Origin of the sequence: Streptomyces sp. NPDC101165, assembly GCF_044768135.1 — a bacterium.
In the GTDB taxonomy this organism is placed as follows: Bacteria; Actinomycetota; Actinomycetes; order Streptomycetales; family Streptomycetaceae; genus Streptomyces.
In genome coordinates, this window is the sequence record NZ_JBIWPG010000005.1 from 304,873 (window position 1) to 362,543 (window position 57,671).

Genomic DNA, 57,671 nt, shown 5'->3' on the forward strand with positions numbered 1-57,671 from the left:
GTGGGAGAGCGCTTCGTTCACACCGAAGAGGCCACTGGTTCGAACCCAGTATCGCCCACCGGGAAAGAGCCGGTCCGCACAGCGGACCGGCTCTTTTGACGTCAGGGGGGCGTCGTGGGTTCGGAACAGGGCAAGAAAGGACCGAGAGTTGGCGTGCACCTGCGCCGGCGCCGGATCCGCAGTCTGATCGGCATCTTCTTCCTCACGCTGCTGCTCGGCGCTCTCGTGGCGCTGGCCCGGGTCGGCGGCAACAGCGAACGGGTCACCACGATGTGGGTCGGCGCGCGGCTCTCCGCCGACGGAAGCGCCCGCATCACCGAGGTCGTCGACTACGACTTCGGATACCCCGACGCCGAACGGCACGGCATCTACCGCGACCTGCCCGACCTGCCCTACGACGAGGACGAGGCCGACGTCGCCGTCACCCTGGACGGCCACCGCGTCCCCTGGGAACTCACCGTCGGCGACTACTACCTCGAACCGAACGGCCACCGGGAGATCGCCACCCGCATCAAGGTGGGCGACCCCGACCGGGCCGTCACCGGCGTGCACCGGTACCGCATCCAGTACACCCTCCGGGACGTCGTGAAGAAGGGCCGGCTCGCCTGGGACGCGGTGGGCACCGGCTGGACCGTCGACCGCTCCCGCGTCGAGATCCACGCCGTCGCCCCCTACGCCCTCACCGGTCTGCGCTGTGTACAGGGCACCGACGGCTCCCGGAAGAAGTGCACCGCCGAGCAGACCGGGCCCGGCCGCCTCACCGTGAGGATCGACCGGCTCAAGGGGAAGCAGGGGCTCACCCTCTACGCCACCCGCGACGGTGCCGTCGGCCGGGCTGCCCTGCCCGCGCCGCCCGGCGGCGAGGCCGTCGGAACCACGGTGACCCATCCGCTGCGGATCGCCCTCTACTCCGTCGCCCTCGCCTTCGTCGTGGCCCTGGCGACGATCGGAGTGCTGCGGCTCGCCGGCCGCGACCGGCCCGCACCGGCAGGGACCGACGGGACCCCGGGAGCGCCCGCCCCGAGCCCCCTGCCCCCGCAGGACCTGAGCCCGGCCCAGGGCGGGATCCTGGCCGCCGAGCAGGTCGAACCCGCGCACCAGGCCGCCTGGCTGCTCGGCCTCGTCGCCGACGGCCACCTCACGCTCGGGGGCGCCGAGCACGCTCCGACCCTGCGGCGCCCCAACCGTGGTGCGGGGGCGGACGACCCGGTCACCAGGGAGGTCCTGCGCTACATGTTCGCGGGCCGCGCAGAGATCACCCTGGGCCAGTACGACTCGTCGTTCGAGACGGGCTGGCACGCGCTGGCCCGGCACCTGAAGAAATGGCAGGCCGACTCCGGTCTGTGGGACCCGGCCGCCGTACGCCTCGCCCGCCTCGCCCGGCCCGTGGGCATCGCCGCCACCGTGCTCGGTCTGCTCACCGGCGCGGTGGGCGCCGCACTGGGCGCCGGCCGCCACGCGGCCGGAGGGCCCCTGCTCGTCGCCGGCGTGATCGTCTTCGGTGTCGGCCTCGCGCTGTGGCGGCGCGGCCGGGAACTGCACCGGCGCACCCCCGAGGGCAGTGCCCAGCTGCTGCGGGTCGAGGCGTTCCGACGCTGTCTCGCCGACCCGTCGGCGTTCCCCGAAACGGAACCGCTCGACGACGACCAGGTGCGGCTCTGCACGGCGTGGGCCGTCGCGCTCGGCCTGGGTGACACCTGGCGGCACGCCGTCGAGTCGTCCGCCGTGCCCACCCGACGGCACGCCTCGCCGGCCGTGCGGTTCGGGCCCGCGCTGGCCCTCGGCATCGTCGTCACCGCTGCGATGTCGTCCAGGGCGCCCTCCTCCAGCGGCTCCGGAAGTTCCGGTGGCAGCGGCGGCGGATCCTCCGGCGGCGTCGGCGGGGGAGCGGGCGGCGGTGGCGGAGGCTCCTGGTGAACTCCCGCCCCCGCCAAGCTGCTACGCCGCCGCCGGCAGCTCCGGCCTGAGCGGCCAGTCCGTGCTCACCGTCTCCTCCGAGCCGCTGCGCGCGAACCAGGCCTGAAGACCGCGGGCCTGCGCCGCGTGCCAGGTGGCCTGGAGCGTGTGCAGTTCGGCAGGGCTCAGCCGCTCCAGCCGGGTCGCGAACCGGCGGCCCACGGCGCGTACGACGTCCAGCGCTGCCATTGCGTCCGCCGCCGCGTCGTGCGCGCCCTCCAGCGTCACGCCGTAGTGCGCGCACAGGTCGGTCAGCGTGCGCCGGCCCTTGCGGTAGCGGTCCAGGTGCTTGTCCAGGACCCGGGGATCCATCACCTGCAGCGGGCTCGCCTCGAACCAGCGGTCCAGCGACGAGGCGCGGTGCCGGCGCAACTCCCGGTCCAGCAGCGTGAGATCGAACGGCGCGTTCATCACCACCAGCGGGCGGCCCATCGCCGCGTGCTCGGCCAGCTGCTCGGCTATCTCGAACATCACCGGCGCCGGCCAGCGGCCGTTGTGCTGCAGGTGTTCGTCCGTCAGACCGTGCACCGCCGTCGCCGCCTCCGGCACCGGCACACCCGGGTTCACCAGCCAGCGCGTGATCCGGGGCCGGGTGCCCGGCGCGTCCTGGACGACGACGGCGGCCGACACGATTCGGTCGGTCTCCACGTCGACGCCCGTCGTCTCCGTGTCGAAGGCGGCCAGCGCCCCCTCGTACCAGCACGTCATCCCAACCCAACTCCTCGTTCACCCACGGCAGATGAAGTTCCGTCTTCTGCCCGTTTGGTGATACCCGGGCCGTTTGCGCCGTACGCCGCGAGGACACAACAGGAGTGCGGGTCTTTGCAGTTCAGCAGCCCGCAGCGGGGAAACTCTTGGCTTGGAAGGCTGTTGGTCATGGCCATAGCGCAGCCCGAGCGGGGCGGGCTGCTGCCCGAACGCTCGGGCACCGTCCGCGGCACGCTCGCCACCACCGCCTGCATGGAGACACTGCAGGTGGGATATCTGCACGCGGTCTCCGCCGCGGCGGGCTGCTCGCTGTCCCAGCCCTTTCCGGACAACGGCATCGACTGGCACGTCAGCCACAGCGCACCCGGACACACCGTCGACGACGAGGTCACCATCAAGGTGCAGCTCAAGTGCACCTACCAGGTCCCGCCGAACCCGCCGGGCCGCTCCTTCTCCTTCACCCTCGACAACGACCACCTGCGCAAACTCGCCCGCACGCCCGTCTCGGTGCACAAGATCCTGGTCGTCATGCTGGTCCCGCGCTCCCAGGACGACTGGCTGCGCGCCAGCCACGACCGGCTCGACCTCAGGCACTGCTGCTACTGGGTCAACCTCGCCGGCCACCCGGTCACCGGCCGGCACCGGACCACCGTGCGGATACCGACCACGCGCATCTTCGACGACCGTGCGCTGTGCGAGATCATGACGCGGGTCGGGACGGGAGGCAGGCCATGAGGATCCGCCCGTACGACGAGCCGGCCCGGCAGGTCCGGCCGCACCCCGACGACCTGGCCTGGAACCGGCCGCCCGACCCCGCCGAGGTCGACCCCGCCGTGCTCGGCGCCCTGCTGCGCCGGCACGGCTGGCAGCGGCGCGGGGGAGCGGCCGGGCGCTACGGCCGCTGGACCCCGCCCGGGCCGGGCGGCGGCGGCACCAGCCTGCTGGTGCCCGAGAACCGGGCCTTCCCCGACAGCGACGACCTGCTCGGCGAGGCCCTCGACGCCCTCGCCCGCAGCGACACCCCCACCGCGCGCGAGGTGCTGATCTCCCTCGCCGTGCCCAGCGACGAGATCCGCTGGTGGCGGGACACCCCGAGCGGGCCCGTCGGCGCCTCCCCCTGGTCGGTCGACGAGCGTCTGCGCACCGCGGCCCGCCAGATGCTCCTCGCGGCCGCGCTCGCCACGCGCGCGCGTGCCGGCTACTACGGCGCCCGGCACCGCCGGTCCGCCGCCGGCCTCCTGGAGAACGTCCTCGTCGGCCCCACCGCCGAGGGCCACCGGCTGACCGCCTTCGTGCCCGTGCCCACCGGCCGCTCGCTCGCCGTCCGCCTCCACCAGGCCCTGTACGCGGCCCGCGAGGCCATCGACTACCAGCGGGCCACCGGCGGCATGGACGCCTTCGACGGCGCGGTCGAGGCCGGCGTCAGCCGCGAGCTGACCGAGGCGCTCACCACGCTCGTCCGCGGCACCGAGGGCGCCCGCATCGCCATCGCCTGGGCCCCCGGGGCCGGCGTGCCCGAGGGCTGTGCCGCCTCCGCCGAACCCGTCGAGTTCTCACCCGGCGACCTGCCCGTGCTGCACGCGGCCGGCGCCCGCTACGTGCAGGGGGAACCCTCCGTGCCGGTCCGGATCACCGGCGCGGTGGTCCGCCTGCGCCGCTCCGGGCCGCGCGGCGCGGGCACCGTACGGCTGCGGGTGCTCGCGGGCGCCGAGGTCCCGCACGTCCGCGTCACCCTGGACGAGGAGGACTACCGCATCGCCGGCCACGCCCACCTCGTCGGCCTCCCGGTGCGGGTGCACGGCCGACTCGAGCGCCGGGGCGGTTTCCGCAGGCTCACCGGCGCCTCCGGGGTCGTCCCCGTGCAGGTGGACGACGCGGAGCGGGACCGGCTGATGAAGTCCTTGCAGGAGAACCTCGACTTCTTCGAGGAGGCGTGCGGGGAGGCGTACGGAGGCGAGGACTGAGGGTGACCGTTTAGCGGTCGGTGGTGTCGGGTCGGTACGATCCCTTGTGCGCGCGCTCCTGGTATGGCGCCGCACCCCACCTTCAGTCAGGAGAGACCGGTGTCAGACGTCCGTGTGATCATCCAACGCGATTCCGAGCGGGAAGAACGCGTGGTGACGACGGGCACTACGGCCGCCGACCTCTTCGCGGGCGAGCGGTCGATCATCGCCGCGCGCGTGGCCGGCGAGCTGAAGGACCTCGCGTACGAGCTGTCCGACGGTGACGAGGTCGAGGGCGTCGAGATCTCCTCCGAGGACGGTCTGAACATCCTGCGCCACTCCACCGCGCACGTCATGGCGCAGGCTGTGCAGGAGCTGTTCCCCGAGGCCAAGCTGGGCATCGGCCCGCCGGTCAAGGACGGCTTCTACTACGACTTCGACGTCGAGAAGCCGTTCACGCCCGAGGATCTCAAGGCCGTCGAGAAGAAGATGCAGGAGATCCAGAAGCGCGGCCAGCGCTTCGCCCGCCGCGTCGTCACCGACGAGGCCGCCCGCGAGGAGCTGGCGGACGAGCCGTACAAGCTGGAGCTGATCGGCCTCAAGGGCTCGGCGTCGCACGACGACGGCGCGGACGTCGAGGTCGGCGCCGGCGAGCTGACGATCTACGACAACCTGGACGCCAAGACCGGCGACCTGTGCTGGAAGGACCTCTGCCGCGGTCCCCACCTGCCGTCGACCCGCCTGATCCCGGCGTTCAAGCTGATGCGCAACGCGGCCGCCTACTGGCGCGGCAGCGAGAAGAACCCGATGCTCCAGCGCATCTACGGCACCGCCTGGCCGTCCAAGGACGAGCTGAAGGCGTACCTCGACTTCCTCGCCGAGGCGGAGAAGCGCGACCACCGCAAGCTGGGCAACGAGCTCGACCTGTTCTCCATCCCCGAGCAGATCGGCTCCGGCCTCGCCGTCTTCCACCCCAAGGGCGGCATCGTCCGCCGTGTGATGGAGGACTACTCGCGCCGCCGTCACGAGGAGGAGGGCTACGAGTTCGTCTACACCCCGCACGCGACGAAGGGGAAGCTCTTCGAGACGTCCGGCCACCTGGACTGGTACGCCGAGGGCATGTACCCGCCCATGCAGCTCGACGAGGGCGTGGACTACTACCTCAAGCCCATGAACTGCCCGATGCACAACCTGATCTTCGACGCGCGCGGCCGCTCGTACCGTGAACTGCCGCTGCGCCTCTTCGAGTTCGGGACCGTGTACCGGTACGAGAAGTCGGGCGTCGTGCACGGTCTGACCCGTGCCCGCGGCTTCACCCAGGACGACGCGCACATCTACTGCACCCGTGAGCAGATGTCCGAGGAGCTGGACAAGACGCTCACCTTCGTCCTCGGCCTGCTGCGCGACTACGGCCTGACCGACTTCTACCTGGAGCTGTCCACCAAGGACCCGGAGAAGTTCGTCGGCTCCGACGAGGTCTGGGAGGAGGCGACCGAGACGCTGCGCCAGGTCGCCGAGAAGCAGGGCCTGCCCCTGGTCCCGGACCCGGGTGGCGCCGCCTTCTACGGCCCGAAGATCTCCGTCCAGACCAAGGACGCGATCGGCCGCACCTGGCAGATGTCGACCATCCAGCTCGACTTCAACCTGCCCGAGCGCTTCGACCTGGAGTACACCGGCCCGGACGGCTCCAAGCAGCGCCCGGTGATGATCCACCGCGCCCTCTTCGGCTCGATCGAGCGCTTCTTCGCGGTGCTCCTGGAGCACTACGCGGGCGCCTTCCCGGCGTGGCTCGCCCCGGTCCAGGCGATCGGCATCCCGATCGGCGACGGACACGTCGAGTACCTGGAGAAGTTCGCCGCGGCGGCCCGGAAGAAGGGCCTGCGCGTCGAGGTGGACTCCTCCTCGGACCGCATGCAGAAGAAGATCCGCAACGCCCAGAAGCAGAAGGTGCCCTTCATGGTCATCGCGGGCGATGAGGACATGTCGAACGGCTCGGTGTCCTTCCGCTACCGCGACGGGTCGCAGGAGAACGGCATCCCGTTCGACGAGGCCATCGCCAAGATCGCGCAGGTCGTGGAGGAGCGGACCCAGGTCTGATCCGTTCCGTTCGCAGGGCCCCCGGGGATCACTTCCGCGGGGGCCTTTCGTCTCCCTCGCGGGTGAAGGTCTGCAACAGCCAGGACGAGAACGAACCCGTCACGGCGCCGAGCAGGCCCACTCCGCAGGCCATCATCCCGATCGCGATCGTCCGGCCGGCCCTGGTCACGGGGGTGATGTCGCCGTAGCCGACCGTGCTGAGGGTCTCGGCCGCCCACCACACGGCGTCCCCGAACGTCTTCATGGTGGCGCCGGGCGCCCCGCGTTCCTGCTGGTAGGTCGCGAGGGCACCGGAGAAGCCGAGGAGCAGGGTGGACAGGCCCGCGTAGGAGATCACGCGGGCGTACAGGGAGAGCCGGGGCTCGCCCTGCCGACGCTGGACGACGTCGTAGAGCGGAACGATCCGCAGCGGGCGCAGCAGCGGCAGCACGACCACCACCGTGAGCAGGAAGTGCCCGGAGACGAAGCGCAGGAAGCGCTGCCCACTGAGCCGCCAACGCACCGCGTAGTCCACGGCGAAGGCCACCCAGATCGCCACCAGCACGACCGCGCACAGGCGGAGCCAGAACCGCGCCACGTCGGTCGCGAGAACGCGGGTCGCGTAGGCCGCCAGGAAGACCAGTGAGGCCGCGAACAGGGGAATCTCGCTGCGCTGCTCCCAGCGGGCCAAGGGGCTTTCGACGTCCACCGGCCAAGCTTGGCCGGTGGGTGCCCTCCTGCCGCCCCGGCGACACGCCGCGAACGGGCGAAGCCATATGCTGCCTTGCATGACGAGTGAGCCGGAGCAGCAGATCGGAGTGGGGACGCAGGACGCGTTCCAGCGCCTGTGGACACCCCACCGGATGGCCTACATCCAGGGCGAGAACAAGCCGAGCGGCCCGGGGGCCGGCGACGGCTGCCCCTTCTGCTCCATCCCGGCCAAGTCCGACGAGGACGGCCTGATCGTCCGCCGCGGCGAGCACGTGTACGCCGTCCTCAACCTCTACCCGTACAACGGCGGCCACCTGATGACCGTGCCCTACCGGCACGTGGCCGACTACACCGACCTGACCGGGCCGGAGACCGCCGAGCTGGCCGAGCTGACCAAGCAGGCGATGACGGCCCTGCGCACCGCCTCCGGCGCGCACGGCTTCAACATCGGCATGAACCAGGGCACGGTGGCCGGCGCCGGCATCGCGGCCCATCTGCACCAGCACATCGTCCCGCGCTGGGGCGGCGACACGAACTTCATGCCGGTGGTCGGCCACACGAAGGTGCTGCCGCAGCTGCTGGCGGACACACGGAAGATGCTGGCGGAGGCCTGGCCGGCGTAGGTCCCCGGGTGCCCTTGGCAGGGGGCACCCCTACGCGTCGTACATGTCGGCCTTCCTGGGCGACGCATCCTGCACCAGGCCACTGAGCACGGACGAGCGGTTGCCGAACTTCGCCGTGTCCACACCGTTCTCCGCCAGGACCCGGAGCGCGGCCGAGTGCACCACCCGCAGCACCGGCGTGGCCGCGCGCAGCGCGTCGTCGGCCATGAAGCGGTGCCGCCAAGGCTGGTCGGCCCAGGCGTGCCGGAGACCGAAGGGCTCGGGCAGCGCGAGAGAACCGCCGAGCCAGTTGAGGAGCGGCGGGTACCAGGTCAGCGGGGCGCGCGCGGCGAGCCGCACCACCTCGTCGGTGCGGATCAGCGGCAGCTTGACCGTGCGGGTCTCCCAGGGCTTGAGGGACTTGGTGACCTCCTTGGTCGGCGCCTCCGGCTTCGCGTGGAACAGCGGGTTCACCGGCCCCAGCGCGTGTCCGGTCACCTCGATGCGCAGCGTCTCGTGCAGCACGGTCACCGTGATCAGCATGGTCAGGACCAGCTGGCCGTCCCACAGGGTCCACTGCACGCCCAGATAGTGCCGGTCACCGCTGCCGAACTGCTGCTTGTTGCAGATGTCCTGTATGGCGTGCGGCTTGACCTGGAACGCCTCGACGTCCGTGCCCTCCGGCCGGGACACCGCCTTCGCGTTCTCCCCGATCGGCGTGACGATCCAGTGCCGTATCGAGGGCCGCGGGAAGCCGCCGGTGTTCAGCGGGCCGCGCTCCAGCATCCGCAGCTGGTCGTGGATCGCGCGGACGACGTCCCAGCTGCGGAAGGGGTGGATCTCCCGGGTGGGGTCGGCGGGCACCAGGTCCTCGGCGAGCTGCCAGGCGCCCCAGCGGGTACCCATGCCGAGTATGCCCTTGGGACCGGCGTAGAAGACCGAGTTGGACTGCTGCTCGGCGCTGAGCCGGGCCAGCGACTGGCGCAGCTGCTCGGCCGCGGTCTCGCCGGGGCTGCGCGGCACGGCCTCGGGGACCTTGGCGCCGACGCTGCTGCCCGAGAGCAGACCGTCCCAGCGCGCCCGCAGGTCCTTCGCGGTGCGCTCGCAGATCTGCTTGGCCCAGAACCAGCCCAGCACCGGGGCGACGACGCAGCCGCGCGCGTACCAGCCCCAGAACCCGGTGAACGGCATCTTCAGCAGGAAGAGCGCGGCGATCACGCCGACCCCGGCGAGCAGGGCGGTGGCCAGCGCGCCGGCCCGCTTGTCGTCGCGCTTGGCGACGTACGTGCGCAGCTGGAAGACGAGCAGCCAGCCGATGAGGCCCGGCAGGAAGATCAGGCCGCACACCACCATGACCAGGGACAGCCGGTTGTCCCGCTCCCGGCGGATGTTGTTGGCCGCCAGGCAGTGCTCCACGACGACCTGGGGCTCGGCGCCGAAGGACTGGATGAGCGGCTTGCGCCCGGGCGCGAGCATGCGGTCGACGACGGCCCGCGAGAAGGCCTCGCCGAGGTTGGGCTTGAGCAGGGCGATCCGGCCGGCCTTGACCGTCGACTGGTGCCACTCGTTGTCGGTCTTCTTGATGTCCTCGACCACGTTGTCCCGGTAGGCCGCCGAGGCCAGCGCGAAGGTCGCCGCCTGTCCCTCGTCGCCGGACACGGGCACCTGCGGCCCGTCCCACTCCGTGCCAACCGACATTCCCGCCCCCATCGCCGCCGGTGTCGCTTCTGCGGCCTTCCCGACTTCCCTGCCCCGCACACCTGTTGCACAACCCGTCGTGCCGATACCAAGCCACTACCGCACGAGTTCGGCACGCCGTGATCAGGTGATCAGCGTATCCGCAGCCACTGACGCCGCGTCGGCGGACGGCCGAAGCCGCCCGCCGGCGCATGACGTCCACCGGTGGTGAACTACGAGGATTCTCCAGCCTGTTCGCGGATCCGCTCGGCGATCTGCGGCGGCATCGGCTCGTGCCGGGCGTACGCCCGGTCGAAGCGCGCCGTCCCGTGCGACAGGGAGCGCAGGTCGATCGCATAGCGGCCGATCTCGAACTCGGGCACCTCGGCGCGGACCAGGGTCCGTCCGGAGCCCACCTGCTCGGTGCCGAGCACCCGGCCGCGCCGGCTCGACAGGTCGCTCATCACCGCGCCCACGTAGTCGTCGGCGACCAGCACGGTCACCTCGGCCACCGGCTCCAGCAGATGGATCCGGGTCTGGCCCGCGGCCTCGCGCAGGGCCAGCGCGCCCGCCGTCTGGAAGGCGGCGTCCGAGGAGTCCACCGAGTGCGCCTTGCCGTCCAGCAGTGTGATCCGCACGTCCACCAGGGGATACCCGGCGACCACGCCCTTCGCGGCCTGCGCCCGTACGCCCTTCTCCACGGACGGGATGAACTGGCGCGGTACGGCGCCGCCCACCACCTTGTCCACGAACTCGATGCCCGAGCCGCCCGGCAGCGGCTCCACCTCGATCTCACAGATGGCGTACTGCCCGTGCCCGCCGGACTGCTTGACGTGCCGGCCGCGCCCCGCGGCCTTCGTGGCGAACGTCTCCCGGAGGGAGACCCGGTGCGGTACGACGTCGACCTGGACGCCGTACCGGCTCCGCAGCCGCTCCAGGGCGACGTCCGAGTGGGCCTCGCCCAGGCACCACAGGACCACCTGGTGGGTGTCCTGGTTCTGCTCGAGGCGCATCGTCGGATCCTCGGCGACCAGCCGGCTCAGCCCCTGCGAGAGCTTGTCCTCGTCCGCCTTGCTGTGCGCCTGGATGGCGAGCGGCAGCAGCGGGTCGGGCATCTGCCAGGGCTCCATCAGGAGCGGGTCGTCCTTGGCCGAGAGCGTGTCCCCGGTCTCGGCGCGGCCGAGCTTGGCCACGCACACCAGGTCGCCCGCGACGGCGTGCGTCACCGGGCGCTGCTGCTTGCCGAAGGGCGTGGACAGCGCGCCGATCCGCTCGTCCACGTCGTGGTCCTCGTGCCCGCGGTCGGCCAGGCCGTGCCCGGAGACGTGCACCGTCTCGTCGGGGCGCAGGGTGCCGGAGAAGACGCGGACCAGTGAGATCCGGCCGACGTACGGGTCGGAGGCGGTCTTCACGACCTCGGCGACCAGCGGGCCGCTCGTGTCGCAGGCCGTCAGCTCGCGCGTCTTGCCGTCGATGGTGGTGACCCCGGGCATGGGGTGCTCGAACGGGGTCGGGAACCCGCCGGTGATCAGCTCCAGCAGCTCGACCGTGCCCAGGCCCTGCCGGGCGCCGTCGGCGGCGGGGGCGGCCGCCAGGACCGGGAAGAAGGTGCCGCGCGCGACGGCCCGCTCCAGGTCGTCGATCAGCGTCCTGACGTCGATCTGCTCGCCGCCCAGGTAGCGGTCCATGAGGGTCTCGTCCTCGCTCTCGGCGATGATCCCCTCGATGAGCCGGTTGCGGGCCACCTCGATGTCCGGCAGCTGGTCCTCGCCGGGCTCGGACTCCTTCCGCTCCCCGGACGCGTAGTCGAAGAGCTTCTGCGACAGCAGCCCGATCAGCCCGGTCACGGGCGCGTGCCCGTCGGGGCCCTCCGGCCCGCGCAGCGGCAGGTACAGCGGCAGCACGGCGTCGGGGTCGTCGGCGCCGAAGGCCTCCGCGCACACCCGGGTCATCTCCTCGAAGTCCGCCCGGGCGGCCTCCAGGTGCGTGATCACGATCGCGCGGGGCATGCCGACGGCCTGGCACTCCTCCCACACCATGCGGGTCGAGCCGTCCACGCCGTCCGAGGCCGAGACGACGAAGAGGGCCGCGTCCGCCGCTCGCAGACCGGCCCTCAGCTCGCCGACGAAGTCGGCGTACCCAGGTGTGTCGAGGACATTGATCTTGAACCCGTCCCATTCGACCGGGGCCAGGGACAGCTGCACCGAGCGTTGCTGCCGGTGCTCGATCTCGTCGTAGTCGGAGACGGTGCCGCCGTCCTCCACGCGGCCCGCCCGGTTCACGGCCCCCGCGGTCAGCGCGAGGGCCTCCACCAGAGTTGTTTTGCCCGAACCGGAGTGGCCGACCAGCACCACATTCCGTACGGACGCGGGGTGGTCGGCCGCCACTGCCCTGCCGGCGGCCCCGGGGTGTGTTTGCGCCTTGTCGCCCATGATCCTGCCTCCCGTGGACGGTGAGGTCACTGTGGGCGCGGACACGCGGCACCGCGTGCACTGGCGGCTCCTGCGACGCCCGCGGTCCTTCGAGCTTTCCACTCCCGTCATGCTGCGTCCATACGACGGACGCCGATCGCGCCACGCGCCCCCCCCCCGCGCGGGCGGGTGTGCACCGGTTCGCGGCACGTCTGCGGGTGCCCGCCCGTCACCCACGCGCGCGCGTGACTACGATGGGCCAGCCGGTGGCCACCAGGGCCGCGGCGCCACGACCGTCGGGAAGGCCATGCTGAACAAGTACGCGCGTGCATTCTTCACGCGTGTCCTCACACCGTTCGCCGCGTTTCTCATCCGGCGGGGCGTCACTCCCGACGCGGTCACGCTCATCGGCACGGCCGGTGTGGTCGCGGGCGCGCTGGTCTTCTTCCCCAGGGGCGAGTTCTTCTGGGGCACGATCGTGATCACCCTGTTCGTCTTCTCCGACCTGGTCGACGGCAACATGGCCCGCCAGCTGGGCCGCTCCAGCCGCTGGGGTGCCTTCCTGGACTCCACGCTCGACCGGGTGGCCGACGGCGCGATCTTCGGCGGATTCGCCCTGTGGTACGCGGGCAACGGCGACAACAACGCCCTGTGCGCCGTCTCGATCTTCTGCCTGGCCAGCGGCCAGGTCGTGTCGTACACCAAGGCGCGCGGCGAGTCGATCGGACTGCCGGTCGCCGTCAACGGCCTCGTCGAGCGCGCCGAGCGACTGGTGATCTCGCTGGTGGCGGCCGGTCTGGCCGGCCTCCACACGTTCGGCGTCCCGGGCATCCAGATCCTCCTGCCGATCGCCCTGTGGATCGTCGCCGTGGGCAGCCTCGTCACGCTCGTCCAGCGGGTCGTCACCGTCCGCCGCGAGTCCGCCGAGGTGGAGGCCGAGGCGCAGCAGAACGCGTCCCAGGGGAGGGAGGCGGCGAAGTGAGCACCGCCGACCGGCTCACCGACGCGCTGTACGGCCTCGGCTGGAGCACCGTCAAGAAGCTTCCGGAACCCGCCGCGGTCCGCCTCGGCCGGTCCGTCGCCGACCTCGCCTGGAAGCAGCGTGGCAAGGGCGTCCTGCGGCTGGAGGCGAACTACGCGCGCGTGGTGCCCGACGCCGGCCCCGAGCGCCTCGCCGAAATCTCCCGCGCGGGCATGCGCTCGTACCTGCGCTACTGGATGGAGTCCTTCCGGCTGCCCGCCTGGAGCGCCGAGCGCGTGAAGACGGGCTTCGACTGCACGGACGCGCACCTCCTGACCGAGGGGATCGCCTCCCCCCGGGGCCTGATCCTCGCGCTGCCGCACATGGCCAACTGGGACCTGGCCGGCGCCTGGGTCACCACCAAGCTGGAGACGCCGTTCACCACGGTCGCCGAGCGGCTGAAGCCCGAGACGCTCTACGACCGCTTCGTCGCCTACCGCGAGGGCCTCGGCATGGAGGTCCTGCCGCACAGCGGCGGCACCGCCTTCGGCACCCTGGCCCGGCGGCTGCGCGACGGCGGCCTGGTCTGCCTGGTCGCCGACCGTGACCTGTCCGCCTCCGGTGTCGAGGTCGACTTCTTCGGCGAGCGGACCCGGATGCCCGCGGGCCCGGCCCTGCTCGCCCAGCAGACCGGCGCGCTGCTGATGCCCGTCACGCTCTGGTACGACGACTCGCCCGTGATGAAGGGCCAGGTGCATCCCCCGATCGAGGTACCGGAGACAGGCGACCGGGCCGAGAAGACGTCCGTCATGACACAGGCACTGGCCGACGTCTTCGCCAAGGGGATCGCCGACCACCCGGAGGACTGGCACATGCTCCAGCGCCTGTGGCTCGCCGACCTCGACCCCGCGAAGGGACCCTCGTGAGAATCGGGATCGTCTGCCCGTACTCCTGGGACGTGCCCGGTGGCGTCCAGTTCCACATCCGCGACCTCGCCGAGTACTTCATCCGCCTCGGCCACGAGGTCTCCGTCCTCGCCCCGGCCGACGACGACACCCCGCTGCCGCCGTACGTCGTCTCGGCCGGCCGCGCGGTCCCGGTGCCGTACAACGGCTCGGTGGCCCGCCTGAACTTCGGCTTCCTGTCGGCCGCTCGGGTGCGGCGCTGGCTGCACGACGGAGCGTTCGACGTGGTCCACATCCACGAGCCGACCTCCCCGTCGCTCGGCCTGCTGACCTGCTGGGCGGCCCAGGGCCCCATCGTGGCCACCTTCCACACCTCCAACCCCCGCTCGCGCGCGATGATCGCCGCGTACGCGATCCTGCAGGCCGCGCTGGAGAAGATCAGCGCGCGCATCGCGGTCAGCGAGTACGCCCGCCGCACCCTCGTCGAGCACCTGGGCGGCGACGCGGTGGTCATCCCCAACGGCGTGGACGTCGACTTCTTCGCCAAGGCCGAGCCGAACCCCGAATGGCAGGGGGACACGCTCGGCTTCATCGGCCGGATCGACGAGCCCCGCAAGGGCCTGCCGGTCCTGATGAAGGCCCTCCCGAAGATCCTCGCCGCCCGCCCGCAGACGCGTCTGCTGGTCGCGGGGCGCGGGGACGAGGAGGCGGCCGTCGAGGACCTGCCCGAGGAGGTGCGCTCCCGGGTCGAGTTCCTCGGCATGATCAGCGACGAGGACAAGGCGCGCTTCCTGCGCAGCGTCGACCTGTACGTCGCGCCCAACACCGGCGGCGAGAGCTTCGGCATCATCCTCGTCGAGGCCATGTCGGCGGGCGCCCCCGTCCTCGCCTCCGACCTGGACGCCTTCGTCCAGGTCCTCGACCAGGGTCAGGCCGGCGAGGTCTTCGCCAACGAGGACGCGGACGCCCTGGCCGAGGCCGCCGTACGCCTGCTGGCGGACCCGGACCGCCGGGCCGAGCTGTGCGAGCGGGGCAGCGCCCACGTCCGCCGCTTCGACTGGTCCACCGTCGGCGCGGACATCCTGTCGGTGTACGAGACGGTCACCACCGGTACGTCGGCGGTGGCCACCGACGAGCGCACGGGATTCAGGGCACGGTTCGGGCTGGCGCGGGACTGAGGCGAGGGTCTGCTCCGGCCGGCCTCCCGGGCCGACTAACCTTCGCCCGTGACCGCAACCCTCATCTGGATCCTCGTCGCGCTCGTCGCCATCGGCCTGTATCTGAGCTGGACGGCCGGCCGGCTGGACCGGCTGCACGTGCGCATGGACGCCGCGCGGGCCGCGCTGGACGCGCAGCTGCTGCGGCGGGCCTCCGTGACGCAGGAACTGGCGACCTCGGGCGTGCTGGACCCGGCCGCCTCGATCGTGCTCTACGAGGCCGCGCACGCCGCCCGGCAGGCCGAGGAGGAGCAGCGGGAGGTGGCGGAGAGCGAGCTGAGCCAGGCGCTGCGCGCGGTGTTCGAGGATCCGCAGCAGGTCGAGGCCGTACGGGAGGCCCCGGGCGGCGAGTCGGCGGCCTGTGAGCTGGCCGAAGCGGTACGCCGGGTCCCCATGGCCCGCCGCTTCCACAACGACGCCGTGGGAGCCGCCCGCAGGCTCCGGGAGCACCGCAAGGTGCGCTGGTTCCGACTGGCCGGCCACGCCCCCTTCCCGCTGGCCTTCGAGATGGACGACGAGCCTCCCGCGGCTCTGGTGGAGCGGGCCTCCTGAACCTTTGGTGGACCAAAAGGATCCACCAGGTTGTCATTGGCCCTTGCTGTGGCCTGGTCCACTCACGTTTCCTCTCTGAAGCAGAAAACCCTCTTTCCCTTCAGTGAGGTCACCCGTGTCCACCACCGAGAACCAGGCTCCCGAGACCGGCACCGCCCGCGTGAAGCGCGGTATGGCCGAGCAGCTCAAGGGCGGCGTGATCATGGACGTCGTCACGCCGGAGCAGGCGAAGATCGCCGAGGACGCGGGCGCCGTCGCGGTCATGGCCCTGGAGCGGGTCCCGGCCGACATCCGCAAGGACGGCGGCGTGGCTCGTATGTCCGACCCGGACATGATCGAGGGCATCATCGACGCCGTCTCCATCCCGGTCATGGCGAAGTCCCGCATCGGCCACTTCGTCGAGGCCCAGGTGCTGCAGTCCCTCGGCGTCGACTACATCGACGAGTCCGAGGTCCTCACCCCGGCCGACGAGGTCAACCACTCCGACAAGTGGGCCTTCACCACCCCCTTCGTCTGTGGTGCCACCAACCTGGGCGAGGCCCTGCGCCGTATCGCCGAGGGCGCCGCGATGATCCGCTCCAAGGGCGAGGCCGGCACCGGCAACGTGGTCGAGGCCGTCCGCCACCTGCGCCAGATCAAGAACGAGATCGCCCGTCTGCGCGGCTACGACAACAACGAGCTGTACGCCGCCGCCAAGGAGCTGCGCGCCCCGTACGAGCTGGTCAAGGAGGTCGCCGAGCTGGGCAAGCTCCCGGTGGTCCTCTTCTCCGCCGGTGGTGTCGCCACCCCGGCCGACGCCGCCCTGATGCGCCAGCTCGGCGCCGAGGGTGTGTTCGTGGGCTCCGGCATCTTCAAGTCCGGCGACCCGGCCAAGCGCGCCGCCGCCATCGTGAAGGCCACCACCTTCTACGACGACCCGAAGATCATCGCGGACGCCTCCCGCAACCTGGGCGAGGCCATGGTCGGCATCAACTGCGACACCCTCCCCGAGGCCGAGCGCTACGCGAACCGCGGCTGGTAAGGCACCGGAACACATGAACACCCCCGTCATAGGAGTCCTGGCCCTCCAGGGCGACGTACGGGAGCACCTCATCGCCCTGGCCGCGGCCGACGCCGTGGCCAGGCCGGTGCGGCGCCCCGAGGAACTCGCCGAGGTCGACGGTCTCGTCCTGCCCGGCGGCGAGTCCACCACCATCTCCAAGCTGGCCGTCCTCTTCGGAGTGATGGAGCCCCTCCGCGCGCGCGTACGCGACGGCATGCCCGTCTACGGCACCTGCGCCGGCATGATCATGCTCGCGGACAAGATCCTCGACCCGCGCTCGGGCCAGGAGACCATCGGCGGCATCGACATGATCGTGCGCCGCAACGCCTTCGGACGGCAGAACGAGTCCTTCGAGGCGGCGGTCGACGTCGAGGGCGTCGCGGGAGATCCTGTAGAGGGCGTCTTCATCCGCGCCCCGTGGGTCGAGTCCGTCGGGGCCGAGGCCGAGGTGCTCGCCGAGCACGACGGCCACATCGTCGCGGTCCGTCAGGGCAACGCGCTCGCCACGTCGTTCCACCCGGAACTGACCGGCGACCACCGCGTGCACGCCCTGTTCGTCGACATGGTGCGCGCCAACCGGACACCGGAGTCCTTGTAGGATCTCTGGAGTTCGTTGCAGAGATGGGTTACGCGAAGGAGACAGGCAGATGTCCGGCCACTCTAAATGGGCTACGACGAAGCACAAGAAGGCCGTGATCGACGCCAAGCGCGGCAAGCTCTTCGCGAAGCTGATCAAGAACATCGAGGTCGCGGCGCGCATGGGCGGCGTCGACATCGAGGGCAACCCGACTCTCTACGACGCCATCCAGAAGGCGAAGAAGCAGTCGGTCCCGAACAAGAACATCGACTCCGCGGTCAAGCGCGGCGGTGGCCTCGAGGCCGGCGGTGCCGACTACGAGACGATCATGTACGAGGGCTACGGCCCGAGCGGCGTCGCGGTGCTCATCGAGTGCCTCACCGACAACCGCAACCGCGCCGCCTCCGACGTCCGCGTCGCCATGACCCGCAACGGCGGCTCCATGGCCGACCCGGGCTCGGTGTCGTACATGTTCAGCCGCAAGGGCGTCATCATCGTCCCCAAGGGGGAGCTGACCGAGGACGACGTCCTGGGTGCCGTCCTGGACGCGGGCGCCGAGGAGGTCAACGACCTCGGTGAGACCTTCGAGGTCATCAGCGAGGCCACCGACCTGGTCGCGACCCGCACCGCCCTCCAGGAGGCCGGGATCGACTACGACTCCGCCGATTCCAGCTTCGTGCCGTCCGTCCAGGTCGAACTGGACGAGGAGGGCGCCAAGAAGATCTTCAAGCTGATCGACGCGCTCGAGGACAGCGACGACGTGCAGAACGTCTTCGCCAACTTCGACGTCAGCGACGAGATCATGGAGAAGGTCGACGCGTAACGCGCGCACGGGCTGAACGGACCGAACGGGCCGACGGGACACACCCGTCGGCCCGTCGTCGTGTCGGCCGTTGTCGGTGGCACCGGATAGCCTGCACAAACAGGTGACCGAAGGGAGGGGGCGCGTGCGCGTATTGGGGGTGGACCCCGGTCTGACCCGATGCGGTGTCGGGGTCGTCGAGGGCGTCGCCGGACGGCCGCTCACCATGGTCGGCGTGGGGGTCGTACGGACGCCGGCGGACGCCGAGCTCGGTCAGCGCCTCGTCGCCATCGAGCAGGGCATAGAGCAGTGGCTGGACGAGCACCGGCCCGAATTCGTCGCCGTGGAGCGGGTGTTCAGCCAGCACAACGTACGGACCGTGATGGGCACCGCCCAGGCCAGCGCCGTCGCCATGCTGTGCGCCGCCCGCCGCGGCATCCCCGTCGCCCTGCACACTCCCAGCGAGGTCAAGGCCGCCGTCACCGGCTCAGGACGCGCCGACAAGGCCCAGGTCGGTGCCATGGTCACCCGGCTGCTCCGGCTCAGCGCCCCGCCCAAGCCCGCCGACGCCGCCGACGCCCTCGCGCTCGCCATCTGCCACATCTGGCGCGCTCCCGCCCAGAACCGACTCCAGCAGGCCGTCGCCCTGCACGCAGCCAACGCAACGAAAGGCCGTACGGCATGATCGCCTTCGTCAGCGGTCCGGTCGCCGCCCTCGCCCCGGACTCCGCGGTCGTCGAGGTGGGCGGGATCGGCATCGCCGTCCAGTGCACGCCCAACACACTGTCCGGACTGCGCATGGGCCAGCAGGCCAAGCTCGCCACGTCACTGGTCGTACGGGAGGACTCGCTCACCCTGTACGGCTTCGTCGACGACGACGAACGCCAGGTTTTCGAGCTGCTGCAGACGGCGAGCGGCGTCGGGCCCCGGCTCGCCCAGGCGATGCTCGCCGTGCACAGCCCGGACGCGCTGCGCCGCGCGGTCGCCACGAGTGACGAGAAGGCGCTCGTCGCCGTGCCCGGCATCGGCAAGAAGGGCGCACAGAAGCTGCTCCTGGAGCTGAAGGACCGGCTCGGCGAGCCCGTCGGAGCGCCCGTTGTCGGTGCGCCGATCAGCCAGGGCTGGCGCGACCAGCTGCACGCGGCCCTCATCGGCCTCGGCTACGCGACCCGGGAGGCCGACGAGGCCGTGACCGCCGTCGCCCCGCAGGCCGAGGCCGCCGGGGGCACGCCCCAGGTCGGCCAGCTGCTCAAGGCGGCCCTGCAGACCCTCAACCGCGCCCGCTGACCCCACCACCGCTGAGGCACATCACTTATGAACTGGGACGACACGACCGACACCGGCGCCGGCGCCGACGCGGAGCGGCTGGTGGACTCTGTCGCCGACCGGGAGGACCAGGCCGTCGAGGCCGCCCTGCGCCCCAAGGACCTCGGCGAGTTCATCGGCCAGGAGAAGGTGCGCGAACAGCTCGATCTGGTTCTGCGCGCCGCACGCGCGCGGGGGGCGACCGCCGATCACGTGCTGCTCTCCGGCGCGCCCGGCCTGGGCAAGACCACCCTGTCGATGATCATCGCGGCCGAGATGGGCGCCCCCATCCGCATCACCTCCGGCCCCGCCATCCAGCACGCCGGCGACCTCGCCGCGATCCTCTCCTCCCTCCAGGAGGGCGAGGTCCTCTTCCTGGACGAGATCCACCGCATGTCCCGGCCCGCCGAGGAGATGCTGTACATGGCCATGGAGGACTTCCGCGTCGACGTCATCGTCGGCAAGGGCCCCGGCGCCACCGCCATCCCCCTGGAGCTGCCCCCGTTCACGCTGGTCGGCGCCACCACGCGCGCGGGCCTGCTGCCGCCCCCGCTGCGCGACCGCTTCGGCTTCACCGCGCACATGGAGTTCTACGAGCCCGTCGAGCTGGAGCGGGTCGTGCACCGCTCGGCGCACCTGCTCGACGTCGAGATCGAGCCGAACGGCGCCGCCGAGATCGCCGGCCGCTCCCGCGGCACGCCCCGTATCGCCAACCGCCTGCTGCGCCGTGTGCGCGACTACGCGCAGGTCAAGGCCGACGGCGTGATCACCCGCGAGATCGCCGAGGCCGCCCTCGCCGTCTACGAGGTCGACGCACGCGGCCTCGACCGCCTCGACCGGGCCGTCCTGGAGGCGCTGCTGAAGCTGTTCGGCGGCGGTCCGGTGGGCCTGTCCACGCTCGCCGTCGCGGTGGGGGAGGAGCGCGAGACAGTGGAGGAGGTCGCCGAACCTTTCCTGGTCAGAGAGGGTCTACTGGCCCGTACCCCACGCGGCCGGGTCGCCACTCCCGCGGCCTGGGCGCACCTCGGACTGACCCCGCCCCGCTCGTCAGCGGGGGGAAACGGACAACAGGATCTGTTCGGGGCGTGACGGCTCCGTGACGGCGAGGGCAATGGCGGTGGCAGGAACCCAGGTGTCATGCTGAGCGTTGTTCCATGCACGCGGACTCGCTTAGACTCCGCCGATGCCGCTCTTACGGGCGGCGCCGACCAACCCCCATCCATCAGGCCGCTCACCGCGCGGTCGCGCGAAGGAAATTCCGTCCCGTGAATGCCTTTACCCTTCTCCCCTTCATCGTGCTCATCGCGGCCATGTTCCTGATGACGCGCTCGGCCAAGAAGAAGCAGCAGCAGGCCGCCAACATGCGGAACGAGGTTCAGCCCGGCTCCGGTGTCCGCACCATCGGGGGGATGTACGCGACGGTCAAGGAGGTCAACGAGGACACCGTCCTCCTCGACGCCGGCCCCGGCGTGGACCTCCTCTTCGCCAAGAACGCGATCGGCGCCGTCCTCACGGACGACGAGTACAACCGCATCGTCCACGGCATCGAGCACGACCTGAAGTCCGATGCCGACATCGTCCCGGACGACGCCTCCTCCCTCACCGAGACCGACGAGTCTGCCGCTGCCGCCGCCTCCGACGACAAGGCCGTCGACCTCGGTAAGAAGGACGCCGCCGAGGACAAGGCCGACGAGGCCGACGAGGCCCCCGAGGCCGCCGAGGCCAAGGCGGACGAAGAGCCGAAGAAGACCGACGGCGACACCGACGCGAAGTAGTCACGTCCGGGGTGCGGGGCGCGGTCCGACCGCACCCCGAGCACCCCGGACGCGTCTGTTTTCCGTAGGGGAGCCCGACACCATGTCATGGCCGACCGCGCCGACCGGGCGCGGGGCGGCCCGAGAGGGAGTACGAGAAGGTGGCAGCACCTAAGAAGGGCCGGAGCGCGAGCGCCCAGAGCAAGCCAGGGCGCTCGCTGGCCCTCATCCTGATCGCCATCGTGGCGCTGACCGGGGGGATGTTCGCCTCCGGGCACAAGACTCCGCGTCTGGGCATCGACCTCGCCGGTGGTACGAGCATCACGCTCAAGGCGAAGGCCGACCAGGGGTCCGCGATCAACAAGGCCAACATGGACACCGCGGTCGACATCATGAACCGCCGTGTCAACGGCCTGGGCGTCTCCGAGGCGGAGGTGCAGACCCAGGGGAGCGATCACATCATCGTGAACATCCCCAAGGGCACCAACTCCAAGGAGGCCCAGCAGCAGGTCGGCACCACCGCCAAGCTGTACTTCCGCCCGGTGCTCGCCAGCGAGCCCACGGGATCCGCCGCGAACCCCTCGCCGAGCGCGTCCCCCAGCGGCAGCAGCTCGCCGAGCCCGTCGAGCAGCGCCTCCTCGAAGGAGAAGGCGTCCTCGTCCTCCTCCGGGTCCCCGACGCCGACGGCCACCGCCACCTCGCAGGGCCGCGCGGTCACCGACGCCCTGAAGGCCGACGCCACGCCGTCGTCCTCCGGCTCCCCGAGCGCCACGTCCTCGCCGAGCCCGTCCGCGTCGTCCTCCGGCGGCACCGCCGAGGCCACCAAGCTCCAGGCGCAGTACGCCGCGCTGGACTGCTCCAAGCCCGCCCAGCGCGCCAACGCCGGTAAGGGCGCCAAGCCCGGCGAGGCCACCGTGGCCTGCGGTGAGAACAAGAAGATCTGGTACAAGTACCTGCTCGGCCCGGCCGCCGTGGACGGCACCGAGGTGAAGAAGGCCCAGGCCGTGATCGACACCCAGGGTGCCGCCGGCTGGCAGGTCCAGATGACCTTCACCTCCAGCGGGTCGAAGAAGTTCGCGAACATCACCGCCGAGCTGGCCAAGAACCAGCCCCCGCAGAACGAGTTCGGCATCGTCCTCGACGGACAGGTCGTCTCCAGCCCGTTCGTGCAGACGGCCATCTCGGGTGGCACGGCGGAGATCTCCGGCAGCTTCACGCAGCAGGAGGCGCAGAGCCTCGCCAACATGCTGTCCTACGGTGCGCTGCCGCTCTCCTTCAAGGAGGAGACCGTCACCACGGTCACCGCCGCGCTCGGTGGTGAGCAGCTGCACGCCGGTCTGATCGCGGGCGCGATCGGCCTCGCCCTGGTCGTGATCTACCTCATCGCCTACTACCGCGGTCTGTCGATCGTGGCCATGGCGTCCCTGCTGGTCTCCGCGATCCTCACCTACGTGATCATGTCGCTGCTCGGCCCGGCCATCAACTTCGCGCTGAACCTGCCGGCCGTCTGCGGTGCCATCGTCGCCATCGGTATCACCGCGGACTCGTTCATCGTGTACTTCGAACGCATCCGGGACGAGATCCGCGAGGGCCGCTCGCTGCGTCCCGCCGTCGAGCGGGCCTGGCCGCGCGCCCGGCGCACGATCCTGGTCTCCGACTTCGTGTCGTTCCTGGCCGCCGCGGTGCTGTTCATCGTGACCGTCGGCAAGGTGCAGGGCTTCGCGTTCACGCTCGGCCTGACCACCGTGCTCGACGTGGTCGTGGTCTTCTTCTTCACCAAGCCGCTGATGACTCTCCTCGCCCGCCGCAAGTTCTTCGCGAACGGCCACAAGTGGTCCGGACTCGACCCGAAGAGCCTGGGTGCCAAGCCGCCTCTGCGCCGCACCCGCCGTCCCGCCGGTCCTGCCGCCGGCTCTGTCGACCCGAAGGAGGCCTGAGCCATGTCGAAACTCGGCAGCCTCGGCGCTCGACTGCACCGCGGCGAGATCAGCTACGACTTCATCGGCAAGCGCAAGATCTGGTACGGCATCTCCATCCTGATCACCATCACGGCCATCCTCGGCCTGGCGGTGCGCGGCCTGAACATGGGCATCGAGTTCCAGGGCGGCGCGGTCTTCACCACGCCGACGAACATGAGCACGTCGGTTGCGCAGGCGGAGGGCTACGCGAAGTCCGCCTCCGGCCACGAAGCGGTCGTGCAGAAGCTCGGCAACGGCAGCCTGCGCATCCAGATCGCCGGCATCGACACCGACAAGTCCGACCAGATCAAGCAGACTCTGGCCAAGGACCTGAATCTGAACCCGGAGAAGCTCGCCGCCGACCTGGTCGGCCCGAGCTGGGGTGAGCAGATCGCCAACAAGGCCTGGGAGGGCCTGGTGATCTTCATGGTGCTCGTGGTGATCTACCTGGCGATCGCCTTCGAGTGGCGCATGGCCGTCGCGGCGCTCGTCGCGCTGATCCACGACATCACCATCACGACCGGTATCTACGCCCTGGTCGGCTTCGAGGTCACGCCCGGTACGGTCATCGGTCTGCTGACGATCCTCGGTTACTCGCTCTACGACACGGTCGTCGTCTTCGACAGCCTCAAGGAGCAGACGAAGGACATCACCAAGCAGACCCGCTGGACGTACAGCGACATCGCCAACCGGTCGATCAACGGCACGCTGGTCCGCTCCATCAACACCACCGTGGTCGCGCTGCTGCCGGTGGCGGGCCTGCTGTTCATCGGTGGCGGCTTCCTCGGGGCCGGCACGCTGAACGACATCTCGCTGTCGCTGTTCGTCGGCCTCGCGGCCGGTGCGTACTCCTCGATCTTCATCGCCACGCCGCTCGTCGCCGACCTCAAGGAGCGCGAGCCGGCGATGAAGGCGCTCCGGAAGCGGGTCCTGGCCAAGCGTGCCCAGGCGGCCGCCGAGGAGGACTTCGCGGACGCGCGGTCCGCCGCAGGTGACGACCCCGAGGACGCCGCTCCCGCCGTGGTGGGTCCGCGCAACCAGCCGTCGTCCCGCACCCGGGGCCGTGGCCGGCCCTCCGGGAAGCGGCGATGACGGAGCTCGCAGAGATCACGACGCTGCTGCTCAGCCGTATCCGTGATGTGGCGGACTACCCGGAGCCCGGCGTGATGTTCAAGGACATCACGCCGCTCCTGGCGGACCCGGCCGCCTTCACGGCCCTCACGGACGCGCTGGCCGAGATCGCCGCCGGTACCGGCGCGACCAAGGTCGTCGGCCTGGAGGCCCGGGGCTTCATCCTGGGCGCCCCGGTCGCGGTCCGCGCGGGCCTCGGCTTCATCCCCGTACGCAAGGCGGGCAAGCTCCCCGGGGCGACCCTGCGCCAGGCGTACGACCTGGAGTACGGCTCGGCGGAGATCGAGGTCCACGCGGAGGACCTGTCCTCCGGTGACCGTGTGCTGATCGTGGACGACGTCCTTGCGACCGGTGGCACCGCCGAGGCCGCGATCCAGCTGATCCATCGGGCGGGCGCCGAGGTCTCGGGCGTCGCGGTGCTCATGGAGCTGGGCTTCCTGGACGGTCGCGCCCGTCTGGAGCCGGCGCTGAACGGGGCACCGCTTCAGGCGCTGCTCCAGATCTGACAGGTCTGACGGAACCGAGCACCTGTGCTCCACGGCCGCTCCGGCACCACCGGGGCGGCCGTCGCCGTTCCGGTGCGGGACACGTGCCGCACGCCGGGAAAACATCTCGAAGCCAGTTCCCGGAATCCCGCGCCCGTCCCTCGTGTTTCAGGGGTAGACGGTCCTCACATCCGCCTGAAGGCGATGACTGGGCGCAGGATCGCTACCATGGGGTCTCCGGAGCCTGACCGGGGGACCCGGATCGCGCACGAGGAGTCCTCTTGCCAGACGAGGCCCAGCCACTGACCGCCGCCAAGCCCGAGCCCGCCTCGGCACCCGCGGCCAAGCCCCCGCCGAACGTGTCGCACGTGAAGAACGACACCCGCGGGGCGGTCGAGCACGCCCAGTCCGCGCCCGTGGAGAAGGCTGCCGAAGTGGCGCGCCCCAAACCCTCCCCCACTCTCGACTCCGCTCGAGCGGGGGGACCCCCGTCGCCCGGACGTCCGGCCACCAACCAGCCCGCTCGCACCGGCTCCTCCAACCGCGTCCGCGCCCGCCTCGCCCGTCTCGGTGTCCAGCGCGCGAACCCGTACAACCCCGTGCTGGAGCCGCTGCTGCGGATAGTGCGCAGCAACGACCCGAAGATCGAGAACTCGACGCTCCGGCAGATCGAGCGTGCCTACCAGGTCGCCGAGCGCTGGCACCGGGGGCAGAAGCGCAAGAGCGGCGACCCGTACATCACGCATCCGCTCGCCGTCACGACCATCCTCGCCGAGCTGGGCATGGACCCGGCCACCCTCATGGCGGGCCTGCTGCACGACACCGTCGAGGACACCGAGTACGGCCTGGACGACCTGCGCCGCGACTTCGGCGACGTCGTCACCCTCCTCGTGGACGGCGTCACCAAGCTGGACAAGGTCAAGTTCGGCGAGGCCGCGCAGGCCGAGACCGTGCGCAAGATGGTCGTCGCGATGGCCAAGGACCCCCGGGTCCTGGTGATCAAGCTCGCCGACCGCCTGCACAACATGCGCACCATGCGCTACCTCAAGCGCGAGAAGCAGGAGAAGAAGGCGCGCGAGACGCTGGAGATCTACGCGCCCCTCGCCCACCGCCTGGGCATGAACACCATCAAGTGGGAGCTGGAGGACCTCGCGTTCGCGATCCTCTACCCCAAGATGTACGACGAGATCGTCCGGCTGGTGGCCGAGAGGGCACCGAAGCGTGACGAATACCTGGCCATAGTGACCGACGAGGTCCAGGCCGACCTGCGCGCCGCCCGCATCAAGGCGACCGTCACCGGACGCCCGAAGCACTACTACAGCGTCTACCAGAAGATGATCGTCCGCGGCCGCGACTTCGCGGAGATCTACGACCTGGTGGGCATCCGTGTCCTGGTCGACACGGTCAGGGACTGCTACGCCGCACTCGGCACCGTGCACGCGCGATGGAACCCGGTCCCCGGCCGGTTCAAGGACTACATCGCGATGCCCAAGTTCAACATGTACCAGTCGCTGCACACGACGGTCATCGGACCCAACGGCAAGCCCGTCGAACTGCAGATCCGCACCTTCGACATGCACCGCCGCGCCGAGTACGGCATCGCCGCGCACTGGAAGTACAAGCAGGAGGCCGTCGCCGGCGCCTCCAAGGTCCGCACCGACGTGCCCAAGGCGGGCAAGGGCAAGGACGATCACCTCAACGACATGGCGTGGCTGCGCCAGTTGCTCGACTGGCAGAAGGAGACCGAGGACCCCGGCGAGTTCCTGGAGTCCCTGCGCTTCGACCTGTCCCGCAACGAGGTCTTCGTCTTCACGCCCAAGGGCGACGTCATCGCGCTCCCGGCCGGTGCCACTCCGGTCGACTTCGCGTACGCCGTCCACACCGAGGTCGGCCACCGCACCATAGGAGCGCGGGTCAACGGCAGGCTCGTACCGCTCGAATCCACCCTGGACAACGGCGACCTGGTGGAGGTCTTCACCTCCAAGGCGCCCGGCGCGGGCCCGTCCCGCGACTGGCTCGGGTTCGTCAAGTCGCCGCGCGCCCGCAACAAGATCCGGGCCTGGTTCTCCAAGGAGCGCCGCGACGAGGCGATCGAGCAGGGCAAGGACGCCATCGTCCGCGCCATGCGCAAGCAGAACCTGCCGATCCAGCGCATCCTCACCGGCGACTCGCTCGTCACGCTCGCGCACGAGATGCGCTACTCCGACATCTCCGCGCTGTACGCGGCGATCGGCGAGGGCCATGTCTCCGCGCAGAACATCGTGCAGAAGCTCGTCCAGGCGCTCGGCGGCGAGGAGGCGGCCACCGAGGAGATCGACGAGGCCGTCCCGCCGACCCGCACCCGCGGCCGCAAGCGCCGCTCCAGCGCCGACCCCGGCGTCGTGGTCAAGGGCGTCGACGACGTGTGGGTCAAGCTGGCCCGCTGCTGCACGCCCGTCCCCGGCGACCCGATCATCGGATTCGTCACGCGGGGTAGCGGTGTATCGGTTCACCGCAGCGACTGCGTCAACGTGGAGTCACTGTCCCGTGAGCCCGAGCGCATCCTCGACGTCGAGTGGGCGCCCACCCAGTCCTCGGTCTTCCTGGTCGCCATCCAGGTCGAGGCCCTGGACCGCTCCCGCCTGCTGTCGGACGTCACCCGCGTCCTGTCCGACCAGCACGTCAACATCCTCTCCGCGGCCGTCCAGACCTCCCGCGACCGGGTGGCCACCTCCCGCTTCACCTTCGAGATGGGCGACCCGAAGCACCTCGGCCACGTCCTGAAGGCCGTACGGGGCGTGGAGGGCGTGTACGACGTCTACCGCGTGACCTCGGCGCGCAGCCGGTCGTAGGACACCCACGCACGAGGAAGGGCCCCGTACGCCACGTACGGGGCCCTTCTCGGTGCGCAGCCGGGATCTAGCCGCCGAACTCGTGCAGGCCCTTCAGAGCCTGGTCCAGGAGCGCCTGACGGCCCTCCAGCTCACGCTCCAGCTTGTCGGCCTTGGAGTTGTTGCCCTGGGCGCGTGCCTGCTCGATCTGCGCCCTCAGCTTGTCCACGGCGGCCTGCAGCTGACCGGTCAGACCCTCGGCACGCGCGCGTGCCTCCGGGTTGGTCCGGCGCCACTCGGCCTCCTCGGCGTCCTGGATGGCCCGCTCGACCGCGTGCATCCGGCCCTCGACCTTCGGCCGCGCGTCCCGCGGGACGTGACCGATGGCCTCCCAGCGCTCGTTGATCGAGCGGAAGGCGGCCCGGGCGACCTTGAGGTCCGTGACCGGGAGGATCTTCTCGGCCTCCTCGGCCAGCTCCTCCTTGAGCTTCAGATTCTCCGCCTGCTCGGCGTCCCGCTCGGCGAAGACCGAGCTGCGGGCGGCGAAGAACACGTCCTGGGCGCCGCGGAAGCGGTTCCACAGGTCGTCCTCGTGCTCGCGCTGGGCGCGACCCGCGGCCTTCCACTCCGCCATCAGCTCGCGGTAGCGCGCCGCCGTCGGACCCCAGTCCGTCGAACCGGACAGCGACTCGGCCTCGGCGACCAGCCGCTCCTTGGTCTTGCGCGCCTCCTCGCGCTGCGCGTCCAGCTGCGCGAAGTGGCCCTTGCGACGCTTGGAGAACGCCGACCGGGCGTGCGAGAAGCGGTGCCACAGCTCGTCGTCGGACTTGCGGTCCAGCCGCGGCAGCCCCTTCCAGGTGTCCACCAGCGCCCGCAGCCGCTCACCGGCGGCCCGCCACTGGTCGGACTGCGCCAGCTGCTCGGCCTCGGCGACCAGGTCCTCCTTGGCCTTGCGGGCCTCGTCGGACTGCCTGGCCCGCTGGACCTTGCGCTCCTCGCGCCGCGCCTCGACCGTCGCCACGAGCTTGTCGAGACGGGACTTCAGCGCCTCCAGGTCGCCCACCGCGTGGTGCGCGTCCACCTGCTCGCGCAGGTGGTCGATCGCGGTCTGGGCGTCCTTCGCCGACAGGTCCGTCGTCTGCACTCGCTTCTCGAGGAGGCCGATCTCGACAACCAGGCCCTCGTACTTGCGCTCGAAGTAGGCCAGCGCCTCCTCAGGGGAGCCGGCCGCCCAGGAACCGACGACCTGCTCGCCGTCGGCCGTACGCACGTACACGGTCCCCGTCTCGTCGACGCGGCCCCACGGGTCGCTGCTCACAGCGCCTCCTCCACATGATGCCCGCGGGGGCCTCGGTGCCCCCGGGCATCGTCCACAGTTTCGTCACGGCCAACATAGGCGACCAGCGGGTTGCCTGTCCGCATCCAGCGCGACCGAAATTCCGCAGTTGGCCGTGTTGAGCGCCGGTTCGGCGTCAGGACTTGGTGACCGTCGCCTTGTTGATCACGACCGTAGCGTTCGGGGCGCCGTCACCGGCACCCGTGTTCTCGCCCGCGGCCGCGATCTTGTCCAGCACCTTCAGGCCCGCCGCGTCGATCGTGCCGAACGGCGTGTAGCTCGGCGGCAGCGGGCTGTCCTTGTAGACGAGGAAGAACTGGCTGCCGCCGGTGTGCTTCTGGCCGGTGTTGGCCATCGCCACCGTGCCCGCCGGGTACTTGTTGCCCTTCAGGCTCGCGTCCTTCAGGTTCTCGTCCGGGATCGTGTAGCCCGGGCCGCCGCTGCCGACGCCCGTCGGGTCGCCGCACTGCAGCACGTAGATGCCGTTCGTGGTCAGGCGGTGGCACTTGGTGTGGTCGAAGAACCCCTTGCCCGCCAGGAAGTCGAACGAGTTCACGGTGTGCGGCGCGGCCGACGTCTTCAGCGCGATGCCGATGTCACCGCACGTCGTCGCGAGCTTCATCGTGTACTTCGCCGACGTGTCGATCGACATCGCCGGCTCCTTCTTCCAGGTCTCCTTCCCGATGGAGCCCGCGGCCGGCTTCGCGCAGGGGTCCGGCGCCTTCTTGGTCGGCGGGGCGCTCGGCGTGACGTCGGCGCTCGCGTTGGTCTTCTTGTCGTCGTCGTTCTTGAGGACGCCGGTCGTGTACAGCGCGACACTGCCGATCACGACCACGCCCAGCACCGACGCGATCACGGAGTTGCGCATATTCGCCTTGCGCCGCGCGCTGGTGCGTCGCTGCTGCTGCCGCAAGAACTTCTCCCGGGCGAGCTGACGCCGCCGCTGCTCCTGGCTGACCACCGGGTTCTCTCCTCATGCGTGTCGTGTGTCGACCGGTACGCGTGCGACCTGTGAGCCGACAGCTGCGTGTAGCCCCGTACCGTATATGGGTTCGCTGAGGAAACGGCAGCGCCGGTAGGCTCTGGGCCACGGGCTGGCGCCCGTAAGCCCTCCCGTATCGACACAACGAAGGACGATCGTGCTCATTGCCGGGTTCCCCGCCGGGGCCTGGGGGACGAACTGTTATCTCGTCGCCCCCGCCGCCGGTGAGGAGTGCGTGATCATCGACCCGGGCCATCAGGCCGCCCAGGGCGTCGAGGAAGCGCTGAAGAAGCATCGGCTCAAGCCCGTCGCCGTCGTCCTCACCCATGGCCACATCGATCATGTGGCCTCGGTCGTCCCCGTGTGCGGCGCGCACGACGTACCGGCCTGGATCCACCCCGAGGACCGGTACATGCTGAGCGACCCCGAGAAGGGGATCGGCCGGTCCGTCGGCATGCCGCTGATGGGCGAGCTGACCGTGGGGGAGCCGGACGACGTCAAGGAGCTGACCGACGGCGCGAGGCTCGCGCTCGCCGGGATGGAGCTCTCCGTCGCGCACGCACCGGGCCATACCAGGGGGTCGGTGACCTTCCAGATGCCCGAGACCGCGGACATCCCCTCGGTCTTCTTCTCCGGGGATCTGCTGTTCGCCGGCTCCATCGGACGCACCGATCTGCCGGGTGGCTCCATGGAGGACATGCTCGACTCGCTGGCCCGCGTGTGCCTGCCGCTCGAGGACTCCACCGTGGTGCTGTCCGGTCACGGCCCCCAGACGACCATCGGCCAGGAGCGCGCCACCAACCCCTATCTGCGGCAGGTGGCGGCCGGCCAGGGAACCTTCCAGGCTCCCCGACGAGGAATGTGACGAGAGAGCTTCCGTGAGCACCTTTCAGGCCCCCAAGGGCACGTACGACCTGATTCCGCCGCGTTCCGCGAAGTTCCTCGCGGTGCGCGAGGCGATCGCGACCCCGCTGCGCAACTCCGGGTACGGCTACGTCGAGACACCCGGCTTCGAGAACGTGGAGCTGTTCGCTCGAGGCGTCGGCGAGTCGACCGACATCGTCAGCAAGGAGATGTACGCCTTCGAGACCAAGGGCGGCGACAAGCTCGCGCTGCGCCCCGAGGGAACTGCTTCTGTCCTGCGCGCCGCCCTTGAGGCCAACCTGCACCGTCAGGGCAACCTGCCGGTCAAGCTCTGGTACTCGGGCTCGTACTACCGCTACGAGCAGCCGCAGGCGGGCCGCTACCGCCACTTCTCCCAGGTCGGCGCCGAGGCGATCGGCGCCGAGGACCCGGCGCTGGACGCCGAGCTGATCATCCTCGCCGACCAGGCGTACCGCTCCCTGGGCCTCAGCAACTTCCGCATCCTGCTGAACAGCCTGGGCGACAAGGAGTGCCGTCCGGTCTACCGGGCCGCGCTGCAGGACTTCCTGCGCGGCCTGGACCTCGACGAGGACACGCAGCGCCGCACCGAGATCAACCCGCTGCGCGTGCTCGACGACAAGCGGGAGTCGGTCCAGAAGCAGCTGGGCGGCGCCCCGCTCCTGCGCGACTACCTGTGCGACGCGTGCAAGGCGTACCACGAGGAGGTCCGCGAGCTGATCTCCGCGGCGGGTGTGTCCTTCGAGGACGACCCGAAGCTGGTCCGTGGCCTGGACTACTACACCCGCACCACCTTCGAGTTCGTGCACGACGGTCTGGGCTCCCAGTCCGCGGTGGGTGGCGGCGGCCGCTACGACGGCCTGTCCGAGATGATCGGCGGCCCCGCGCTGCCGTCCGTCGGCTGGGCCCTCGGCGTCGACCGCACGGTCCTCGCCCTGGAGGCCGAGGGCGTCGAGCTGGACATCCCGTCCGCGACCAGCGTCTACGCGGTGCCGCTCGGCGAGGAGGCCCGCCGGGTCCTGTTCGCGAAGGTCACCGAGCTGCGCAAGGCCGGTGTCGCCACGGACTTCTCCTACGGCGGCAAGGGCCTGAAGGGCGCCATGAAGAACGCCAACCGCAGCGGGGCCCGCTACGCGATCGTCGCCGGCGAGCGCGACCTCGCCGAGGGCGTCGTCCAGCTCAAGGACATGGAGTCCGGCGAGCAGACGGCGGTCGGCGTGAACGACATCGTGGCCGAGCTGCGGTCGCGGCTCGGCTAGCCGCACCCGCGCGCGTGGGCGCCGGATGCCCCTGGGGGGGCGTCCGGCGCCTTTGCCGTCGTCGGGGTACGGGTGCTGTCCGGAACCGAACGGACGGGACCGGTCATACGTACATGCTTATGCGGAGCGAACGGTGCGCACCCAGGTGCGTGCGGCACAATGACCGATGCCCGAAGATGGTCCAACTCTCAAGTGACGGAATCGGCGTGATGAGCAAGACGACAGTCAAGGACGTCTCCACGGAGCCCGGGCCCGAGCGTGCCGTCGACGCACCCCGCACGGTGGGCGGCAGTCGCGCCTTCGCCCTGCTGCTGGTGATCACCGGTGCCGCCGGACTGCTCGCCGCCTGGGTCATCACGATCGACAAGTTCAAGCTGCTGGAAGCCAAGGTCGAGGGCAAGACGTTCACCCCCGGGTGCAGCCTCAACCCGGTCGTCTCCTGCGGCAGCGTCATGGAGAGCAAGCAGGCAGCCGCCTTCGGCTTCCCCAACCCGATGCTCGGCCTGGTCTGCTACGGCATCGTCATCTGCGTCGGCATGAGCCTGCTGGCCCGCGCCCGCTTCCCGCGCTGGTACTGGCTGACCTTCAACTTCGGCACGCTCTTCGGCGTCGCCTTCTGCACCTGGCTGCAGTTCCAGTCCCTGTACCGGATCAACGCGCTGTGCCTGTGGTGCTCGCTGGCCTGGGTCGCCACGATCACCATGTTCTGGTACGTCACCTCGTTCAACATCCGCAACGACTTCCTGCCGTCGCCGCGCCGGCTGAAGTCCTTCTTCGGCGAGTTCACCTGGGTCGTGCCGGTCCTGCACGTCGGGATCATCGGCATGCTGGTCCTGACCCGCTGGTGGGACTTCTGGACCAGGTGACGTCCCGGACCGCGTTGTCAGTGGCGTGACATAGGGTTTCCAGCGTGGAAGCCGACCTGTTCACCGCCGCAGCAGAGGAACGCCAGGAGAAGGACCCGGCCGGCAGCCCCCTGGCGGTCCGCATGCGCCCGCGCACCCTCGACGAGGTGGTGGGCCAGCAGCACCTGCTCAAGCCGGGATCCCCGCTGCGCAGACTGGTCGGCGAGGGCAACGGCGGCCCGGCCGGACCCTCCTCGGTGATCCTCTGGGGCCCGCCCGGCATCGGCAAGACGACCCTCGCCTACGTCGTCTCCAAGGCGACGAACAAGCGGTTCGTGGAGCTGTCCGCGATCACCGCGGGCGTCAAGGAGGTCCGCGCGGTCATCGACGGAGCCCGCCGCGCCATCGGCGGCTTCGGCAAGGAGACCGTCCTCTTCCTGGACGAGATCCACCGCTTCAGCAAGGCGCAGCAGGACTCCCTGCTCCCCGCGGTCGAGAACCGCTGGGTGACCCTGATCGCCGCGACCACGGAGAACCCGTACTTCTCGGTGATCTCCCCGCTGCTGTCCCGCTCCCTCCTCCTCACCCTCGAACCCCTCACCGACGACGACATCCGCGGACTCCTGAAGCGGGCGCTGACCGACGACCGCGGCCTCAAGGCGGCCGTCTCCCTGCCCGAGGACACCGAGGACCACCTCCTGCGCATCGCCGGCGGCGACGCCCGGCGCGCCCTGACCGCCCTGGAGGCCGCCGCCGGGGCCGCCCTCGACCAGGGCGAGACGGAGATCAGCCTCCAGATCCTGGAGCAGACCGTCGACCGGGCCGCGGTGAAGTACGACCGCGACGGCGACCAGCACTACGACGTCGCCAGCGCCCTCATCAAGTCGATCCGCGGCTCCGACGTCGACGCCGCCCTGCACTACCTGGCCCGCATGATCGAGGCCGGCGAGGACCCCCGCTTCATCGCCCGCCGCCTGATGATCTCCGCCAGCGAGGACATCGGCCTGGCCGACCCCAACGCGCTGCCCATCGCGGTGGCCGCCGCCCAGGCCGTCGCCATGATCGGCTTCCCCGAGGCCGCCCTCACTCTCAGCCACGCCACCATCGCCCTCGCGCTCGCCCCCAAGTCCAACGCTGCGACCACCGCGATCGGCGCCGCCATGGAGGACGTACGCAAGGGCCTGGCCGGAGCCGTCCCGCCGCACCTGCGCGACGGGCACTACAAGGGCGCGGCCAAGCTCGGCCACGCGCAGGGGTACGTGTACCCGCACGACCTGCCCGAGGGCATCGCCGAGCAGCAGTACGCCCCGGACGCCCTCAAGGACCGCGAGTACTACACACCGACCCGGCACGGAGCCGAGGCCCGGTACGCGGACGCCGTCGAATGGACCCGCATGCACCTCGGTCGCAAGCGGTCCTGAGCGCCCTGTAGAATTCCTCGAAGTGCTGAGTCCCGCGCAGTCAGAGCGGGACAGCCAGCCGGAGACCCAGTCCCTCGGGACTGACTCCAGGAGCGTCGCGCACCGTCGAACGGTGTCGCGGGCAGCCCACCACCACCCGGATCCCGGGAGAGGTCGGTGGGCCACTCGCGTGCTGCACGTATGTGCCCAGACCAGGGGAACGGCTGCCCGGCAGGTCCGATACGGACCCGGCGGGATTCCCCGGCTGCGGATGCGACCTCCCTCAACGCTGACAAGCCGAAAACTAGGAAAGAGACAAAAGACAGTGGCGAACCAGTCCCGCCCCAAGGTCAAGAAGTCGCGTGCCCTCGGCATCGCGCTGACCCCGAAGGCCGTCAAGTACTTCGAGGCCCGCCCCTACCCGCCGGGCGAGCACGGCCGCGGCCGCAAGCAGAACTCGGACTACAAGGTCCGTCTGCTCGAGAAGCAGCGCCTGCGCGCTCAGTACGACATCTCCGAGCGCCAGCTGGTCCGCGCCTACGAGCGTGCGTCCAAGGTCCAGGGCAAGACCGGTGAGGCCCTGATCGTCGAGCTGGAGCGCCGTCTCGACGCGCTGGTCCTGCGTTCGGGCATCGCCCGCACGATCTACCAGGCCCGCCAGATGGTCGTCCACGGCCACATCCAGGTCAACGGCCAGAAGGTCGACAAGCCGTCCTTCCGTGTCCGTCCGGACGACGTCGTGCAGGTCCGCGACCGCTCCAAGGACAAGACGCTCTTCCAGATCGCCCGCGAGGGTGGCTTCGCCCCCGACGGTGAGACCCCGCGCTACCTGCAGGTGAACCTCAAGGCCCTGGCGTTCCGCCTGGACCGCGAGCCGAACCGCAAGGAGATCCCGGTGATCTGCGACGAGCAGCTCGTCGTCGAGTACTACGCCCGCTGATCCCAGCCCCGGCGTAGCACTTCAGCCCGCCGTCTCCCCACCCTTCCGGGTGGGCGAGGCGGCGGGTTCGCGTTTCCCGGTGTCCCCGAGGGCCTGCGACACCGGCCCGCGCGGCGCCGGCAGCGCCTCCAGCGGCCGCACACCGCCGCCCCCCAGCGCCCGTGCCACGGCCGCGTCCCGGTCCAGCTCCGCCCCCTCGCGCACGCACTCCTCGTACCGCTCGTCGCCGAGCGCCTGCCGGGCCGTCGCCTCGCACAGCTCGTGCGGGGCGTTGTAGTAGGCGGAGCCGAACAGCGGCAGCCCCACCGACGGCCACATCCGGCCCGCGGCGCCCTGCAGGACCGCCGCCTCCGCCGGGTCGCCCTGGGCCGCCGTCACCAGGGCGAGCAGCTCCACGGACAGCACCGAGCCCAGCAGATCGTGGAAGGCGTGCGCGTTGTCCAGACAGTCCGCGAGCAGCTCGCGCGCGCCGGCCGGATCCCCGTCCCGCCAGGCCGCGTAGGCCAGCACGTACAGCGCGTACGACCGCGCCCAGCGCTCCCCGTGGTCCTCGCACACCCGGCGCACGTCCTCGCACAACCGCACGGCGTCCGCCAGGTCCCCCTGGAACGCCCGCGCCATCGCCAGCTCCACCTGGGCCATCAGCACGTTGCTGTTCAGCTCGCCGATCTCCTGGTAGCGGTCGAGGGCCGAGCGCAGCAGCGTTTCTGCGCGCGCCATGTCATCCGTGACCAGGGCCAGACAGCCGGTGCGGTGCTCCGCGTACGCCACCGCCGTCACGTCCGCGACCCGCTCCGCCTGCACCCGGCACTCCCGCAGCGCGGCCAGCGCCGGCACGGTGTCACCCTGCAGGATCGCCACATAGCCGAGCACCCACAGCGCCTTCAGCCGGGACTGCTCGTACTCCGAGTCCAGCTCCACGCTGCGCTCCAGCCAGCGCCGCCCCTCCGACAGCCGCCCGCAGCCCGCCCAGCAGAACCACAACGAGCCCGCCATGTACTGCCCCAGATGCGCCTCGTCCGGCTCGGTCAGACAGAACTCCAGGGCGGTGCGCAGGTTCGGCAGCTCGACCTCGACCCGCGCGGCCACCTCGCACTGCCGGGGTGAGAACCACTCCAGCTCGCACCAGGTCGCAAGGCCCAGGTACCAGTCGCGGTGCCGCCGCCGCAGCCGTACCGCGTCCCCCGTCGCCTCCAGCCAGTCGGCGCCGTAGGCCCGGACCGTGTCCAGCATCAGGTAGCGGGGGCCCGTCGGGGTCTCCTCGCGGGAGAGGACCGACTGCGCGAGCAGCTCCGTCAGCACGTCCAGGACGTCCTCGGCGTCCAGTCCGTCCCCGCTGCACACGTATTCGGCCGCCTCCAGATCGAAGGTCTGCGCGAACACCGAGAGCCGCGCCCACAGCAGCCGCTCGGCCGGTGTGCACAGCTCATGGCTCCAGCCGATCGCCGTACGCAGCGTCTGATGGCGGGGGAGAGCGTCCCGGCCGCCGCCGGTCAGCAGCCGGAACCGGTCGTCCAGCCGCTCCAGCAACTGCGCGGGGGACAGCGCCCGCAGCCGCCCCGCGGCCAGCTCCAGGGCCAGCGGGATCCCCTCCAGCCGGCGGCACAGCTCCCGCACCACCGGGCAGTCGCCCGTCTCCGGCCCGTGCTGCCGGGCCCGGTCCGTGAACAGCTCGACCGCCTCGTCCTCGGCGAGCGGGGCCAGCGGGAAGAGCCGCTCGCCGGTCAGCCCCAGCGGACGCCGCCCCACGGCCAGCACCCGCAGCTCCGGCAGTCTGCGCAGCAGCTCGGACACCAGGTCGGCGCAGGCCGCCACCAGATGCTCGAACCCGTCCAGTACCAACAGGAATCGGCGGCCGCCGAGCCGGTCGAGCAGGGTCTCCCGGGGTAACCGGGTGGTGTGGTCGGTCAGCCCCAGCGCCTCCACGACCGCGTACTCCACGAACTGCGGATCCCGAACCGGCGCCAGCTCGACCCTCGCCGAGGCGCGCCGCGCCGACCGGGCCGCCGCGGGGGCCGCCGCCCGTGCGGCCAGCCGGGACTTGCCCACGCCGCCGACACCGGTCACCGTCACCAGCCGGGCCGCCGCCATCGCCTCGGCCAGCGCGGCGAGTTCGGCCGAGCGCCCGACGAAGGCGGTGAGTTCAAGGGGTGGATAGCCGTCCGTGGAGGGGCCGGGGCGGTGAGGACCTCGCATGGGACACGGAGCGTACTGAACCGTGTTCATTCCGTACAATCGCTTCCCGCAACTCCGCCGTCCGCCGACCGTAATCCGGTACGGAGTCCCACCCGTGGCGCGATAGGCTCGGTGCACTGCTTATTCATGGTTCCGATGTTCAGAGCACGTTTCAGGGAGCGGGTGCGCACAGTGTCCGGTGGAGAGGTGGCCGGGATCCTGGTGGCCGTCTTCTGGGCGATCCTGGTCTCCTTCCTCGCCGTCGCACTGGCGAGGCTGGCCCAGACGCTCAAGGCGACCACCAAGCTCGTGGCGGACGTGACCGACCAGGCCGTCCCGCTGCTCGCCGACGCCTCCGCAGCCGTGCGCTCCGCGCAGACCCAGATCGACCGGGTCGACGCGATCGCCTCCGACGTCCAGGAGGTCACGTCGAACGCCTCCGCGCTCTCGACCACCGTCGCCTCCACCTTCGGCGGCCCGCTGGTCAAGGTCGCGGCCTTCGGCTACGGCGTGCGCCGGGCGATCGGCGGCCGCAAGGAGAACGTGCCCGCCAAGGAGCCCAGGCGTACCGTGATCGTGGGCCGCACGGTCCCGGCGGCCCGTAAGCGGAGCAACCGGGGAAAGAAGGACTGACCGAGCGATGTTCCGCCGTACGTTCTGGTTCACCACGGGTGTCGCCGCCGGTGTGTGGGCCACCACCAAGGTCAACCGCAAGCTGAAGCAGCTGACGCCCGAGAACCTCGCTGCGACCGCGGCCAACAAGGCCTTGGAGACCGGTCAACGCCTGAAGGACCGCGCGGTCGGCTTCGCGCTCGACGTCCGCGACAACATGGCGCAGCGGGAGGCCGAGCTGGAGGAGGTGCTGGGTATCCAGGAGAACCCCGAACTCCCCGCACCTCGGCAGTACACCGCCCTCGAGAACAGCGACAACCGCAGCAACCCGAAGTACATCGAAGCCCCGATGCACTCGTACAACCGGAATGAGGACCACTGATGGAGTCGGCCGAGATTCGCCGCCGCTGGCTGAGCTTCTTCGAGGAGCGCGGGCACACCGTCGTCCCTTCGGCGTCGCTCATCGCGGACGACCCGACTCTGCTCCTCGTCCCCGCCGGCATGGTGCCCTTCAAGCCCTACTTCCTGGGTGAGGTCAAGCCGCCGTTCCCGCGCGCCACCAGCGTGCAGAAGTGCGTGCGCACACCCGACATCGAAGAGGTCGGCAAGACCACGCGCCACGGCACGTTCTTCCAGATGTGCGGCAACTTCTCCTTCGGTGACTACTTCAAGGAAGGCGCCATCAAGTACGCCTGGGAGCTGCTCACCACGCCCCAGGACAAGGGCGGTTACGGCCTGGAGCCCGACCGTCTGTGGATCACCGTCTACAAGGACGACGACGAGGCCGAGCGCATCTGGCACGAGGTCGTCGGCGTGCCGAAGGAGCGCATCCAGCGCCTCGGCATGAAGGACAACTACTGGTCCATGGGCGTCCCCGGCCCGTGCGGCCCCTGCTCCGAGATCAACTACGACCGCGGCCCCGAGTTCGGCGTCGAGGGCGGCCCCGCCGTCAACGACGAGCGGTACGTGGAGATCTGGAACCTCGTCTTCATGCAGTACGAGCGTGGCGAGGGCATCGGCAAGGACAACTTCGAGATCCTCGGGGACCTGCCGAGCAAGAACATCGACACCGGCCTCGGCCTGGAGCGTCTCGCCATGATTCTGCAGGGCGTGCAGAACATGTACGAGATCGACACCTCCATGGCCGTCATCGACAAGGCCACCGAGCTGACCGGTGTGCGCTATGGCGACGCCCACGGCTCGGACGTGTCCCTCCGCGTGGTCACCGACCACATGCGCACGGCCACGATGCTCATCGGCGACGGCGTCACCCCCGGCAACGAGGGCCGCGGCTACGTCCTGCGCCGCATCATGCGCCGCGCCATCCGCAACATGCGTCTGCTGGGCGCCACCGGTCCGGTCGTGCTCGACCTGGTCGACACCGTCATCCGGATGATGGGCCGGCAGTACCCGGAGCTGGTCACCGACCGCGAGCGCATCGAGAAGGTCGCCCTCGCCGAGGAGAACGCCTTCCTGAAGACGCTGAAGGCCGGCACCAACATCCTCGACACCGCCGTCACCGAGACCAAGCAGTCCGGCTCCACGACCCTGCCCGGCGACAAGGCGTTCCTGCTCCACGACACCTGGGGCTTCCCGATCGACCTCACCCTCGAGATGGCCGCCGAGCAGGGGCTGTCCGTGGACGAGGAGGGCTTCCGCCGCCTGATGAAGGAGCAGCGGGAGCGCGCCAAGGCCGACGCCCAGGCCAAGAAGACCGGCCACGCCGACATGGGCGCCTACCGCGAGATCGCCGACTCCGCCGGCGAGACCGACTTCATCGGCTACGGCGACACCGAGGGCGAGACCACGATCGTCGGCCTCATGGTCGACGGCGTCTCCTCCCCGGCCGCCACCGAGGGCGACGAGGTCGAGGTCGTTCTCGACCGCACCCCGTTCTACGCCGAGGGCGGCGGCCAGATCGGCGACACCGGCCGGATCAAGGTCGACTCCGGTGCCGTGATCGAGATCCGCGACTGCCAGAAGCCGGTCCCGGGCGTGTACGTCCACAAGGGCGTCGTCCAGGTCGGCGAGGTCACGGTCGGCGCCAAGGCCCACGCCTCCATCGACGCCCGCCGTCGCAAGGCCATCGCCCGCGCCCACTCGGCCACCCACCTGACCCACCAGGCTCTGCGCGACGCCCTCGGCCCGACGGCCGCCCAGGCCGGTTCCGAGAACCAGCCCGGCCGCTTCCGCTTCGACTTCGGCTCCCCGTCCGCCGTTCCGACGGCCGTGATGACCGACGTAGAGCAGAAGATCAACGAGGTGCTCGCCCGCGACCTCGACGTGCACGCCGAGGTCATGGGCATCGACGAGGCCAAGAAGCAGGGTGCCATCGCCGAGTTCGGCGAGAAGTACGGCGAGCGCGTCCGCGTCGTGACCATCGGCGACTTCTCCAAGGAGCTGTGCGGCGGCACGCACGTGCACAACACCGCCCAGCTGGGCCTGGTGAAGCTGCTCGGCGAGTCCTCCATCGGCTCCGGTGTCCGCCGTATCGAGGCGCTGGTCGGCGTCGACGCCTACAACTTCCTCGCCCGCGAGCACACGGTCGTCCACCAGCTGACCGAGCTGCTCAAGGGGCGCCCGGAGGAGCTGCCGGAGAAGATCTCCTCGATGCTCGGCAAGCTGAAGGACGCCGAGAAGGAGATCGAGAAGTTCCGCGCCGAGAAGGTGCTGCAGGCCGCCGCCGGTCTCGTCGAGTCCGCCAAGGACGTCCGCGGTGTCGCCGTCGTCACCGGCCGGGTCCCGGACGGCACCACGCCGGACGACCTGCGCAAGCTGGTCCTCGACGTGCGCGGCCGCATCCAGGGCGGCCGGGCCGCCGTGGTCGCCCTGTTCACGGTCAACAACGGCAAGCCGCTGACCGTCATCGCCACCAACGAGGCCGCCCGCGAGCGCGGTCTCAAGGCCGGTGACCTGGTCCGTACCGCCGCCAAGACGCTCGGCGGCGGCGGTGGCGGCAAGCCGGACGTCGCCCAGGGCGGCGGCCAGAACCCGGCTGCCGTCGGCGAGGCCGTGGAGGCCGTCGAGCGACTCGTCACCGAGACCGCCAAGTGACAGTGAAGTAAGGAAACGGTCGGAAATGCGCAGAGGACGCCGACTCTCGATCGACGTCGGGGATGCCCGGATCGGGGTCGCCTCGTGCGACCCCGATGGGATCCTCGCCACTCCGGTGGAGACCGTCCCCGGCCGGGACATCCCGGCAGCCCACCGCCGGCTCAGGCAGCTGGTGGAGGAGTACGAACCGATCGAGGTCGTCGTCGGACTCCCTCGCTCCCTCAAGGGGGGCGAGGGCCCGGCCGCGCAGAAGGTACGCGCCTTCGTCCAGGAGCTCGCCAAGGGCATCGAGCCCGTTCCGGTCCGGCTGGTCGACGAGCGGATGACGACCGTGACGGCCAGTCAGGGACTGCGCGCCTCGGGGGTGAAATCCAAGAAGGGCCGGGCCGTCATCGACCAGGCAGCAGCCGTCATCATCCTGCAGCAGGCCCTGGAATCCGAACGGGTGTCAGGTAAAGCACCCGGCGAGGGCGTCGAAGTGGTCATCTGATCGCGATACGGTAACGTTCCGCGCGATGCGGCGGTGTTCGAACAGCCGCCGCACAGCAAGAGGCGGAACGGGAGCCGGTCCACCGGCCATGCGACCGTCGGCCTCGCGGCTCTAGGGGATCGATGACTGAGTATGGCCGGGGCCCTGGCTCCGAACCGTGGCATCCGGAGGACCCGTTGTACGGGGACGGCGGATGGGGAGGACAGCAGGCCCACGTCGGCCAGCAGTCCCCCTACGGCGGCCAGCCACAGCAGCAGTACCCGCAGCCGCAGTACGGCGACTGGACCCAGGGGCAGCAGTCCGGGTACGACCAGCAGCAGCACCAGTACTACAACGAGCAGGGGCAGCAGCAGTACGGCCAGCAGTACACCGGTCAGGACCAGCAGTACGCGGTGCAGACACCGCAGCAGTACCAGCACCAGGGTGGTTGGGACGCGTCCGGCACGCGCGGCCAGGTGCCCTACACGCCCGACCCCGGCGACCCGTACGGCCAGCAGTCCGCGGCCTATGGCGGGGAAGCTCCCGATTTCTACGGCACCGAGGACGCCTACCCGCCGCCGGTGCCGCCCAGCCGCAGGCGTCCCGAGTCGAAACCGGAGCCGGACCCCGAGACCGGCTGGGACCCGGGCGAGGACCAGGGCGAGCATGCCTTCTTCGCCGGAGGCGGCGATGACGACGATGTCGACGACGAGGCGGACAGCCGGTCCGGCCGTGGCGAACGGCGCGGCAAGAAACCGGTCAAGAGCAAGAAACGGCGCACCGGCTGCGCCTGCATGGTGGTCGTTCTGGTCTTCGGCGGCGGCCTCGGCACGGTCGGCTACTTCGGCTACAAGTACTACCAAAATCGTTTCGGCCCGGCCCCGGACTACGCGGGCAGCGGCAACGGCGAACAGGTCACGGTCACCATCCCGAAGGGCGCCGGCGGCTGGGAGATCGGTGCGAAGCTGAGGGAGGCGGGCGTCGTCGAGAGCGCGGACGCGTTCGTCTCCGCGCTGCAGGCGAACCCCAAGGGCAAGGGGCTCCAGGAAGGCGTCTATACGCTGGAGAAGCAGATGTCCGCCGCCAGCGCCGTGCAGCTGATGCTCGACCCGAAGAGCCAGAACAATGTGATCGTCACGCCCGGCGAGCGCAACGCCGGTGTCTACGCGGCGATCGACAAGAAACTCCAACTGTCCACCGGCACCACCCGGAAGCTCGCCAAGCAGGAATACAAGAAGTTCGGTCTGCCGAGCTGGGCGCAGAGCAGCAGTGAAGTCCAGGACCCGCTGGAGGGCTTCCTGTTCCCGGGAACCTATGCGGCCGCGAAGGGCATGAAGCCCGACACGATCCTGAAGCAGATGGTCACCCAGGCCAAGGAGAGGTACGCCGCCTACGACCTGCCGTCGAAGGCGAAGGCGCTGGGCCTGAACAACGCGTTCCAGCTCATCACGGTCATGAGCCTGGTCCAGGCCGAGGGCAAGACGCACGACGATTTCCGCAAGATGGCGGAAGTGGTCTACAACCGCCTCAAGCCCACCAACACCGAGACGAACCAGCTGCTCCAGTTCGACTCGACGTACAACTACCTCAAGGGCACGAGCAACATCCACATCTCCGAGAAGGAGATCAACAGCAACCAGAGCCCGTACAACACGTACACCCACAAGGGCCTTCCGCCCGGTCCTATCGGCAACCCCGGTGAGGACGCCATGAAGGCGGCACTGAATCCGACGCACGAGGGCTGGATGTATTTCGTGGCGACCGACGGTGTGAACAACACCGAATTCGCCAAGACCAACGACGAATTCGAAAAGCTCAAGGAAAAGTTCAATGCCTCCTCGGGCAACTGACGCCCGCCGGGCTGCTGTGCTCGGTTCGCCCATCGCCCACTCCCTCTCCCCGGTGCTGCACCGGGCGGCCTACGATGCACTAGGACTCACCGACTGGTCGTACGGCCGCTTCGAGATCGACGAGGCCACCCTGCCCGGCTTCATCGAGAAGCTCGGGCCGGAGTGGGCGGGGCTGTCGCTGACCATGCCGCTGAAGCGGGCGGTCATCCCGCTGCTGGACGAGATCAGCGAGACGGCAGCGTCGGTCGACGCCGTCAACACCGTGGTCTTCACCGAGGACGGCCGCCGCATCGGCGACAACACCGACATCCCGGGCATGGTGGCCGCGTTGCGCGAGCACGGCATCGAGCAGGTCGACTCCGCGGCGATCCTCGGCGCCGGCGCCACCGCCTCCTCGGCGCTGGCCGCGCTCGCCCGGATCTGCACCGGTGAGGTCGTCGCCTACGTCCGCAGCGAGGCCCGTGCCGCCGAGATGCGCCAGTGGGGCGAGCGGCTCGACGTGGACGTCCGTACGGCGGACTGGGACGACGCGCAGGAGGCCCTGAAGGCGCCCCTGGTGATCGCCACCACCCCGGCCGGCACCACCGACGCCCTCGCCACCGCCGTACCCGAGCGCCCCGCCACCCTCTTCGACGTGCTCTACGACCCCTGGCCCACCGACCTGGCGGCCCGCTGGTCCATGTTCGGCGGCGCCGTGGTCAGCGGCCTCGACCTGCTGGTCCACCAGGCCGTTCTCCAGGTCGAGCAGATGACCGGCCGCTCCCCGGCCCCCCTGGAGGCCATGCGGCACGCAGGCGAGAAGGCGCTCGCCGCGCGCTGAACGGCTGCTTCCGTTCCGCCGCTGCGTCCCGCCTGCTGGACCAGCGGCCGGATACCGCCCCCGGACGTGGGATGATCGGAGGTGGCGGACCGGGGTCGCGCACCCGGTGGCGCCGTCGCCGTACGCGAGGACGCGCGTACCCAGGGCAGTACCGGGCGCGAACACTGAGGAGCACCGTTGAGCAGGCTGCGTTGGCTGACCGCGGGGGAGTCCCACGGTCCCGCACTTGTCGCGACGCTGGAGGGGCTTCCCGCCGGCGTGCCGATCACCACGGAGATGGTGGCGGACCACCTGGCACGGCGGCGGCTCGGCTATGGCCGCGGTGCGCGGATGAAGTTCGAGCGTGACGAGGTCACCTTCCTGGGTGGCGTCCGGCACGGCCTCACCCTCGGCTCCCCGATCGCGGTCATGGTGGGCAACACCGAGTGGCCCAAGTGGGAGCAGGTCATGGCGGCCGACCCCGTCGACCCCGAGATCCTCGACGGCCTCGCCCGCAACGCGCCGCTGACCCGCCCGCGGCCCGGCCACGCCGACCTCGCCGGCATGCAGAAGTACGGCTTCGACGAGGCCCGGCCGATCCTGGAGCGCGCCTCCGCCCGCGAGACCGCCGCGCGCGTGGCGCTCGGCGCCGTCGCCCGCTCCTACCTGAAGGAGACGGCCGGCATCGAGATCGTCTCCCACGTCGTCGAGCTGGCCTCCGCCAAGGCCCCGTACGGCGTCTACCCGACCCCGGCCGACGTCGAGAAGCTGGACGCCGACCCGGTGCGTTGCCTTGACGCCGACGCGTCGAAGGCGATGGTCGCGGAGATCGACCAGGCCCACAAGGACGGCGACACGCTCGGCGGCGTGGTCGAGGTGCTCGCCTACGGCGTCCCGGTCGGCCTGGGCTCGCACGTGCACTGGGACCGCAGGCTGGACGCCCGGCTCGCCGCCGCCCTCATGGGCATCCAGGCGATCAAGGGCGTCGAGGTCGGCGACGGCTTCGAGCTGGCCCGGGTGCCCGGCTCCAGGGCGCACGACGAGATCGTCAGCACCCCCGAGGGCATCAAGCGGTCCAGCGGGCGCTCCGGCGGCACCGAGGGCGGCCTGAGCACCGGCGAGCTGCTGCGTGTGCGCGCCGCGATGAAGCCGATCGCGACCGTGCCCCGGGCCCTGCAGACCGTCGACGTCTCCACCGGCGAGGCCACCCAGGCCCACCACCAGCGCTCCGACGTGTGCGCGGTCCCGGCCGCCGGCATCGTCGCCGAGGCCATGGTGGCGCTCGTCCTGGCAGACGCCGTCGCGGAGAAGTTCGGCGGCGACTCCGTCCCCGAGACGCGGCGGAACGTGCAGTCGTACCTCGACCACCTCGCCATCCGGTGACCGCCGTGCCTGCGGTCGTACTGGTCGGCCCGATGGGCGTGGGCAAGTCCACCGTCGGGCAGCTGCTGGCCGAGCGGCTCGGGGTCGTCTACCGGGACACCGACGACGACATCGTCGCCGCCGAGGGCCGGACCATCGCCGAGATCTTCGTGGACGACGGCGAGTCCGCCTTCCGCGCGATCGAGAAGTGTGCGGTGCGCACCGCGCTCGCCGAGCACGAGGGCGTCCTCGCGCTCGGCGGCGGGGCGATCCTCGACGCGGACACACGAGCGCTGCTCGCCGGGCACCGGGTGGTCTACCTCTCCATGGACGTGGAGGAGGCGGTCAAGCGCACCGGCCTGAACGCGGCCCGCCCGCTGCTCGCGGTCAACCCGCGCAAGCAGTGGCGCGAGCTGATGGAGGCCCGCCGTCACCTGTACGAGGAGGTCGCCACCGCGGTCGTGCCGACCGAGGGCCGTACCCCCGAAGAGGTCACCCAAGCAGCGCTGGACGCACTGGAGTTGAAGGAAGCATGAGCGAGGCAGTCACCCGGATCCAGGTCGCCGGCACCGCGGGCACCGACCCGTACGAGGTGCTGGTCGGCCGGCAACTCCTGGGCGAGCTGGCCGGGTTGATCGGTCCGAGGGCCAAGCGCGTCGCGGTGATCCATCCCGAGGCGCTCGCCGAGACCGGCGACGCTCTGCGCGCCGACCTGGCCGAGCAGGGCTACGAGGCCGTCGCCATCCAGGTGCCCAACGCGGAGGAGGCCAAGACCGCCGAGGTCGCCGCCTACTGCTGGAAGGCGCTGGGCCAGTCCGGCTTCACCCGCACCGACGTCATCGTCGGCGTCGGCGGCGGCGCCACCACGGACCTCGCCGGGTTCGTGGCCGCGACCTGGCTGCGCGGGGTGCGCTGGATCGCCGTCCCGACCACCGTGCTGGCCATGGTGGACGCGGCGGTCGGCGGCAAGACCGGCATCAACACCGCCGAGGGCAAGAACCTGGTGGGCGCGTTCCACCCGCCGGCCGGCGTTCTGTGCGACCTGGCCGCGCTGGACTCCCTCCCGGTCAACGACTACGTCTCCGGGCTCGCGGAGATCATCAAGGCCGGCTTCATCGCCGACCCGGTGATCCTCGACCTCATCGAGGTCGACCCCGAGGCCGCCCGCACTCCGGCCGGCCCGCACACGGCCGAGCTGATCGAGCGTTCGATCCGGGTCAAGGCGGACGTCGTCTCCTCCGACCTGAAGGAATCCGGGCTCCGGGAGATCCTGAACTACGGCCACACGCTCGGCCACGCGATCGAGAAGAACGAGCGCTACAAGTGGCGGCACGGCGCGGCGGTCGCGGTCGGCATGCACTTCGCCGCCGAACTGGGCCGTCTGGCGGGCCGGTTGGACGACGCGACGGCGGACCGTCACCGCACCGTCCTCGAGTCGGTCGGCCTGCCGCTGCACTACCGCTACGACCAGTGGCCCAAGCTGCTGGAGGCGATGAAGGTCGACAAGAAGTCCCGCGGTGACCTGCTGCGCTTCATCGTCCTGGACGGGCTGGCGAAGCCGACCGTGCTGGAGGGCCCGGACCCGGCCGTCCTCCTCGCCGCCTACGGAGAAGTGGGCCAGTAGGAAGTGGTCCGGTAAGTCCCCTGCTGCTCCCTTCCGCCCGATTCCCCTTCCGGGCCGGGCACTTCGGACCGCCCCCGGTCGTTTCACCAAACGACGACCGGGGGCGGTACCGTTCGCTAGGGAGCGGGCTCCGTACCCGCCTGCCAGCGCCAAATGTGTGTACGAGACGGAGTGGCAACGGATGCAGCACGCAGTGGGGTCTCCGCTGCCGCCGCCCCACCAGCCGGGGCAGGGACCGCACACCGGCTGGGCGTCGGCCGCACACCACGCGGGAGCCCCACAGGGTCCCGCACCCGTGCCCCCGCCGCCACCCGGCTACCCCGGAGTCGGACCGGGATCCGTACCCCCGTCCGCCCCCCTGCCCGTGCCTCCGCAGCACGCCCCCGCCCCGCCGCCCGACACGACCGGTCATGTACCGCTGCCGCCCGGCGGTCCGGTCGGTGTGCCCACCGCGCCACCGGCCGCGGCCGCCGTCCCGGACCCGACGACCACCACCCTGGCGGTCCTGCTGATCGGTCCCGCGGGCGCGGGCAAGACGAGCGTGGCCAAGTACTGGGCGGACCACCGCCGGGTGCCCACCGCCCACATCAGCCTGGACGACGTACGCGAATGGGTCCGCGCGGGCTACGCGAACCCGCAGTCCGGGTGGAACGACAACTCCGAGGCCCAGTACCGCCTGGCCCGCCGCACCTGTGGCTTCGCCGCCCGGAACTTCCTGGCCAACGGCATCTCCTGCATCCTCGACGACGCCGTCTTCCCGGACCGCCCCGTCGTGGGCCTCGGTGGCTGGAAGCGGCATGTCGGCCCCGGCCTGCTCCCGGTCGTCCTCCTCCCGGGCCTCGACATCGTCCTGGAGCGCAACGCCGAGCGCACCGGCAACCGCCGCCTCACCGACGAGGAGGTGGCCCGCATCCACGGCCGCATGGCCGGCTGGTACGGCTCGGGCCTCCCGATCATCGACAACTCCCAGCTGGACGTCCCCGGCACGGCCCAAGTGCTGGACGACGTCCTGACCAGGGCCATCGCGAGCCCTCCTAGCTGGTAGGCGAGGGGCGACCGGTCCCGCCCCGAGGGGCGCGGGGCTGCATCGACGTGCGGCTCCGCCGCGTGGGCGCGGTCGACCCCCACCGGCCCACACCCGGAAACACCACCGAACCCACCCCACTCGGCCCCCATCAACCAGCGCAAGCCGGACAAAACTCCTACGATCATCTCATGTCAGAGGTGTACGCGACCCGCCGAGCCCAGCTCAGGGAACGCTGCAACGCGGCCGGCACCGCAGCAGCGCTCATCTCGCGCCCTGCCAACGTGCGCTATCTCGCCGGTGCAGCCCCACAGGGCTCCGTGCTGCTGCTGGGCAAGAACGAGGACCTGCTGGTCTGTGCCGGCCCGCTGGACGACCGGCCGACCGAGGGCCGTCCCGACGAGGCGCTGACCGTGCATGTCCTGCCCTCGCCGGGCGGCGACCCCGCGGCCACGGCAGCCGGCCTCGTCGCAGTACAGGGCGCCGAATCCCTCGCGGTGGAGGAACACCACCTCACCGTCGCCCGCCACCGGGCCCTGTCCTCCGTCGCCCCCAAGCTGCGCCTCGCCGACCTCGGCGGAGCCGTCGAGCAGCTCAGGGTCGTCAAGGACGAGGAGGAGATCTCCTGCCTGCGCATCGGCGCCGAGATCGCCGACCAGGCCCTCGGTGAGCTGCTGGAGTCCATCCTGGTCGGCCGCACGGAACGGCACCTCGCGCTGGAGCTGGAGCGGCGCCTGGTCGACCACGGCGCCGACGGGCCCGCGTTCGCGACCTCGGTCGCCACCGGCCCCAACTCCGGCCGCCGCGGCCACCGGCCCACCGACCGCCGCGTGGAGGAGGGCGACTTCCTCTCCGTCTGCCTGGGCGCCACCTACCGCGGCTACCGCTGCGAGATCGGCCGCACCTTCGTCATCGGCACCTCGCCCGCCGACTGGCAGATCGAGCTGTACGAGCTGGTTTTCGCAGCCCAGCGAGCCGGACGCGAGTCCCTGGCGCCCGGCGCCGCCTACCGCGAGGTCGACCGTGCCGCACGCCAGGTGCTGGGCTCCGCAGGCTATGCTGAGGCTCTGCCACTGCTGACGGGACACGGCGTCGGACTCGAAATCGACGAGGACCCGCAGCTGGCCCCTGCGTCCATGGGTAAACTGGACGCTTGCGTGCCGGTCACCGTCGAACCGGGGGTCCACCTCCCGGGCCGGGGCGGCGTCCGGATCGATGACACGCTCGTCGTACGCCCTGAGGCGGACGGCGGACCCGAGCTACTCACCATCACGACCAAGGAGCTGCTCGCGCTCTAGCCTCGCGCTGCGCGCGTGCCCCGGGGTCGTACGTCAGTCCAGGAGATTCCGCAACCGTGGCTTCCACGAACGACCTCAAGAACGGCATGGTGCTCAAGCTCGAAGGCGGCCAGCTCTGGTCCGTCGTCGAGTTCCAGCACGTCAAGCCCGGCAAGGGCCCGGCCTTCGTGCGCACCAAGCTCAAGAACGTGCTCTCCGGCAAGGTCGTCGACAAGACCTTCAACGCCGGCGTCAAGGTCGAGACGGCCACTGTCGACAAGCGCGACATGCAGTTCTCGTACATGGACGGCGACTACTTCGTCTTCATGGACATGGAGACCTACGACCAGCTGATGGTCGACCGCAAGGCCGTCGGCGACGCCGCCAACTTCCTCATCGAGGGCTTCACCGCCACCGTCGCGCAGCACGAGGGCGAGGTGCTCTTCGTCGAGCTCCCGGCCGCCGTGGAGCTCGTCATCCAGGAGACCGAGCCGGGCGTCCAGGGCGACCGCTCCACCGGTGGCACCAAGCCCGCCACCCTGGAGACCGGCCACCAGATCCAGGTCCCCCTCTTCATCACCACCGGTGAGAAGATCAAGGTCGACACCCGTACGAGCGACTACCTCGGCCGGGTGAACAGCTAACCGTGGCTGCCCGCAACACGGCCCGCAAGCGCGCCTTCCAGATCCTCTTCGAGGGCGACCAGCGCGGCGCCGACGTCCTGACGGTCCTCGCGGACTGGATCCGGCTGTCCCGGTCCGACACCCGGCAGCCGCCGGTGAGCGAGTACACGATGCAGCTGGTCGAGGGCTACGCGGAGCACGCGAGGCGCATCGACGAGCTGATCTCCCAGTACGCGGTGGGCTGGACGCTCGACCGGATGCCGGTCGTCGACCGGAACATCCTGCGTCTCGGCGCCTACGAGCTGATCTGGGTGGACGAGACTCCGGACGCCGTCGTCCTGGACGAGATGGTGCAGATCGCCAAGGAGTTCTCCACGGACGAGTCGCCCTCGTTCGTGAACGGCCTGCTCGGCCGGCTCAAGGAGCTGAAGCCGACGCTGCGCCGGGACGAGGCATAAGCGGTACGACAAACGCCGGAGGGCCCGCAGCGAGCGCATGCTGCGGGCCCTCCGGCGTTCTGTTGCCTGCACGCCGTGGAAGTGTCGCGAGAGGGCGGGTGCGGGCCCGCTGCGGCTGTTCGCGCCCACGCGGCGGAGCTGCACACGGACAAAAGCCGCCGGGGTGCCCCGAACCGTACGGTTCAGGCCACCCCGGCGGCACGTTTCTGCTCAGCTGCTGCAGGCGGTCAGGCCTCTTCGTGGGTGGCCACCGCGCGGCGCGCGTCCGCGTCCAGGACACCCCAGCTGATCAGCTGCTCGGTCAGGACCGAGGGGGACTGGTCATAGATGACGGCGAGGGTGCGCAGGTCGTCCTGGCGGATCGAGAGCACCTTGCCGTTGTAGTCGCCGCGCTGGGACTGGATGGTCGCCGCGTAGCGCTGCAGAGGGCCTGCCTTCTCGGCCGGCACGGTGGCCAGCCGCTCCAGGTCCAGGACCAGCTTCGGCGGCGGCTCGGCGGCGCCGCCCGGCGTGGTGCCCGGCAGGAGCTCCTGCACCGGGACGCCATAGAAATCGGCCAACTCGGCGAGACGCTGCACGGTCACGGCGCGGTCACCGCGCTCATATGAACCGACCACCACGGCCTTCCAGCGCCCCTGGGACTTCTCCTCGACACCGTGGAGGGAAAGGCCCTGCTGGGTGCGGATGGCCCGGAGCTTGGCCCCGAGCTGTTTGGCGTATTCGCTGGACATATAGCTCCCCGGACACTGTGTCGACGCGGTCGGCTGGGTTTCCCGCCGCGCGGCTGGTAACTCACTGTGAGGTTACGCAGCGTGACTCTCATGCGTCAAGCCGAACGGTCCACACCGACTCTTCCGTGCCAGTGCCGGCCGATTGCGCCAGGTGGGTGATCGACGCCCGCTCCGGACCTGCTACCGTGGATGGCGCAAATCCGACGTCCTTTAAGGTCCGTCCCGTGAGGCGGAGAAGGAGGTCCGTTTCGTATGGACTCGCACGCGAACCCGCATGCATCCGATGCGCGGCCCGTACTCGAAGGCCCCGACATCGCACGGGTGCTGACCCGTATCGCCCACGAGATCGTCGAGCGCGCCAAGGGCGCCGACGACGTGGTGCTCCTCGGCATTCCGACCCGGGGTGTCTTCCTCGCCCAGCGGCTCGCCGCCAAGCTGGAGCAGATCACCGACCGCAAGGTCCCCGTCGGCTCGCTCGACATCACCATGTACCGCGACGACCTGCGCATGCACCCGCCGCGTGCGCTGGCCCGCACCGAGATCCCCGGTGACGGCATCGACGGCCGCCTGGTCGTCCTCGTCGACGACGTGCTCTTCTCCGGGCGCACCATCCGTGCCGCCCTCGACGCCCTGAACGACATCGGGCGCCCGCGCGCGGTGCAGCTCGCGGTCCTGGTCGACCGCGGCCACCGCGAACTGCCCATCCGCGCCGACTACGTCGGCAAGAACCTCCCCACGTCGCTGCGGGAGACGGTCAAGGTCCAGCTCGCCGAGGAGGACGGTCGCGACACCGTGCTGCTCGGCGTGAAGCCGGCCGACCAGTAGCAAGTCGGGCGCGTACGGCCGCTTCGGCGTGCCGACACACGCACCGGTTTGCCCCACTGTGCCCTCTGGGGGGCATCTCCCAGACCCCCGGATCCCGATGAATTGCCTTACGGAGCCTGACAGATGCAGCGTCATCTCATCTCGGCCGCCGACCTCACCCGCGACGACGCCGTCCTGATCCTCGACACCGCCGAGGAGATGGCCCGGGTCGCCGACCGGCCGATCAAGAAGCTGCCGACCCTGCGCGGCCGCACCATCGTCAACCTCTTCTTCGAGGACTCCACCCGGACCCGGATCTCCTTCGAGGCCGCCGAGAAGCGGCTGTCCGCGGACGTCATCAACTTCTCCGCCAAGGGCTCCAGCGTGTCCAAGGGCGAGTCCCTGAAGGACACCGCGCAGACCCTGGAGGCGATGGGCGTCGACGCCGTCGTCATCCGGCACGGCGCCTCCGGAGCCCCCTACCGCCTGGCCACCTCCGGCTGGATCGACGCCGCCGTCATCAACGCCGGTGACGGCACCCACCAGCACCCCACGCAGGCCCTGCTGGACGCCTTCACCATGCGCCGCCGCCTGGTCGGCCGGGACGCCGGCCTCGGCCAGGACCTGGCCGGCAAGCGGATCACCATCGTCGGCGACGTCCTGCACAGCCGGGTCGCCCGCTCCAACGTCGACCTGCTGCACACGCTCGGCGCCGAGGTCACCCTCGTCGCGCCGCCCACCCTGGTGCCGGTCGGCGTCGAGACCTGGCCCTGCGAGGTGTCGTACGACCTCGACAGCACCCTGCCGAAGTCCGACGCGGTGATGATGCTCCGGGTTCAGCGGGAGCGCATGAATGCCGCCTTCTTCCCGACCGAGCGCGAGTACTCGCGGCGCTACGGCCTCGACGGCGAGCGCATGGCGAAGATGCCCGAGCACGCCATCGTGATGCACCCCGGCCCGATGGTCCGCGGCATGGAGATCACCGCCGAGGTCGCCGACTCCGAGCGCTGCACCGTCGTCGAGCAGGTCGCGAACGGCGTCTCCATCCGGATGGCCGTCCTGTACCTGCTGCTCGGTGGAAACGAGCCCGCCGTCACCCACACCCGCACCAACGAGGAGAAGTAAGACCCATGAGCAAGATCCTTATCCGTGGTGCGAAGGTGCTCGGCGGCGAGCCGCAGGACGTGCTGATCGACGGCGAGACGATCGTCGAGGTGGGCGCCGGACTCAGTGCCGAGGGTGCCGAGGTCGTCGAGGCCGCCGGCAAGGTGCTGCTGCCGGGTCTGGTCGACCTGCACACCCACCTGCGCGAGCCGGGCCGTGAGGACTCCGAGACCGTGCTGACCGGCACGCGCGCGGCCGCCTCCGGCGGCTACACCGCCGTGTTCGCCATGGCCAACACCTTCCCGGTCGCCGACACCGCCGGCGTGGTCGAGCAGGTCTACCGGCTCGGCCGGGAGCACGGCTACTGCGACGTCCAGCCCATCGGCGCCGTCACCGTCGGCCTGGAGGGCCGCAAGCTCGCCGAGCTGGGCGCGATGCACGAGTCGGCCGCCGGGGTCACCGTCTTCTCCGACGACGGCAAGTGCGTGGACGACGCCGTGATCATGCGCCGGGCGCTGGAGTACGTGAAGGCCTTCGGCGGTGTCGTCGCCCAGCACGCGCAGGAGCCGCGGCTCACCGAGGGCGCCCAGATGAACGAGGGCATCGTCTCGGCTGAGCTGGGCCTGGGCGGCTGGCCGGCCGTCGCCGAGGAGTCGATCATCGCCCGGGACGTGCTGCTCGCCGAGCACGTCGGCTCCCGGGTGCACATCTGCCACCTCTCGACCGCGGGCTCGGTGGAGATCGTCCGCTGGGCCAAGTCCCGCGGCATCCAGGTCACCGCCGAGGTCACCCCGCACCACCTGCTCCTCACCGACGAGCTGGTGCGTACCTACAACCCCGTCTACAAGGTCAACCCGCCGCTGCGCACCGAGCGGGACGTGTTCGCCCTGCGCGAGGCGCTCGCCGACGGCACGATCGACATCGTCGCCACCGACCACGCCCCGCACCCGCACGAGGACAAGGACTGCGAGTGGGCCGCGGCCGCCATGGGCATGGTCGGTCTGGAGACCGCTTTGTCAGTGGTTCAGGAGACCATGGTCGACACCGGGTTGCTGAACTGGGCCGGCGTCGCCGACCGCATGTCCGTCAAGCCGGCACAGATCGGACAGGCCACCGGGCACGGCCGTCCCGTCTCGGCTGGTGAGCCCGCCAACCTCACCCTCGTCGACACGGAATACCGTGGCTCGGTGGACCCCGCGGGCTTCGCCTCGCGCAGCCGCAACACCCCGTACGAGGGACGTGAGCTGCCGGGCCGTGTCACCCACACGTGGCTGCGGGGCAAGGCCACGCTCGTCGACGGGAAGCTCACGTGACACCTGTAATCCTGCTGGCCGAGGCGCAGAAGTCGGCCGAGGTCACCGACTGGCCCGCCCGCATCGGCTGGCTGATCGGCCTCGCCCTCTTCGTCGCGCTCATCTACTGGCTGATGCGCGAGGGCTGGAAGTGGCGCGGCACGCTCCAGGGCGACCTGCCCGAGCTGCCCAGCGCGCCGGAGGAGCCCGGCGAGGCCAGACTGACGATGAGCGGCCGCTACCACGGCTCGACCACGGCCGGGCAGTGGCTGGACCGCATCGTGGCCCACGGCCTCGGCACCCGCAGCCGGGCCGAGCTCACCCTCACGGACGCGGGCCTGGAGGTCGTACGCCCCGGGGCGACCGACTTCTTCGTCCCCACCGCAGCACTGCGCGGTGCCCGGCTCGACAAGGGCATCGCCGGCAAGGTCCTCACCGAGGGCGGCCTGCTGGTGGTGACCTGGGCCCTCGGGGACAAGCTGATCGACTCCGGCTTCCGCTCCGACCACGCGGCCGAGCACACCGAGTGGGTCGACACCCTCAACCAGATGACCAACGACACGGAAGGCGCACGATGACGACCTCCACCAGGGGAGCTGCCAAGGTTCCCGCCGTACTCGTCCTGGAGGACGGCCGCACCTTCCGCGGCCGTGCCTACGGGGCCGTGGGGGAGACCTTCGGCGAGGCCGTGTTCTCCACCGGCATGACCGGCTACCAGGAGACCCTCACCGACCCGTCGTACGACCGCCAGATCGTCGTCGCGACCGCCCCGCAGATCGGCAACACGGGCTGGAACGACGAGGACGACGAGTCGAGCCGCATCTGGGTCTCCGGCTACGTCGTGCGCGACCCCGCGCGCGCGGCGTCCAACTGGCGGGCCAAGCGCTCCCTGGACGACGAGCTGGTCGCGCAGGGCGTGGTCGGCATCTCCGGGATCGACACCCGCGCCCTCACCCGCCACCTGCGCGAGCGCGGCTCGATGCGCGCCGGCATCTTCTCCGGCGAGGCCGTCGCCCCCGAGGCCGAGCTGCTCGAGCGCGTGCAGGCCCAGCCGCACATGAAGGGCGCGAGCCTCTACGAGGAGGTCGCGACCGAGCAGGCGTACGTCGTCCCCGCGATCGGCGAGAAGCGCTTCACCGTCGCCGCCATCGACCTCGGCATCAAGGGCATGACCCCGCACCGCATGGCCGAGCGCGGCATCGAGGTGCACGTGCTCCCGGCGACGGCTTCCGTGGACGACGTCTACGCCGTCGCCCCGGACGGCGTCTTCTTCTCCAACGGCCCCGGCGACCCGGCCACGGCCGACGGCCCGGTGGCCCTCATGTCCGCCGTCCTGGAGCGCAGGACGCCGCTGTTCGGCATCTGCTTCGGCAACCAGATCCTCGGCCGCGCCCTCGGCTTCGGCACCTACAAGCTGAAGTACGGCCACCGGGGCATCAACCAGCCGGTCCAGGACCGTACGACCGGCAAGGTCGAGGTCACCGCGCACAACCACGGCTTCGCCGTCGACGCGCCGCTCGACAAGGTCAGCGACACGAAGTTCGGCCGCGCCGAGGTCTCGCACGTCTGCCTGAACGACAACGTCGTGGAGGGGCTGCAGCTGCTCGACCAGCCGGCCTTCTCCGTCCAGTACCACCCCGAAGCGGCAGCGGGCCCGCACGACGCCGCCTACCTGTTCGACCGCTTCGTATCCCTGATGGAGGGCCAGCGTGCCTAAGCGCACCGATATCCAGTCCGTCCTGGTCATCGGCTCCGGCCCGATCGTCATCGGCCAGGCCGCCGAGTTCGACTACTCCGGCACCCAGGCGTGCCGCGTACTCAGGGCCGAGGGCCTGCGCGTGATCCTCGTCAACTCCAACCCGGCGACGATCATGACCGACCCGGAGATCGCCGACGCCACCTACGTCGAGCCGATCACCCCCGAGTTCGTCGAGAAGATCATCGCCAAGGAGCGCCCCGACACCCTGCTGCCCACCCTGGGCGGCCAGACGGCCCTGAACACCGCCATCTCGCTGCACGAGAACGGTGTCCTGGAGAAGTACGGCGTCGAGCTGATCGGCGCCAAGCCCGAGGCGATCCACAAGGGCGAGGACCGCGAACTGTTCAAGGCCGTGGTCGAGGCCGTCAACACGAAGATCGGGTACGGCGAGTCCGCCCGCTCGGTCATCTGCCACTCCATGGACGACGTCCTCAAGGGCGTCGAGCAGCTCGGCGGCTACCCGGTCGTCGTCCGCCCGTCCTTCACCATGGGCGGCGCCGGCTCCGGCTTCGCGCACGACGAGGAGGAGCTGCGCCGCATCGCCGGTCAGGGCCTCACCCTCTCGCCGACCACCGAGGTGCTCCTGGAGGAGTCCATCCTCGGCTGGAAGGAGTACGAGCTGGAGCTGATGCGCGACAAGCACGACAACGTCGTGGTCGTCTGCTCCATCGAGAACTTCGACCCGATGGGCGTGCACACCGGTGACTCGATCACCGTCGCGCCCTCGATGACGCTGACCGACCGCGAGTACCAGATCCTGCGCGACATCGGCATCGCCGTCATCCGCGAGGTCGGCGTCGACACCGGCGGCTGCAACATCCAGTTCGCGGTGAACCCCGAGGACGGCCGGGTGATCGTCATCGAGATGAACCCGCGCGTGTCGCGCTCCTCGGCGCTCGCCTCCAAGGCGACCGGCTTCCCGATCGCCAAGATCGCCGCCAAGCTCGCCGTGGGCTACACCCTGGACGAGATCCCGAACGACATCACCCGGGAGACCCCGGCCTCCTTCGAGCCCACGCTCGACTACGTGGTCGTCAAGGCCCCGCGGTTCGCCTTCGAGAAGTTCCCGCAGGCCGACTCCACCCTCACGACCACCATGAAGTCGGTCGGCGAGGCCATGGCCATCGGCCGCAACTTCACCGAGGCCTTCCAGAAGGCGCTGCGCTCGCTGGAGAAGAAGGGCAGCCAGTTCACCTTCGTCGGCGAGCCCGGCGACAAGGAAGCGCTGCTGCGCGAGGCCGTGCGCCCGACCGACGGCCGGATCAACACGGTCATGCAGGCCATCCGCGCCGGCGCCACGCCCGAGGAGGTCTTCGAGTACACGAAGATCGACCCGTGGTTCGTGGACCAGCTCTTCCTGATCAAGGAGGTCGCGGACGAGCTGGACGCGGCGCCCGAGCTGACCCGCGAGCTGCTCGCCGAGGCCA

Annotated in this window: 52 protein-coding genes and 1 tRNA gene (2 of these 53 only partly in view); 45 read left to right on the forward strand and 8 right to left on the reverse strand. The window is 70.6% G+C overall.

Annotated elements, in window-relative coordinates:
• A tRNA-Val gene (locus ACIRVH_RS12920) sits at positions 1-58 on the forward strand; it begins 14 nt to the left of the window's first position.
• A 95-nt stretch (positions 59-153) separates the two neighbouring features.
• Positions 154-1,917, forward strand: coding sequence for a DUF2207 domain-containing protein (locus ACIRVH_RS12925; RefSeq protein ID WP_403951619.1), 1,764 nt, complete (start codon positions 154-156; stop codon positions 1,915-1,917).
• A gap of 21 nt (positions 1,918-1,938) precedes the next feature.
• On the opposite strand, the gene ACIRVH_RS12930 is transcribed toward ACIRVH_RS12925, so the two are convergent.
• Positions 1,939-2,664: a 3'-5' exonuclease gene (locus tag ACIRVH_RS12930; protein ID WP_403951622.1), complete on the reverse strand. Its 726-nt coding sequence runs from the start codon at positions 2,662-2,664 to the stop codon at positions 1,939-1,941.
• Between the two features lie 168 nt (positions 2,665-2,832).
• Between ACIRVH_RS12930 and ACIRVH_RS12935 the strand changes: the two genes are divergently transcribed.
• The 3 genes from ACIRVH_RS12935 (at position 2,833) to thrS (ending at position 6,704) form a co-directional block, all read left to right on the forward strand.
• Complete coding sequence (locus tag ACIRVH_RS12935; RefSeq protein ID WP_403951624.1) at positions 2,833-3,399, forward strand: DUF4365 domain-containing protein; 567 nt, start codon at positions 2,833-2,835, stop codon at positions 3,397-3,399.
• Positions 3,396-4,628 (forward strand): hypothetical protein, encoded by a 1,233-nt coding sequence (locus ACIRVH_RS12940; protein WP_403951626.1) that lies wholly within the window; start codon positions 3,396-3,398, stop codon positions 4,626-4,628. Before ACIRVH_RS12935 ends, ACIRVH_RS12940 begins: the two co-directional genes overlap by 4 nt.
• A gap of 99 nt (positions 4,629-4,727) precedes the next feature.
• On the forward strand, positions 4,728-6,704 hold the full coding sequence (gene thrS / locus ACIRVH_RS12945; RefSeq protein ID WP_403951628.1) for a threonine--tRNA ligase: 1,977 nt from the start codon (positions 4,728-4,730) through the stop codon (positions 6,702-6,704).
• 28 nt (positions 6,705-6,732) lie between these two features.
• Here the strand turns inward: thrS and ACIRVH_RS12950 are convergent, their stop codons facing one another.
• Complete coding sequence (locus ACIRVH_RS12950) at positions 6,733-7,392, reverse strand: potassium channel family protein (protein WP_403951631.1); 660 nt, start codon at positions 7,390-7,392, stop codon at positions 6,733-6,735.
• 67 nt (positions 7,393-7,459) lie between these two features.
• Between ACIRVH_RS12950 and ACIRVH_RS12955 the strand changes: the two genes are divergently transcribed.
• Entirely contained in the window at positions 7,460-8,017 is a 558-nt protein-coding gene (locus tag ACIRVH_RS12955; RefSeq protein ID WP_403951632.1) for an HIT family protein, read from the forward strand.
• Positions 8,018-8,047: 30 nt separating this feature from the next.
• On the opposite strand, the gene ACIRVH_RS12960 is transcribed toward ACIRVH_RS12955, so the two are convergent.
• Both ACIRVH_RS12960 and ACIRVH_RS12965 read right to left on the reverse strand, forming a co-directional pair.
• Positions 8,048-9,694, reverse strand: a complete 1,647-nt coding sequence (locus ACIRVH_RS12960) for a hypothetical protein (protein ID WP_403951635.1) — start codon at positions 9,692-9,694, stop codon at positions 8,048-8,050.
• 212 nt (positions 9,695-9,906) lie between these two features.
• A complete protein-coding gene (locus tag ACIRVH_RS12965) occupies positions 9,907-12,105 on the reverse strand; it encodes an elongation factor G-like protein EF-G2 (RefSeq protein WP_403951637.1) in 2,199 nt (732 codons plus the stop codon).
• A gap of 286 nt (positions 12,106-12,391) precedes the next feature.
• Between ACIRVH_RS12965 and pgsA the strand changes: the two genes are divergently transcribed.
• The 15 genes from pgsA to ACIRVH_RS13040 all read left to right on the forward strand — a co-directional run bounded on the left by pgsA (position 12,392) and on the right by ACIRVH_RS13040 (position 27,604).
• Positions 12,392-13,066, forward strand: coding sequence for a phosphatidylinositol phosphate synthase (gene pgsA, locus ACIRVH_RS12970; protein ID WP_403951639.1), 675 nt, complete (start codon positions 12,392-12,394; stop codon positions 13,064-13,066).
• Positions 13,063-13,971 carry a phosphatidylinositol mannoside acyltransferase gene (locus ACIRVH_RS12975; RefSeq protein WP_403951642.1) on the forward strand — a complete coding sequence of 303 codons (909 nt, stop codon included), beginning with the start codon at positions 13,063-13,065 and terminating at the stop codon, positions 13,969-13,971. The genes pgsA and ACIRVH_RS12975 overlap by 4 nt, the downstream gene beginning before the upstream one ends.
• Positions 13,968-15,128 (forward strand): glycosyltransferase family 4 protein, encoded by a 1,161-nt coding sequence (locus tag ACIRVH_RS12980; protein WP_403951644.1) that lies wholly within the window; start codon positions 13,968-13,970, stop codon positions 15,126-15,128. Before ACIRVH_RS12975 ends, ACIRVH_RS12980 begins: the two co-directional genes overlap by 4 nt.
• Before the next feature lie 48 nt (positions 15,129-15,176).
• A complete protein-coding gene (locus ACIRVH_RS12985) occupies positions 15,177-15,719 on the forward strand; it encodes a hypothetical protein (RefSeq protein ID WP_389183050.1) in 543 nt (180 codons plus the stop codon).
• A 115-nt stretch (positions 15,720-15,834) separates the two neighbouring features.
• The gene (gene pdxS / locus ACIRVH_RS12990) at positions 15,835-16,740 is read left to right on the forward strand and encodes a pyridoxal 5'-phosphate synthase lyase subunit PdxS (protein ID WP_145881170.1); all 906 of its coding nucleotides are present in this window, start codon (positions 15,835-15,837) and stop codon (positions 16,738-16,740) included.
• A 13-nt stretch (positions 16,741-16,753) separates the two neighbouring features.
• Complete coding sequence (gene pdxT / locus ACIRVH_RS12995) at positions 16,754-17,359, forward strand: pyridoxal 5'-phosphate synthase glutaminase subunit PdxT (protein WP_403951649.1); 606 nt, start codon at positions 16,754-16,756, stop codon at positions 17,357-17,359.
• 49 nt (positions 17,360-17,408) lie between these two features.
• On the forward strand, positions 17,409-18,161 hold the full coding sequence (locus ACIRVH_RS13000; protein WP_403951652.1) for a YebC/PmpR family DNA-binding transcriptional regulator: 753 nt from the start codon (positions 17,409-17,411) through the stop codon (positions 18,159-18,161).
• A gap of 124 nt (positions 18,162-18,285) precedes the next feature.
• On the forward strand, positions 18,286-18,825 hold the full coding sequence (gene ruvC, locus ACIRVH_RS13005) for a crossover junction endodeoxyribonuclease RuvC (protein WP_403951654.1): 540 nt from the start codon (positions 18,286-18,288) through the stop codon (positions 18,823-18,825).
• Positions 18,822-19,427, forward strand: coding sequence for a Holliday junction branch migration protein RuvA (gene ruvA, locus ACIRVH_RS13010; protein ID WP_403951657.1), 606 nt, complete (start codon positions 18,822-18,824; stop codon positions 19,425-19,427). Before ruvC ends, ruvA begins: the two co-directional genes overlap by 4 nt.
• A gap of 27 nt (positions 19,428-19,454) precedes the next feature.
• Complete coding sequence (gene ruvB / locus ACIRVH_RS13015; protein ID WP_403951659.1) at positions 19,455-20,534, forward strand: Holliday junction branch migration DNA helicase RuvB; 1,080 nt, start codon at positions 19,455-19,457, stop codon at positions 20,532-20,534.
• 176 nt (positions 20,535-20,710) lie between these two features.
• The gene (yajC, locus tag ACIRVH_RS13020) at positions 20,711-21,220 is read left to right on the forward strand and encodes a preprotein translocase subunit YajC (protein WP_403951661.1); all 510 of its coding nucleotides are present in this window, start codon (positions 20,711-20,713) and stop codon (positions 21,218-21,220) included.
• 140 nt (positions 21,221-21,360) lie between these two features.
• A complete protein-coding gene (secD, locus tag ACIRVH_RS13025) occupies positions 21,361-23,136 on the forward strand; it encodes a protein translocase subunit SecD (RefSeq protein ID WP_403951662.1) in 1,776 nt (591 codons plus the stop codon).
• Positions 23,137-23,139: 3 nt separating this feature from the next.
• Positions 23,140-24,249, forward strand: coding sequence for a protein translocase subunit SecF (gene secF, locus ACIRVH_RS13030; protein ID WP_403951664.1), 1,110 nt, complete (start codon positions 23,140-23,142; stop codon positions 24,247-24,249).
• A complete protein-coding gene (locus tag ACIRVH_RS13035) occupies positions 24,246-24,794 on the forward strand; it encodes an adenine phosphoribosyltransferase (RefSeq protein ID WP_403951667.1) in 549 nt (182 codons plus the stop codon). The genes secF and ACIRVH_RS13035 overlap by 4 nt, the downstream gene beginning before the upstream one ends.
• A 260-nt stretch (positions 24,795-25,054) precedes the next feature.
• Positions 25,055-27,604, forward strand: a complete 2,550-nt coding sequence (locus ACIRVH_RS13040) for a RelA/SpoT family protein (protein ID WP_403951669.1) — start codon at positions 25,055-25,057, stop codon at positions 27,602-27,604.
• A 67-nt stretch (positions 27,605-27,671) separates the two neighbouring features.
• Here the strand turns inward: ACIRVH_RS13040 and ACIRVH_RS13045 are convergent, their stop codons facing one another.
• Together ACIRVH_RS13045 and ACIRVH_RS13050 are read right to left on the reverse strand one after the other, a co-directional pair.
• On the reverse strand, positions 27,672-28,901 hold the full coding sequence (locus ACIRVH_RS13045) for a DUF349 domain-containing protein (protein WP_403951672.1): 1,230 nt from the start codon (positions 28,899-28,901) through the stop codon (positions 27,672-27,674).
• A 154-nt stretch (positions 28,902-29,055) separates the two neighbouring features.
• On the reverse strand, positions 29,056-29,880 hold the full coding sequence (locus ACIRVH_RS13050; protein WP_403951675.1) for a peptidylprolyl isomerase: 825 nt from the start codon (positions 29,878-29,880) through the stop codon (positions 29,056-29,058).
• Between the two features lie 178 nt (positions 29,881-30,058).
• On the opposite strand from ACIRVH_RS13050, the gene ACIRVH_RS13055 reads away from it, so the two are divergent.
• The 5 genes from ACIRVH_RS13055 (at position 30,059) to rpsD (ending at position 35,227) form a co-directional block, all read left to right on the forward strand.
• Positions 30,059-30,766, forward strand: a complete 708-nt coding sequence (locus tag ACIRVH_RS13055; RefSeq protein WP_403951678.1) for an MBL fold metallo-hydrolase — start codon at positions 30,059-30,061, stop codon at positions 30,764-30,766.
• 13 nt (positions 30,767-30,779) lie between these two features.
• Complete coding sequence (gene hisS / locus ACIRVH_RS13060) at positions 30,780-32,042, forward strand: histidine--tRNA ligase (protein ID WP_403951681.1); 1,263 nt, start codon at positions 30,780-30,782, stop codon at positions 32,040-32,042.
• Positions 32,043-32,251: 209 nt separating this feature from the next.
• Complete coding sequence (locus ACIRVH_RS13065; protein ID WP_403951684.1) at positions 32,252-32,908, forward strand: vitamin K epoxide reductase family protein; 657 nt, start codon at positions 32,252-32,254, stop codon at positions 32,906-32,908.
• 44 nt (positions 32,909-32,952) lie between these two features.
• Positions 32,953-34,308 carry a replication-associated recombination protein A gene (locus ACIRVH_RS13070; RefSeq protein ID WP_403951686.1) on the forward strand — a complete coding sequence of 452 codons (1,356 nt, stop codon included), beginning with the start codon at positions 32,953-32,955 and terminating at the stop codon, positions 34,306-34,308.
• A 304-nt stretch (positions 34,309-34,612) separates the two neighbouring features.
• On the forward strand, positions 34,613-35,227 hold the full coding sequence (gene rpsD, locus ACIRVH_RS13075) for a 30S ribosomal protein S4 (RefSeq protein WP_020938857.1): 615 nt from the start codon (positions 34,613-34,615) through the stop codon (positions 35,225-35,227).
• Between the two features lie 21 nt (positions 35,228-35,248).
• Here rpsD and ACIRVH_RS13080 read toward each other — a convergent pair whose 3' ends face one another.
• The gene (locus ACIRVH_RS13080) at positions 35,249-37,423 is read right to left on the reverse strand and encodes an ATP-binding protein (protein ID WP_403951689.1); all 2,175 of its coding nucleotides are present in this window, start codon (positions 37,421-37,423) and stop codon (positions 35,249-35,251) included.
• 171 nt (positions 37,424-37,594) lie between these two features.
• Between ACIRVH_RS13080 and ACIRVH_RS13085 the strand changes: the two genes are divergently transcribed.
• The 13 genes from ACIRVH_RS13085 (at position 37,595) to nusB (ending at position 50,554) form a co-directional block, all read left to right on the forward strand.
• Complete coding sequence (locus tag ACIRVH_RS13085; RefSeq protein WP_094220724.1) at positions 37,595-38,035, forward strand: DUF948 domain-containing protein; 441 nt, start codon at positions 37,595-37,597, stop codon at positions 38,033-38,035.
• 7 nt (positions 38,036-38,042) lie between these two features.
• Positions 38,043-38,396 (forward strand): hypothetical protein, encoded by a 354-nt coding sequence (locus ACIRVH_RS13090; RefSeq protein WP_403951692.1) that lies wholly within the window; start codon positions 38,043-38,045, stop codon positions 38,394-38,396.
• Positions 38,396-41,068, forward strand: coding sequence for an alanine--tRNA ligase (gene alaS, locus ACIRVH_RS13095; RefSeq protein WP_403951695.1), 2,673 nt, complete (start codon positions 38,396-38,398; stop codon positions 41,066-41,068). The genes ACIRVH_RS13090 and alaS overlap by 1 nt, the downstream gene beginning before the upstream one ends.
• Before the next feature lie 25 nt (positions 41,069-41,093).
• Positions 41,094-41,558 (forward strand): Holliday junction resolvase RuvX, encoded by a 465-nt coding sequence (ruvX, locus tag ACIRVH_RS13100; protein ID WP_403951696.1) that lies wholly within the window; start codon positions 41,094-41,096, stop codon positions 41,556-41,558.
• A gap of 122 nt (positions 41,559-41,680) precedes the next feature.
• On the forward strand, positions 41,681-43,387 hold the full coding sequence (gene mltG / locus ACIRVH_RS13105) for an endolytic transglycosylase MltG (protein WP_403951698.1): 1,707 nt from the start codon (positions 41,681-41,683) through the stop codon (positions 43,385-43,387).
• On the forward strand, positions 43,368-44,207 hold the full coding sequence (locus ACIRVH_RS13110; RefSeq protein WP_403951700.1) for a shikimate dehydrogenase: 840 nt from the start codon (positions 43,368-43,370) through the stop codon (positions 44,205-44,207). Before mltG ends, ACIRVH_RS13110 begins: the two co-directional genes overlap by 20 nt.
• A gap of 177 nt (positions 44,208-44,384) precedes the next feature.
• Positions 44,385-45,569 (forward strand): chorismate synthase, encoded by a 1,185-nt coding sequence (gene aroC, locus ACIRVH_RS13115; protein WP_403951702.1) that lies wholly within the window; start codon positions 44,385-44,387, stop codon positions 45,567-45,569.
• 32 nt (positions 45,570-45,601) lie between these two features.
• The gene (locus ACIRVH_RS13120; protein WP_403951995.1) at positions 45,602-46,084 is read left to right on the forward strand and encodes a shikimate kinase; all 483 of its coding nucleotides are present in this window, start codon (positions 45,602-45,604) and stop codon (positions 46,082-46,084) included.
• Entirely contained in the window at positions 46,081-47,172 is a 1,092-nt protein-coding gene (aroB, locus tag ACIRVH_RS13125; protein WP_403951705.1) for a 3-dehydroquinate synthase, read from the forward strand. The genes ACIRVH_RS13120 and aroB overlap by 4 nt, the downstream gene beginning before the upstream one ends.
• A 181-nt stretch (positions 47,173-47,353) precedes the next feature.
• Positions 47,354-48,217, forward strand: coding sequence for a Pro-rich N-terminal domain-containing protein (locus ACIRVH_RS13130; protein ID WP_403951708.1), 864 nt, complete (start codon positions 47,354-47,356; stop codon positions 48,215-48,217).
• Positions 48,218-48,387: 170 nt separating this feature from the next.
• A complete protein-coding gene (locus ACIRVH_RS13135; RefSeq protein ID WP_403951710.1) occupies positions 48,388-49,494 on the forward strand; it encodes an aminopeptidase P family protein in 1,107 nt (368 codons plus the stop codon).
• Between the two features lie 56 nt (positions 49,495-49,550).
• On the forward strand, positions 49,551-50,117 hold the full coding sequence (efp, locus tag ACIRVH_RS13140) for an elongation factor P (RefSeq protein ID WP_030048852.1): 567 nt from the start codon (positions 49,551-49,553) through the stop codon (positions 50,115-50,117).
• A 2-nt stretch (positions 50,118-50,119) separates the two neighbouring features.
• Positions 50,120-50,554, forward strand: coding sequence for a transcription antitermination factor NusB (nusB, locus tag ACIRVH_RS13145; protein ID WP_403951713.1), 435 nt, complete (start codon positions 50,120-50,122; stop codon positions 50,552-50,554).
• A 227-nt stretch (positions 50,555-50,781) separates the two neighbouring features.
• Here the strand turns inward: nusB and bldD are convergent, their stop codons facing one another.
• Positions 50,782-51,285, reverse strand: coding sequence for a transcriptional regulator BldD (gene bldD, locus ACIRVH_RS13150; protein ID WP_014671524.1), 504 nt, complete (start codon positions 51,283-51,285; stop codon positions 50,782-50,784).
• A 252-nt stretch (positions 51,286-51,537) separates the two neighbouring features.
• Here bldD and pyrR point away from each other — a divergent pair, with 252 nt between their 5' ends.
• The 6 genes from pyrR to carB form a co-directional block, all read left to right on the forward strand.
• Positions 51,538-52,110: a bifunctional pyr operon transcriptional regulator/uracil phosphoribosyltransferase PyrR gene (pyrR, locus tag ACIRVH_RS13155; RefSeq protein ID WP_386574878.1), complete on the forward strand. Its 573-nt coding sequence runs from the start codon at positions 51,538-51,540 to the stop codon at positions 52,108-52,110.
• A gap of 123 nt (positions 52,111-52,233) precedes the next feature.
• A complete protein-coding gene (locus tag ACIRVH_RS13160) occupies positions 52,234-53,214 on the forward strand; it encodes an aspartate carbamoyltransferase catalytic subunit (RefSeq protein ID WP_097255769.1) in 981 nt (326 codons plus the stop codon).
• A 5-nt stretch (positions 53,215-53,219) separates the two neighbouring features.
• A complete protein-coding gene (locus tag ACIRVH_RS13165; RefSeq protein WP_403951718.1) occupies positions 53,220-54,506 on the forward strand; it encodes a dihydroorotase in 1,287 nt (428 codons plus the stop codon).
• Entirely contained in the window at positions 54,503-55,063 is a 561-nt protein-coding gene (locus ACIRVH_RS13170; RefSeq protein ID WP_403951721.1) for a hypothetical protein, read from the forward strand. The genes ACIRVH_RS13165 and ACIRVH_RS13170 overlap by 4 nt, the downstream gene beginning before the upstream one ends.
• Entirely contained in the window at positions 55,060-56,202 is a 1,143-nt protein-coding gene (carA, locus tag ACIRVH_RS13175; RefSeq protein ID WP_403951724.1) for a glutamine-hydrolyzing carbamoyl-phosphate synthase small subunit, read from the forward strand. Before ACIRVH_RS13170 ends, carA begins: the two co-directional genes overlap by 4 nt.
• A protein-coding gene (gene carB / locus ACIRVH_RS13180) for a carbamoyl-phosphate synthase large subunit (protein WP_403951726.1) crosses the window boundary here: on the forward strand, positions 56,195-57,671 show its start. It continues 1,832 nt past the right edge of the window; the window shows 1,477 of its 3,309 coding nt (coding positions 1-1,477); its start codon is at positions 56,195-56,197; its stop codon lies beyond the right edge, outside the window. The genes carA and carB overlap by 8 nt, the downstream gene beginning before the upstream one ends.

Coding starts and splice junctions, on each gene's coding strand:
- ACIRVH_RS12930 (WP_403951622.1), bottom strand. CDS start 2,664: ATGACGTGCTGGTACGAGGGGGCGCTGGCCGCCTTCGACACGGAGACG.
- ACIRVH_RS12935 (WP_403951624.1), top strand. CDS start 2,833: ATGGCCATAGCGCAGCCCGAGCGGGGCGGGCTGCTGCCCGAACGCTCG.
- ACIRVH_RS12940 (WP_403951626.1), top strand. CDS start 3,396: ATGAGGATCCGCCCGTACGACGAGCCGGCCCGGCAGGTCCGGCCGCAC.
- ACIRVH_RS12955 (WP_403951632.1), top strand. CDS start 7,460: ATGCTGCCTTGCATGACGAGTGAGCCGGAGCAGCAGATCGGAGTGGGG.
- ACIRVH_RS12960 (WP_403951635.1), bottom strand. CDS start 9,694: ATGTCGGTTGGCACGGAGTGGGACGGGCCGCAGGTGCCCGTGTCCGGC.
- ACIRVH_RS12965 (WP_403951637.1), bottom strand. CDS start 12,105: ATGGGCGACAAGGCGCAAACACACCCCGGGGCCGCCGGCAGGGCAGTG.
- pgsA (WP_403951639.1), top strand. CDS start 12,392: ATGCTGAACAAGTACGCGCGTGCATTCTTCACGCGTGTCCTCACACCG.
- pdxT (WP_403951649.1), top strand. CDS start 16,754: ATGAACACCCCCGTCATAGGAGTCCTGGCCCTCCAGGGCGACGTACGG.
- ACIRVH_RS13000 (WP_403951652.1), top strand. CDS start 17,409: ATGTCCGGCCACTCTAAATGGGCTACGACGAAGCACAAGAAGGCCGTG.
- ruvA (WP_403951657.1), top strand. CDS start 18,822: ATGATCGCCTTCGTCAGCGGTCCGGTCGCCGCCCTCGCCCCGGACTCC.
- ruvB (WP_403951659.1), top strand. CDS start 19,455: ATGAACTGGGACGACACGACCGACACCGGCGCCGGCGCCGACGCGGAG.
- secF (WP_403951664.1), top strand. CDS start 23,140: ATGTCGAAACTCGGCAGCCTCGGCGCTCGACTGCACCGCGGCGAGATC.
- ACIRVH_RS13035 (WP_403951667.1), top strand. CDS start 24,246: ATGACGGAGCTCGCAGAGATCACGACGCTGCTGCTCAGCCGTATCCGT.
- ACIRVH_RS13065 (WP_403951684.1), top strand. CDS start 32,252: ATGAGCAAGACGACAGTCAAGGACGTCTCCACGGAGCCCGGGCCCGAG.
- ACIRVH_RS13080 (WP_403951689.1), bottom strand. CDS start 37,423: ATGCGAGGTCCTCACCGCCCCGGCCCCTCCACGGACGGCTATCCACCC.
- ACIRVH_RS13090 (WP_403951692.1), top strand. CDS start 38,043: ATGTTCCGCCGTACGTTCTGGTTCACCACGGGTGTCGCCGCCGGTGTG.
- alaS (WP_403951695.1), top strand. CDS start 38,396: ATGGAGTCGGCCGAGATTCGCCGCCGCTGGCTGAGCTTCTTCGAGGAG.
- ruvX (WP_403951696.1), top strand. CDS start 41,094: ATGCGCAGAGGACGCCGACTCTCGATCGACGTCGGGGATGCCCGGATC.
- mltG (WP_403951698.1), top strand. CDS start 41,681: ATGACTGAGTATGGCCGGGGCCCTGGCTCCGAACCGTGGCATCCGGAG.
- ACIRVH_RS13110 (WP_403951700.1), top strand. CDS start 43,368: ATGCCTCCTCGGGCAACTGACGCCCGCCGGGCTGCTGTGCTCGGTTCG.
- ACIRVH_RS13120 (WP_403951995.1), top strand. CDS start 45,602: ATGGGCGTGGGCAAGTCCACCGTCGGGCAGCTGCTGGCCGAGCGGCTC.
- aroB (WP_403951705.1), top strand. CDS start 46,081: ATGAGCGAGGCAGTCACCCGGATCCAGGTCGCCGGCACCGCGGGCACC.
- ACIRVH_RS13130 (WP_403951708.1), top strand. CDS start 47,354: ATGCAGCACGCAGTGGGGTCTCCGCTGCCGCCGCCCCACCAGCCGGGG.
- ACIRVH_RS13135 (WP_403951710.1), top strand. CDS start 48,388: ATGTCAGAGGTGTACGCGACCCGCCGAGCCCAGCTCAGGGAACGCTGC.
- bldD (WP_014671524.1), bottom strand. CDS start 51,285: ATGTCCAGCGAATACGCCAAACAGCTCGGGGCCAAGCTCCGGGCCATC.
- pyrR (WP_386574878.1), top strand. CDS start 51,538: ATGGACTCGCACGCGAACCCGCATGCATCCGATGCGCGGCCCGTACTC.
- ACIRVH_RS13160 (WP_097255769.1), top strand. CDS start 52,234: ATGCAGCGTCATCTCATCTCGGCCGCCGACCTCACCCGCGACGACGCC.
- ACIRVH_RS13165 (WP_403951718.1), top strand. CDS start 53,220: ATGAGCAAGATCCTTATCCGTGGTGCGAAGGTGCTCGGCGGCGAGCCG.
- carA (WP_403951724.1), top strand. CDS start 55,060: ATGACGACCTCCACCAGGGGAGCTGCCAAGGTTCCCGCCGTACTCGTC.